Below are 55196 nucleotides of genomic sequence, written 5' to 3'. Positions count from 1 at the left end.
ACTGCCGCGCGCTGGCCGACGCCGCCGCCGGCGAGTTCGGGAAGATCGACATCCTGGTCAACAACGCCGGCCTCGGCACCGCCTACCCGGCGACCAAGGAGACCCCGGACCAGTTCCGCCAGGTCATCGACGTCAACCTCAACGGGTGCTACTGGATGGCCCAGGCCGTCGTGCCGCACATGCCCCACGGCGGCGCCATCGTCAACGTCTCGAGCATCCTCGCGCTGACCACCGCGGGGCTGCCGCAGGCCGCCTACTCGGCGTCGAAGGCGGGCCTGATCGGCCTGACGCGCGACCTCGCCCAGCAGTGGACGCCGCGCAAGGGCATCCGCGTCAACGCCCTCGCCCCGGGCTTCTTCACCTCGGAGATGACCGACAGCTACCAGGAGGGCTACCTCGAGAAGATGATGCCCCGGGTGCTCGCCGGGCGGATCGGCGATCCCGAGGAGCTGGCCGCGTCGCTGGTGTGGCTCGTCTCCGACGCCGGCTCGTACGTCACCGGGACCACCGTCACGGTCGACGGCGGGGTGACGACCACCTAGCGGTCGGGTAGCCCGGCGGTCATGGACGACACCCTCACCGAGGAGCAGAAGCTGACCGCCCGCGCCGTGCTCGAGCGCGAGGGCCGCGGGTTCGCCGAGGAGATCGGGCTCGGGCGCACCGACAACCCGGCGAGCCTGTTCGGTCTGCTCGTGGCGTCGGTCCTCGTCGCCCCCCGCGGCGAGGCGACGGGACCCGCGCGCGCCGCACACGAGGTGACCAACCGCTGGCACACCGCCTCCGACCTCGCGGCCGCCGCCGAGCAGGACGTCGCCAAGGAGCTCGGCGCCGCGGTCGAGGGATTCGACCGCGCCGACGACCGCGACGACAGCGCCTCGGCCGACGCCGGGACGCTGGTGGCGCTCGCGTCGTCGCTGTCGGCGGACTGGGGCGGCGACCTCCGGCGGCTGCGCGACGAGGCCGGCCGCGACCCGGCCCGCGAGCGCGCACTGCTCACCGCCCTGCCCGGGGTCGACGACGCCGTCGCCGACGTGTTCCTGCGCGAGGTCCAGGCGCTCTGGGAGGAGGTCTCCCCGTTCGCCGACGACCGCGCCCTGCGGGCCGCCGCGACGCTCGGGCTCGGCGAGACGGCCGCGGACCTCGCCCGCTACGGCAGCGACGCCGAGAAGACCGGCCACCTCGCCGGGGCCCTGGCCCGCATCGAGGTCGAGGGCTCCCACGACGAGGTTCGGCGCACCAGCTCCTAGGTGGCGGCCGCTTCGTCGGCGGCCTCGTCGACGGCCAGGGCCCCGGGCAGCTCGCGCGCGGCCTCGAGCAGGCTGGGCCCGTACCAGGTGAGCAGGCGCCCGCTGACCAGCACGGACGGGGCGTCGAAGGCCTCCGGGCCGTCGTCGGCGGTGAACCGGTAGGGCTCGTCGGGCAGGACCACGAGGTCGTGGGCGGGCAGGTCCGCCGGGTCGAAGCGCGGGTAGCGCTCGGGGCTGTCGCCCAGCACGTTCTCGATGCCGAGGCGGGCGAGCACCGAGCCGGTGAAGGTGTCCGAGCCGACCGCCATCCACGGCTTGCGCCAGATCGGGACGACGGCACGGCGCGGGTGGTCGGGCAGCAGCAGCGAGTCCCAGGCCGCCCGGGCCCCGTCGAGCCACGCCGGGCGGTCGAGCCCGCACGCGGCCAGGGCACGCTCCAGCGAGCGCAGGGCGCCGTCGACGGTGCGGATGTCGGTGACGTAGACCGCGAGCCCGGCCGCGCGCAGCTTCTCGAGCTCGGCGGGCTTGTTCTCCTCGGCGTTGGCGAGCACGACGTCCGGCGCCAGCGCGACGATCGTGTCGATGTCGGGGTTCTTCGTCCCGCGCACCCTCGTGACCCCGAGCTCGTCGAGGTCGTCGGGATGGGTGCACCAGTCCGTCGCACCCACCAGCAGGCCGGGCTCGGTGACCCCCACGGCCTCGGTGAGCGACGGGACGAGGCTGACCACGCGCCGGACGGTCGCGGGGAGCGGGACGCGGCGGCCCTCGTCGTCGACGACGTTCATGCCCCCAGCGTGCCACCCACTCGAAGTCCGATACCGTCGGTACCGGCATCTTCTGCATGACCGGAGGCACACCGTCGTGGACCGTTGGGCGTCGGGCATCGACACCGCCTGGCTGCAGCTCGAGCAACCGGCCAACCGCATGGTCGTGCACGGGGTGCTGTTCTGCGACGGGCCGGTGGACGTCGCGGCGGTGCGCGAGCGGGTCGCGCAGCGGTGGCTGCCCGCCTACCCGGGGCTGCGCCAGCGCCCGACGTGGTCGCCCGGCGGGCTCGGTCCGGTCCGGTGGGTCGACCACGACCCCGACCTCGCCGCGCACGTCGACACCGTCGCGCTGGAGGCGCCGGGCGACGACGCGGCGCTGGCCCGGCACGTCGGGCAGCTGATGTCCCGCCCGCTGCCCGAGGACCGCCCCTGGTGGGCGATGCACGTGCTCACGGGCTGGCAGGGCTCGGGCACCGCGGTGATCGTCAGCATCCACCACGGGCTCGCCGACGGCGTGGCGCTCAACCACCTCTTCCACGCCCTGGCCGACGACCCACCCGGCACCGACGAGGGCACCCCGGTGGCCTACGCCGCCCCGCCCCGGCGCCGGCACGGGGCGCGCGACGTCCGGCTGGTCCGCCGCGAGATCCCGCAGCGCCTGCGCCGGCTGACGCGCACGGTCGCGGAGTCGTCGCGGCCCGGCGGCGCGCAGGAGCTGGCGGCGACGGGCACGGCGATCGGACGCTCGACCGCCCTCATCGTCCGCCCGCCCGCCGACGCCGCGACGGCGCTGCAGGGCGAGCTGGGGGCGGCGAAGTCGGCGCGCTGGACCCGCGCGGTCGACCTCGCCGCGGTGAAGCAGGCGGGCAAGGAGCACGGCGCGAGCGTCAACGACGTGCTGTGCGCGGCGATCGCCGGCGCGCTGCGGACGTACCTGGGGGAGGACACGCCGCGCCTGCGGGCGGTCATGCCGACCAACCTGCGCCGCCTCGACCGTCCGGTGTCGCACTGGCTGGGCAACGAGTTCGGGCTCGTGCTCCCGACGATCCCCACCGACGAGCCGGACCCCGGCCGCCGCGTCGAGCGCGTCCACCACGTGATGTCGGAGATCAAGCGCACGAACCAGGCGCTGGCCACCTTCATCGGCATCGCCGCCGCCGGCCACGGCCGCGCCGCCTGGACCCAGGCGCTCGTCGGGCGCTACGCCGAGGCCGCGTCACTGATCATCACGAACGTGCCCGGCCCGGTGCGCGAGCTGACCCTCGCCGGCGCGCCGGTGCGCGACCTGCTGTTCTGGGTGCCGTGCTCGGGGCGCCTGGCCCTGGGCGTGAGCATCCTGAGCTACGCCGGACGCGTGCGCCTCGGCGTCGCCGCCGACACCGGCGTCCTGGGCGGCTCCGACGGCGTCGACCGCTTCCTCGCGGCTCTGGAGGAGCAGCTCGCCGAGCTCGCCTGACCGGAGCCGGTGACCACCCGGACCACGGCTACATGGAGCGCCGGTACTGCCCGCCGACCTCGAAGAAGGCGTCGGTGAGCTGCCCGAGGGTGCAGACGCGTGCCGCGGACATGAGCTCGGCGAAGACGTTGCCGCCCGAGGTGGCGACGTCCTGGAGCCGGCGCAGGGCCTCGGGCGCGGTGTCGGCGTGGCGGGCCTGGAAGTCGGCGACCCGAGCCAGCTGGCCCTGCTTCTCCTCCTCGGTCCCGCGGGAGAGGTCGAGCTCCGGCGCCTCCTGCTCGGCGTCCGCCGGCGGCAGGAAGGTGTTGACGCCGACGATCGGCAGCGTGCCGTCGTGCTTGCGCGACTCGTAGAGCAGCGACTCGTCCTGGATCTTGCCGCGCTGGTAGCCGGTCTCCATCGCGCCGAGCACGCCGCCCCGCTCGGCGAGACGGTCGAACTCGGCGAGCACGGCCTCCTCGACGAGGTCGGTCAGCTCGTCGATGACGAACGAGCCCTGCAGCGGGTTCTCGTTCATCGACAGGCCCCACTCGCGGTTGATGATCAGCTGGATGGCCAGTGCGCGGCGTACCGACTCCTGCGACGGGGTGGTGACGGCCTCGTCGTAGGCGTTGGTGTGCAGGGAGTTCGCGTTGTCGTAGAGCGCGCACAGCGCCTGGAGCGTCGTGCGGATGTCGTTGAAGTTCATCTCCTGCGCGTGCAGCGACCGCCCCGAGGTCTGCACGTGGTACTTCAGCTTCTGGCTGCGCTCGTTCGCCCCGTAGCGCTCGCGCATCGCCACCGCCCAGATGCGGCGCGCGACCCGCCCGATGACGGAGTACTCGGCGTCCATGCCGTTGGAGAAGAAGAACGACAGGTTGGGCGCGAAGTCGTCGATGTCCATGCCGCGGGCGAGGTACGACTCGACGTAGGTGAAGCCGTTCGCGAGCGTGAACGCGAGCTGCGAGATGGGGTTCGCCCCGGCCTCCGCGATGTGGTAGCCGGAGATCGACACCGAGTAGAAGTTCCGCACCCCGTGGGCGATGAACCACTCCTGGATGTCCGCCATCATGCGCAGCGAGAACTCGGTGGAGAAGATGCAGGTGTTCTGGCCCTGGTCCTCCTTGAGGATGTCGGCCTGCACCGTGCCCCGGACGTTGCGGTACGCGTGCTCGGCGAGCTCGGCCCGCTCGTCGGAGGACGGCTCGCGGCCGTGCTCGGCGCGGAACGCGTCCACCTGCTGGTCGACCGCGGTGTTGAGGAAGAACGCGAGGATCGCGGGCGCCGGGCCGTTGATCGTCATCGACACCGACGTCGTCGGCGACGTGAGGTCGAAGCCCGAGTAGAGCACCTCCATGTCGTCGAGCGAGGCGATCGAGACCCCGGACGTGCCGACCTTGCCGTAGACGTCGGGCGGGGTCGCCGGGTCGTGGCCGTAGAGGGTCACCGAGTCGAACGCGGTGGACAGGCGCTTGGCCGGCGAGTCCTGCGAGAGGTAGTGGAAGCGGCGGTTGGTGCGGAACGCGTCGCCCTCGCCGGCGAACATGCGCGCCGGGTCCTCGCCCTCGCGCTTGAACGCGAACACCCCGGCGGTGAAGGGGAAGTGCCCGGGGAGGTTCTCGCGGCGCAGGAAGCGCAGGACCTCCTCGTCGGCGGTGAACGGCGGCAGCGCGACGCGGTTGACCTTGTTGCCCGACAGCGTCTCGCGCGTGAGCTGGGTGCGCAGCTCCTTGTCGCGCACGTGGACGACCATCTCGTCGCCGGCGTACGCCTCGACCGTCTCCGGCCAGGAGTCGAGCAGGGCCGCGGCCTCGCCGGGCAGGTCGCGCTCGGCCTCGGCGAGCACCGCGGGCAGCTCGCCGGCGTCGCGGTCGCCCAGGGCCTCGACGGCGGTGCGCAGCGCCGAGCGCCGCCGGGCCGCGGTGACCATCGCGTCCGTTTGCTCGTGGTAGCCGCGCACCGTGCCCGCGACGTCGGCGAGGTAGCGGGCGCGCTCGGGCGGGATCGAGGCGGCGAACTCGGTGGAGGTCTTCGTGTCCGGGATCGTCAGCCGGCCCTCGCCGACGGTGAGGCCGTGCTCACCGAGCAGCGTGCGCAGGTGGCCGTAGAGCGCGGTCACGCCGTCGTCGTGGAACGTCGCGGCGCTCGTGCCGTAGACCGGCATGTCCTCCCACGACGACGAGAACGCGTCGCGGTTGCGGACGAGCTGGCGCGCGACGTCGCGGCGGGCGTCGTCGGCCCCGCGCCGCTCGAACTTGTTGATCGCGACAGCGTCCGCGAAGTCCAGCATGTCGATCTTCTCGAGCTGCGACGCGGCGCCGAACTCCGGCGTCATCACGTAGAGGGAGGCGTCGACGAGGTCGACGATCCCGGCGTCACCCTGCCCGATGCCCGGCGTCTCGACGATGACGAGGTCGACCCCCGAGGCGCGCAGCAGCAGGATCGCGTCGTCGAGGTGCTCGGGCAGCGTGCCCCCCGAGTTAGACCCCTTCCGGCTGCGCGAGGCCATGGAGCGGAAGTAGACCTGCGCCCCGCCCAGGGAGTTCATGCGGATGCGGTCGCCGAGCAGCGCGCCGCCGCCCTTGCGCCGCGTCGGGTCGACGGCGAGGACCGCGATGCGCAGCTTGTCCTCCTGGTCGAGGCGGAAGCGGCGCACGAGCTCGTCGGTCAGCGACGACTTGCCCGAGCCGCCGGTCCCCGTGATGCCCAGGACCGGCACCTGCCGGCCCTCGATCGTCGACGTCGCGCGCGCGCGGACGTCGTCGGGCAGGGCGCCGGCCTCGGCGACCGACAGGGCGCGGGCGAGCGTGGCCGGCTCGCCGGTGAACACCCCGTCCCAGCTAAACGGGAGCTGCGCGCCGAGGTCGACGTCGCAGGTCCTGATCATCGTGTTGATCATGCCCGGCAGGCCCATGCGCTGGCCGTCGGTGGGGGAGAAGATGTGCTCCACGCCGTGGGCGTGCAGCTGGTCGATCTCCTCCTGCACGATGACGCCGCCGCCACCGCCGTAGACCTTCACGTGCCCGGCGCCGCGCTCGCGCAGCAGGTCGACGAGGTAGGAGAAGTACTCCAGGTGCCCGCCCTGGTACGAGCTGATGGCGACGCCGTGGGCGTCCTCCTGGATCGCGGCGGTGACCACCTCGTCGACCGACCGGTTGTGGCCGAGGTGGACGACCTCCGCGCCCTGGCGCTGGAGGATCCGCCGCATGATGTTGATCGCGGCGTCGTGCCCGTCGAACAGGCTCGCCGCGGTGACGAAGCGGATCGGGTGGGTCGGGACGTACAGCTCGTCCGTCATGCTTCCCTCGCAGTCCTGTCGGGCGCCTCGCCGCAGAATAGTAGGACGTCATAGCGTTTTTCGGTGGGCGACGCGTGTCACTCACGCAACGAAGTCATGGTTGGACTGAACGGGTGACCTAGCGGTGCATCGACGCCGGCAGTGGTTACTGTGCGTCGAGGATGGCAGGAGGCTTCCTGCTGCCCGCGCCCACCGCCGCTCCTTCCCCCCGGGAGACCCGCTGTGACCACCCCGACCACCCCCTCCGGTCCGCCCGCCGGCCAGGGCGTCCCGTCCGCCCCGACCACCGTCGTCGGGCAGCCGGGCTACGCCCCGTACGGGTACGGCGGGTATCCACCGCCGGGGCAGGGCGGGTACGGGCCCCCCGCACCCGGCGGCGCGCCCGGCTACGGCATGCCCCCGACCGGCGCGATGCCCGGGTACGGCCCGCCGCCGCCCGCGCCCCGCCGGCGCGGCTGGATCGGCTGGCTGGTCGGCGGTGTCGCGCTCGTGCTCGTCGCCGGCATCGTCGGCGTGGTCCTCCTGCTCTCCGGCGGCGGCACGCTCCTCGCGGTCTCGACGACCGGCGCGGCGATCCCCGACGCCGACCCGAACGGCGTCGCCGCGCCGCTCGTGCTCGACGGCTCGGGCACGGTGCAGTCGGTGTACGTCGAGGCGTCGATCACCCACCCCTACACCTGCGACCTCACCGTCGTGCTGGTCTCGCCGCAGGGCACCCCGGTGACCCTCGCCGACCCGCCCACCTGCAGCCGCTCGGCCCCCGACCTCGACATCAACCTCGACAGCGCGACGCCGGGCAGCCCGCTCGCCCCGTTCGTCGGGCAGGAGGCCGGCGGACAGTGGCGCCTGCAGGTCGTCGACGCCGTCGGCATCGACCAGGGCTCGCTCACCGGCTGGGGCCTGACGGTCCAGACGGACTAGCTCGCGTCCCGTCCGCACGGGTGCGCTCGGACTGCAGCGCGAGCACGCCGACGAGCGAGCCGGCACCGAGCAGCTCGCCGTCCAGGGCCAGGCGCAGCGCCTCGGCGAACGGGATCCAGCGGGCGCGGCCGGGCTCGTAGGGATCGAGGGGGCGGTCGCCGGGCTCGCTGTCGGTCCACACGTGCACCGACATGGGCGAGACGACCATGCCGGGCAGCGGCTCGAAGGCCACGAGCGTGCGCCCGGGGCCGGCCGGCCGGCGGCCGGTCTCCTCGGCGGCCTCGCGGGCCGCGGCCTCCTGGGGGTCCTCCCCGGGCTCGACGACCCCACCCGGGAGCTCCCACCCCTCCCGGTCCACGACGTGGCGGTGGGTGCGCAGGACGAGCACCCGGTCGTCGGCGTCGAGGACGAGGGCGACGGCCACCTGCGGGAGCACCGCCCGTTCGTGGTCGAAGCGGTCACCGGCTGGAGCAGTGACGTCCTCCACCTCGACACGGAGTGTCCGACCGGCATACGCCGTGTGACGCGAATGGACGACCCAGGAATGGTCCGGTTGCGGTGTGTTCTCGCTCATGCGGCTGGGTATTTGGCAGTCCCGAGCAAGTGATCAATTCGTGACCGAGGAGTAGTAGCAGTGATCATCCTGGGCGTCATCCTCATCATCATCGGTGCCATCACCGGCATCTCGATCCTCTACACGATCGGCGCCATCCTCGCTGTCGTCGGCCTCGTGCTGACGATCCTGGGCGCCGTCGGCCGTGGTGTGGGTGGTCGCAAGACCTACTTCTGATCGTCGGATGACGCGAACGGCCCGTCCCCCGCGGGGGGCGGGCCGTTGCCGTCCGCGGACCGTCTCTCGCGGTCCAGGCGTGCGACGAGCTCGCCCGCCGGTTCCTCGGTGACCGCGGCGTACCCGGTGCCCGCCCAGAGGTGCAGCGCCTCCGCGTCGCCCGCGCGGGACGCCGCGGCGCGCAGCGGCCGGGTCAGGTGGTGCAGCTCGGGGTAGGCCGCCGGCGCGGCGTCCGAGTGCTCGCGGGTGAACCGGTTGACCAGCGCCCGCGCCGGCCGTCCGGTGAACGCCCGCGTCACCACCGTGTCGCGGCCGCCCGCGCGAAGCGCCGCCCGGTGGGTCGCCGACGTGCCGGCCTCCGGTGTGGCGCGGAACGCGGTGCCCAGCCCGACGGCGGTCGCCCCCAGCGCGAGCACCCGCGCGATCTCCCGCCCGTCGTGGAGCCCGCCGGCGGCGACGATCGGGAGGGCGGTCGCGGTCCGGATGGCGGGCAGCAGGCGCTCGAGCGGCTCCGCGCCGGCCTCCGGGTCGCCACCCGGGTCGACGTGGACCCCGCGGTGCCCGCCCGCCTCGTAGCCCTGCACCCAGAGCGCGTCCACGCCCCGGCTCTCCGCGGCGCGGGCCTCGGCCACCGACGTCACCGTCGCGACGAGGCAGGCCCCGGTGCCGCGGAGCGCGGCGAACCGCTCGGGCGAGGGCAGCGCGAACGTCACCGACACGACCGCCGGCCGGTGCCGCGCCAGCACGGTGATCTTGTCGTCGACGGCGTCGTCGTCGACCCGCGGTTCGCCGAGCTCGACGCCGTGGCGTGCCGCGTCCTCCTGCAGGGTCCCGGCGTAGTCCCGGACCGCGGCGGCCCGGGCCGTGGCGTGGGTGGGGTCCGCGACGGGCGGCGCGGGCAGGAAGAGGTTGGCGCCGAACGGCCGGTCGCTGCGGGACCGCAGCTGGGTGAGCTGCTCGTCGAACGCCTCGGCGGTGAGGTAGCCGCCGGCGAGGAAGCCCATCCCGCCCGCCTCGGCGACGGCGGCGACCAGCGCGGGGGTGGACGGACCGCCGGCCATGGGCGCGGCGATCAGCGGCACGTCGAGCGGGGGGAGCGTCGGCACGCCCGCATGGTGCTACGGCGCGGCATCCCGGAACAGGTACTCCCCGGCGGCGTCCCACGGCCCGCCGCAGTAGCGCCACAGCCCCAACCCGGTGATCGTCGCCGTCCACGGTCGGTGGGTGGCGGCGAGCGCGGCGAGGGTCGCGCGCGCGGTCTCCGGGTCGACCTTGTTCTGCACGGTGACGTGCGCGCGCAGGCGCTGCTGGTCCTGGCGGGTCAGGTCGCCGTCGAAGCGCCGGGCGATCGTCGCGTGCACGTCCCCGAGCCCCGGGGCGTCGACGGGGTGGGCGACGCCGCGGCCCAGCGAGATCGGCGCCTCGATCGTCGCGGCGATCGGCGCCCGCCCGGTGACCTCGTCGAGCACCGCCGCGACCTCGTCCGCCCGCGCTCCGGGCAGTGCGTGGAAGAGCGTCAGGTGCGCGCCGACGACCCGCCGGCCCGCGGGGAACCAGCGGCGGCGCCGGGCGTCGAGCTCGTCCTGGCTCGCGGGGTCGAAGAGGGCGGTGACGACGAGGGGATCGGCGTCGGTCACGGGCCCGCCCGCCAGCCGTCGGGGTCGTCCCAGGCCTGCAGGGTCCGCCGGCTGGTGAAGCGACGCTCGGCGCCCGTGCGCGGGTCGGGGAACGCGAGCTCGCGGGCGAGCAGCTGCAGCGGCGCGCGGAAGTCGTCGAGCGGCACGTCGCGCACCTCCGGGTAGAACGGGTCGCCGAGCAGCGGTACCCCGAGCGAGGCCATGTGCACCCGCAGCTGGTGGGTGCGGCCCGTGTGCGGGGTGAGCCGGTAGCGGGCGAGCCCGTCTCGGTGCTCGACCAGCTCGACGAGGGTCTCCGCGTTCGGCTCACCGGGGACCTCCCGGGCGGTGACCACCCCGCGCCCCTTGACGATGCGACTGCGCACCACGCGCGGGAGGTCCAGCGCCGGGTCGTGCGCCGCGACGGCCTCGTAGACCTTCGCGACGCGCCGGTCGCGGAACAGGTTCTGGTAGGTGCCGCGCCGCGTGGGCTCGGCGACGAAGAGCACCAGCCCCGCGGTCACGCGGTCCAACCGGTGGGCGGGGCTCAGGAAGGGCAGGTCCAGCGTGTGGCGCAGCCGGACCAGCGCGGTCTCCCGGACGTGGCGCCCCCGCGGGATCGTCGCGAGGAAGTGGGGCTTGTCGACGACGACGATCTCCTCGTCGCGGTGCACCACCTCGACGTCGAACGGCACCGGCGACTCGTCGGGCAGGTCGCGGTGGAACCACACCACCGACCGCGGGACGAACGGCGCGTCCGGGCCCAGCGGCCCCTCGTCGCCGACGATCCGGCCCTCGGCGAGCATCGCGTCCACCCGCGCGGGCGGCACCGGCAGCCGGTCGACGAGGTGGTCGCGCAGCGTCGCCCACGGCCCGTCGTCGGGCATCCGCACCCGCGCCGGGTCCAGCCCGTCCCGCGGCGGGAGCGGGGGGCTGCGGCGGGGCACCGGGCGAGACTACGGGCCGGTCGGGATCGGGATCAGATGAACAGGCCGGCGAGGAGCCGCGAGCCGGCGTCGAGCTCCGCCTCCTTGTCGTCGCGATAGTCCGGGTCGCGGTGACGGGGCCAGAGGGCGGCGGCCTCGCGCCACGCGACGTCTCGGGTGCGTCGGACGAGCATGTCGCCGCCGAGGTTGAAGGCGTTGTCCACCCACCCGCCGTCCTCGAGGATCTCCGGCCACAACGTCCAGGGCGCGTCGTTCTTCTCGCAGAGCCGGTCCATGTTGTCGCGGAAGATCGTGTTGATCGCGTCGTAGTCCGCTCGTTGCTCCCGTTCGGCGGAGAGCGGGTCGTCCGGGTGTTTCTCCCATACGTCGAGCAGCGCGAAGGCCAGGTCGAAGTTGACGTGGGCGTTGACCCCGGTCGCCGCGAAGCGCCACTCGCCGTGGCCGTGCTGGCGGCGGTCGAACAGGATCTCCCAGCATGCGGGGGTCTTCCGGCGGTGGGCCCAGGCGTCGAGGGCGTCGAGGTAGCGCTGTGCGAACGCCACGTCCAGCTCGAGGATGAACTCGTCGCAGAAGAACAGGTCGCGGTCCCGGAACCTCTTCAGCACGTCGACCGTGATCGTCCGGTAGAGGTCCGTGAAGCAGGCGATCCCGTCGCGGTCGCGCTTCCTCGGCAGGTCGTCGGCGATCTCCTGGATCTCGTGCAGGACCGCGATGACCGCCTCGATGCTCTCCGGGCGGCGGGCGGCCACCTCCCTCAGCCGCTCCCTGTTCTCGTCGGGGGTGTCAGCCACGGTGACCTCTCTCCGATCCGGTGGGGCGGGCGCGGACGCGCTGGAGCAGCGCCGCGGCCTGGGTGCGGGAGCGGGTGCCGGTCTTGGCGAGCACCCGGGAGACGTGGACGGCGACGGTGCGCTCGCTGATGTAGAGCCGGTGGGCGATCTCGCGGTTCGACAGCCCGTCGGCGAGGACGGCGAGGACCTCGTGCTCGCGGGAGGTCAGCGCGGCGAGCTCGGGGGCCACGGCGCCGTCGCCCGCGTCGCGGGCCGTCGTCACCGCCGCCTCGCCGGCGTGGGCGATGTCGAGGCGGGCCCGGCGGGCGAGCCCCGCGATCTCGTCGAGGAACGGGCCGGCGCCCATCTCGCTCGCGGTCGCCGCCGCCGCGCGCAGCGCCCGCGCCGCCTCCCCCCGCCGCTCGCCGGTCGCCAGCAGGGCCTCGGCGCGGCGCAGCAGGGCGTACGCGGCGGGGTAGCGGTTGAGCTGCGCGCTCCACATCTCCGCGACCTGCCCCCACACCGCCGGGTCGGACGCCCCGGCGGCGCGCCCGGTCTCGGCGTGGCACATCCGCACGTAGGCCAGGACGACGCGGCGCAGCGCCGGCACCGTGTGCGGGATGCGCCGCTCGAGGTGGGCGACGTGGCGGGCGAGGCGGTCGAGGGCCGCGCGGTCGGTGGGCACGCCGTGGGCGGCGGCCTCGGCCTCGGCGCGCAGCCCGTGCCAGACCAGCGGCGCGACGAGGAAGACGTCGTCGGGTGTGTGCTCGGCGACGTCGAGACCGCGGGCGACGAGGGCGCGTGCGAGGTCGGGACGCCCGCGCCACATCTCGACGCCGGCGCGCAGGGTCAGCAGCGGCACGCGGTAGCGCGAGGCCACCGTGCCCCGCCGGGGCGGGGTGGAGCGCTCCTCGGAGGCGTCGCTGCCGCCCGGACCGACCAGGTCCCCGGCCTCCTCGCCGGTGCCGTCGAGCGCGAGGAGGTCGACGGCCCGCAGGTCCTCGTCGGCCTCGACGAACTCCCCGCGCCCGACCTGCAGGCGGCAGCGCGCCAGACGCACCTCGAGCGCGTCGGCGCCGGTGGGGGAGAGCGCCCACGCCTCGTCGACGGCGTCGGAGGCCTCCGCCCAGCGCCCGAGCCGGAACAGGCCGTTGGCCGCCGTCGCGAGCAGCCGCACGCCCGCGGACCGCGTGAGCCCGAGGTCCCGCATGCGCGCCACGCCCTGCCGGGCGATCTCGACGCCCTCGTGCAGCTCGCCCAGCGGGCCCGAGAGGAGGTCCGCCCAGGACTGGTAGGCGCGCCCGACCGCGGCCGCGTCCCCCGAGCGTTCGGCGATCATCAGGCCGTCGGCGACGGCGGCGAGGCCCGCGTCGGGGTTCTCGAGATAGGCCAGCGCGAAGCCCAGCGTGGCGAGCATCGGTGCCTGCTCGGCGAGCTCCCCCTCCCGGCGCGACACCGCGAGCGCGCGCTCGGCCTCCCGCCGGGCCCCGCGCACGTCGCCGGTGATGAGGAGCGCCTCGGCGTGCGCGGCGTGCACCGCGGCGAGGGCGGGGTCGTCGCCCACGCGGCCCGCGGCCCGCCCGGCGTCGTGCAGCACGGCGACGGCGTCGCCGGTGCGCCCGGCGTCGAGCAGCGAGCGGCCCAGCCGCACCACCGCGGGCAGCTCGGCGGCCCCGGCGGCGGCGGGGTCGGGCACGACGCGTTGCAGCAGGTCGACCGCGGCGTCGTACTCGCCGGCGAGCCGGGCGGTGTCGGCGGCCCGGGTCAGCAGGTCGCCGGCGTCGGCGTCGGCGGGGGGCAGCGCCGGGGGCCGGTGCCCCGGCAGGACCCTCGCGGCGGGCGGGACGGCGCGCGCGGCGACGAGGGCCAGCGCGGCCATCCACTGCCGGTATGCGGTCCCGAACTCGTGCATCTGCTCGGCGACCGTGGCCGCGTGCACGACCGCGGGCAGCGCCCGCTCGGGGTCGTCGGCGCGGGCCCAGTGGTGGGCGCGGCGCAGCGTCACCGCCGGGCCGTGGTCCGGGTCGGGCTCGCGTCCGTCGCCGAGCACGGCCTCGTACGCGAGCGCGTAGCGGCGGTGCAGCCCGCGGCGCTCGCCGGGCATCAGCTCGCCGGCGACGACGTCGCGCATGAGCCCGTGGCGCAGCGCGTAGCCGTCGACCTCGGGGTCGACGACGACCATCGCCGCCTCCGCGGCCTCGCGCAGCGCCGCGAGCAGGTCGTCCTCGTCGTCGGTGCGGACCACCTCGGCGAGCAGCCGGTGCGGGACGGGCTCCTCGCCGAGCGCGAGGGCCGCGACGACGGTCTGGGCGAGCGGGCCCAGCGCGGACAGCCGACCCAGGACGAGCCCCCGCAGGCCGGGGGAGAGGCCGTCCGCGGCGCCGTCGGCCACCGCGGCGAGGGTCTCGGCGATGATGAAGGGGTTGCCGCGCGAGCGCCGCCAGACGAGCTCGGAGAGCGCGGTGTCGCCGCCGTCGGCCCGCACGATGTCGGTGACGGCCGCCCGCGGCAGCGGCCCGAGCTCGATCGCGCGCACGGCCCGGTCGCGCGTGAGCTCGGGGAGCATCCGGCGCAGCGGGTGGGCGACGTCGAGGGCCTCCGAGCGGGCGGTGGCGACGAGTAGCACGGGCTCGTCGGCGAGGTGCGCGACGAGCGAGACGACGAGCTCGCGGGTGGTGCGGTCCGCCCAGTGCAGGTCGTCGACGACGACGAGCACCGGCACCTCGGCGGCGACCGCCACGAGCACCCGGCGGACGAGCTCGAGCAGGTGCCCGCCCGACGGCAGCGTCGTCCCCGGCCCGGGCTCCAGGAGCGGGGCGAGCTCGTCGCGCCACGGGGTGAGGGCCGCGCGCGCGGCCAGCACGGGCGGCGGCGCGTCGTCGGGGGCGCGCAGCAGGCGGCGCAGCCCGGTGGCGACCGGCCAGAGGGGCAGCTGCTCGCCGACGTCCACCGCGGCGCCGGCGACGACCACCCCGCCGTCGGCCTCGGCGCTGTCGGCGAGCCCGCGCACCAGCCGGGTCTTGCCCGCGCCGGCGTCGCCGGTGAGCACGACGGTCAGCGCGCCCTCGGTGCGGGCCCGGTCCCAGCAGCGCGCGAGCACGGCGGCGTCGGCGGCGCGCCAGGGTGCGGCGCCGCTCCCGCCGACGTCGGAACCCCCCTGACCTGGCACGACGGAAGACGCTAGGCCGGACGAATCGACCCCGTCCAGTGGCGTACGCAGGCCCGGACGCCCCTAGTCATTTCTTCGGATGTGCCCCTCGCGCGTGATCGGCGAGGCTTCTCCCCGAGGGCGGGTCGGCGGTCGTCGGGGACCGGGAGGGGTCGCTCGGACGTCCTCGCTCGCCCGCCGGACCCCGGCCGGGCGCGCGACGGGAGGGGGAGGCGGGGCAGCGGGCGCCCGGGGGGACGCCGGCCGGGCCCCGCCTCCCCTTTCCGCGCCCTTTCCCCGCCCTTTCCGCGCGCTCGCCCGGGGGCGGGTCAGCCCCAGAGCCGCTCGGTGGCGATCGCGGCGCCCTGGCTCAGCGCGCGGAACTTCTCCCACACCACCGTCGGGTGCACCTCCGGGGAGTAGCTCGCGCGCGAGGAGAACCCGCAGTCCGCGCCGGCGATGACGTTCTCCCGGCCGACCACCGAGGCGTACCAGCCGATCATGTCGGCGATCAGCTCCGGGTGCTCCACGTAGTTCTGCGCGTGACCGAGCAGACCCGGGATCAGCACCGAGCCCTCGGGCAGCGGGAGGTCCCGCCAGATCGCCCACTCGTGCATGTGGCGCGGGTTGGCGACCTCGAAGGAGTAGCCCCCGGCGCGGATGCCGAGCATGTACGGCGCGACCTCGCCCATGCCGATGTCGTGGATCCGCGGGCCGTGGTTGAGCCCGTAGCAGGTGTGCAGGCGGATCTTCTCGGTCGGGATGTCGCGCAGGCTGTGGTTGACGATCTCGGCGTGCTCGCGGGCGGTGCGGTCGCGCTCGACCGGCTCGAGGGTCGGGTCGGAGAGGATCTCGATCAGCCACGGGTCGTCGACCTGCAGCAGGAACCCCGCGTCGACGATGCCCAGGTACTCCTCGCGCAGCGCCTCGCCGACGGCCTCGTAGTACTCCCGGTCGGTCGCGTAGTACTCGTTGCGCCCGAAGCCGCGCGGCGAGGTCGAGGGCAGGAACGCCTCCACGACCCCGGAGACCCCCGCGAGCGCCTTCTGCAGGTTGGCCAGGTCGGTCGCCAGCTCGTCGTGGCCGGTGTAGCGCACCGGACCGGTGCAGGCGATCTCGACCATCGGCGCGACCGTCTTCGCGTACTTGCCGAGGTAGCCCGCGTAGTACTCCGGGAACGCGTCGATCTCGACCTGCCAGGACGGCGGCAGGAGGCGCTCGCCGGAGTCGGGGGCGAACCCGTCGAGCCGGCGCTGGATGTAGGTCGCGAAGCTGACCTTGCCCATCTCGCCGTCGGTGACGACGTCGAGCCCGACCTCGCGCTGGCGCGCCACGACGTCCGCGACGGCCTCGGTGACCTGCCGGGCGAAGAGGTCGGCGTCGTAGGGGCGGCCGTGCTCCTTCTCCCGCATCGTGTCGAGCAGGGCCTCGGGCCGGGCGAGGCTGCCGACGTGGGTCGTCAGGACACGGTCGGTGCTGCGCTGCATGGCACCGACGCTAGGAGGGCCCCGAGGAGGCGGGCACCACCTCGTTCCGGTGGGGCGAACGCGTCAGCGCGTCAGGCGTGTCAGTAGTGGGGGTGCCCGTGGGCCGCGGGGGTGGTGTGGGGGTCGGGAGCGCTGTCGGGAGTGCTGTCGCGGGCACTGCCGGTCGCGGTGCCGGCGGCGAGGCCGGTGCCCACCGCGGCGAGGTCGGGGGCGCGCCGGCGTCCCCGGCGCCGGCGCACGACGACGTCGGTCAGCCCCAGCGCGGCCGCGGCGAGGACGCAGGCGAGCACCACGGCGAGTCCTGAGGCGAGCGCGGTGCCGTACTGGCCGGATGCGGAGAGGACCGCGAAGAACACCGTCGCCACCAGCGCGATCCCGATCGACGACCCGATGCGCTGCGCGGTCTGCTGCATCCCGCCCGCGGTGCCGCCCTGGTCGGTGGGCACCTGCAGCAGCGTCAGCGCCTGGTTCGGGGTGATCACGAGCCCGCTGCCGGCGACGAGCAGCGGCAGCGCGGTCAGCAGCCCGGTCGACGGGTCGGTCCGGAGCCGGACGATCAGCAGCGTCGCGAGGATCCCGACGGCCATGACGAGCGTGCCGGCGAGCACCAGGGGTCGCCCGACCCGCACGACCACGCGCCCGCCCCACGCCGCCGCGCCCACCGCGTACGGCATCCCCGCGAGCCCCGCGAGCAGGGCGGAGCAGCCCAGGCCCTGCTGCGGGCGTGTCGCGTCACCGAGGATGTGGTGATCCTGGCGACCAGTGCGAGCAATGCCGCATCGCTGGTATGCGCGGGTCAGCTCCGGGCGCGGTTCAGGTCGGCGGAGACGCGGGCGGCGGCGCGGCGCACGCCCTGGACGACGGCGGGCTTGCGCGGGCCGAGGATGCGCGAGGTCGGCGCGACCACCGACAGGGCGGCCACCGGGTGCGGGCGCCCGCCGCGGGTCAGCGTGATCGGTGCGGCGATCGACGACCAGCCCGGCTCGAACTCCTCCCGCGAGGTGGCGTAGCCCTGCTCGCGGGTCGAGGCGAGGATCTGGCGGTAGCGCAGCGGGTCGACCACCGTGAACGGGGTGTAGCGCTGCAGGCCCCGCTCGAGGATCGCGGTGACCAGCGCCGGGTCCGCCGCGGCCAGCACCCGGCCGGCGCTGGAGGAGTGGGCCGGGTTGCGGCGGTGCTCGCTGCGGAAGCGGACGTTCATGCTCGCGGCCTCGGCGCGCTCGACGTAGAGCACGTCGGTGCCGACGACGACGCCGAGCTGGATCGTCTCGCGCAGCAGCTCACGCAGCTCGCCCATCGCGGGCAGGGCGACGTCGCGCAGCATCAGCCGGTCCACGGCGAGCTGGCCGAACTCGAAGAGCCGCAGGCCCAGGCGGTAGCGCCCCGAGCCGGTCCGTTCCAGCAGCCCGCCGGTGGCGAGCGCGGCGAGCATCCGGCACGCGGTGCTCTTGGCGATGCCGAGCCGGGTGGCGACGCGCGTGGCACCGAGCTCGGCCTCGTCGACGAAGCAGTCGAGCACCGCGACGGCGGTGGACACCGACCGCAGCGGCGAGTCGTCGTCGCCCGCGGGACCGGTGTCGATGTCGAGCGGGGGGAGGGACAGGACGGTCATCGACTCAGGCCTCCCCGATCTCTTCCCACCGCGGGAACTCGTCCGGCGGCGGCACGTTCACCTCGGTGACCCGGTTGCGGTAGGACACGAAGGCGGCGCGGCAGCCCTCGCGCATCTTGATCCGGATCTCCTCGGTGTTCAGCGGCTCGCCCGGGTCGTAGCCGTGCGCCCAGGTGGCGAACGCGCGCATCGGCCCGGAGTGCGTCGCGGCGAGGATCCGCCGGTGGGTGACCGAACCGTCGGGCTGCGTCGACTCCGTGATCAGCCGGTGGAAGCCGCGCCAGAAGCGGCGCACGCACATCGCCGGCGGCTCGAAGTACATCATCGGGATCGTCAGCCACTCCTGGATCGGGTCCGCCCCGCCCAGCTGGGTCCGGTAGAACCGGTCGATCTCGACGAGCCAGCGCGGGCGGTCGCCGACGGCGAGACGCTCGAGGGTCTCGTTGGTGGCCTGGTACTGCCGGAACGCCGAGGTGACGTCCCGCAGCCCGTCCGGGGTCCACACGCCGAAGTTGCGCAGCTCCGGGATCGGCTCCTTCTCGGTGATCTCGGCGTCGATGCCCCACATCTGCAGCCCGTCGGTGACGCCGTTGTAGAGCTGGTCGGCGGTCTGGCGGGCGCGGTTGGTGTCGGCGCAGACGAGGCGCACGCGGTCGCCGTGGTCGAAGCGCCGGGCCAGCTCGTGGCCGCGGCGGTGCGCCTGCCAGCCGCCCATCGGCGTGAGGCCGGCGTCGGTGGAGTAGCCCTGGGTGATGCCGTGGCGGATGATCGAGATCTCGCAGACGATCTTCTCGGACGCCCGGCGCTCCACCGGTGCCGCGATCTCCTTGCCGCGGCTCGCCTCGGCCAGCGCCGGGGTGAACTCCTTGCCCCCGTACGACACCGTCTGTGTCTCGACCGGCGCCGACCCGCGCTCGCGGAACCGGCGCAGGTAGAGCGGCGTGCCGTCACCCTCCGGCGGGGCCTCGGGCGCGCTCGGCGCCGCCGCGGCGGACGCGCGGTCCGACTCGGGAGCCTTCCCGCCACCGCGGCGCGCGCGGTAGCGGGCGAGGTAGTCGGGGGCCTCGTAGCGGTGGACGGACCGGGCGTCGGGGCGCTGCTCCGTGCCGGTCACGAGTGCACCGTGAAGAAGCGCTCGTTGACCTGGCGGTGGTAGTAGAAGATGGCCCGCCCCATCTCCTCCTCGGTCCAGGTGATCGGCTCGAAGTCGGGGTCGACCCAGTAGCCGCCGGTGAAGAGCTCGTTGCGGTTGCCGGCCGGGTCGAAGAAGTAGGTCGTGTAGCCGCGGGTGACGCCGTGGCGCGTGGGGGCCACGTCGATCGTCACGCCGTGGTACGCGAGCGCGTCGGCCGCCTCCCGGATGCCGTTCCAGTCGTCCATCCAGAACGCGAAGTGGTGCAGCGCCCCGTTCGGCCCGGTGATGACGGCGATGTCGTGCGGGGTGTGGGAGTGCTCGAGGAACGTCGCGAGCTGGTGGCCGTCGTTGGCGAGGATCTGCTCGGTGAGCCGGAACTCGAGCAGCTCGACGAAGAACGCCGTGAACGCCTCGACGTCCTCGGCCATGACGAACAGGTGGTCCAGGCGCGGCGGCGCGATGCCGATGAGGTCCTGCGGGCGGGGCGGCGGGTTGGTCCGCGGCAGCATGTTGCCGATCCGCTCGGTGCCGTGCGTCAGCTCCACGAGGTGGCCCGACGGCGCCTCGAAGCGGATGGCCTCGCCCCAGCCCGGGCCGAGCTCGCGGGCGGCGAACCGCTTCACCGGCACCCCGGCCGCCTCGAGCTTGCTCGTGAAGTGGTCGAGGTCCGAGCTCTCGTTGAGCTTGAACGACATGTGGTCGAGGCCGTAGGTGGGGGCCTCGCGCAGGATCACCGAGTGGTGCTCGCGCTCGTCCCAGCACTTGAGGAAGACCCGCGGCGCCCCGTCGCGCTCGTCGCGCGCGGTCTCCACGAGACCGAGGACCTCGGTGTAGTACGCGGTCGCGAGCTCCAGGTCGGGGACCCGGACCTCGACGTGCTGCAGCCGGATGATCCGGTCGGAAGTGGTGGCCACGTGTCCTTCTCCCGCTTCGATGGTCGGACCCTGCGAGCAGGTCCTCCGTCAGGTGTGCATCCGCAGGAAGCGCTGGCTGACGACGTTCTCGTAGTAGAAGAGGCCCTTGCCGAAGTTGTCCTCGGTCCAGGTGAGGATCTCGGTGTCGGGGTCGACCCAGTAGCCGCCGGTGAAGACCTCGTTGCGGATGCCGAGCGGGTCGAAGAAGTAGATGGTGTTGCCGCGCGTGACGCCGTGGCGCGTCGGGCCCTGGTCGATCTGGACGCCGTTGTAGGCGAGCGTGTCGGCGGCCTGGCGGATGTGGTCCCAGTCGTCGAGCCAGTAGGCCCAGTGGTGCAGGGCGCCGTTCGGGCCGTTGACGATGGCGATGTCGTGCGGGGAGCGGGTGTTGCCCGCGAGCCAGACGCCGAGCTGGTGGCCGTTGCCGTCGAGCACCTGCTCGGTCATGCGCATGCCGAGCACGTCGATGAAGAACGCCGCGGACTCCGCGACCTCCTCGGCGTTGACCAGCATGTGGTCCATGCGCGGCGGGGCGATGCCGGGCAGGTCGGGCGGCGGCACGGGCGAGGGGTTGCGTTTGCCGAGCACGTTGCCGGTCTTCTCGATGTCCCAGACCAGCTCCATGATCTGGCCCGACGGCACCTCGAACCGGATCGACTCGCCCTGGCCGACGGCCTCGCCGCGGTTGACCCGCGACGTCGGGCAGCCGTACGCCTCGACCTTGCGCTCCAGGTCGTGGAGGTCGTCCTCCTCCTCGACGCGGAAGGTGAAGGAGTCCATCCCGGTGCGCGGGTTGTAGCGCATCCGCAGGGAGTGGTGGTCCTCCTCGTCCCAGCACTTGAGGTAGACGCAGTCGTCGGTCCGCGCGACCTGCTGCAGGCCCATGACCTCGGTGTAGTAGGCGGCCGAGAGGTCCAGGTCGGGCGTGCGGACGTCCACGTGGGCCAGGCGCAGGATCCCCATGCCTCGGCTCCTTTCCGGTCCTCCCGGCTTCCTTGACGAGGCGACGCTAACCGCCCTAGCGTTCCGCAAGGAAGAAGCAGCGTTCCGCAGATCGGAACGCCGGGGCTTGACTGCCGGGACGGAGGGGCGAGGCATGGCGGACCCGATGGCGATGCGCCGGGCGGTCGCCGGCTACGTCGAGGGCGTCCACCGGGCCTACCTGCAGCAGGCGACGACGTTCCCGCCGGCGGTGCAGGGCCGCCTGCCGCTGCTGTCCGCCGGGCGCCTCACGGTCGCGGCGGTCGGTGCGCGGAACCTGCACATCCTCGCCACCACGGAGGGCCTCGGGCCGCCGCGCGGGCAGGAGGTGGAGGTGCCGGGGTCGGCCGAGGGGCTCGAGTGGGTCGTGCGGTTCTACGACCCGGTCGTCGTGCCCGCGCTCGGGCTGATCGACGAGTCCGACGGCCCGGCGCCGGAGAAGGTGCGGGCCGCGCTGGGCATCTCCACGGTCGTCTACCACGTCGTCACCCAGCCCGGCTCCGGGCTGTCGCCGCACCATGCGGGCCACGTCGGCTCCGGGCTGGCCTCCGCGCACTCGGCGGCCGCGCGCGACTTCGAGCGCCTGCGCGACCGGGCCCGCGGGCGCGAGGCGCTGGTCGACGAGATGGAGGGCGCCGCGGTGGCCGGCCTGCCGCGCGCCCAGGTGCTGCTGGCCCGCGCCATCCGCCCCTACGACGCCGCGGTCGGCGAGGCCGTCGACGCCGCCCTGCGCCCGGGCGCGACGCCGGACCCGGACGCGGTGCGCAAGGTGCTGCTGGCGAGCTTCACCCAGGAGCCGGCGTGAGCCCGTCATGAGTGATGCGCCCCTGCAGACGGTCACGAACGCCGCGCGGCTGCTCAAGGCGTTCCTCACGCGCGAGGAGTCGCTCGGGGTCTCCGAGCTCGCGCGGCGCCTGGGCCTGGGCAAGAGCGCGGTGCACCGGCTGCTCGCCACGCTCGCCGCGGAGGGTCTCGTCGAGCAGGACCCGCACACCGGCGGCTACCGCCTCGGGCTCGTCGTCTTCGAGCTCGGCGAGGCGGTGCGCGTGCACATGGACCTGCACGCCGCAGCCGGCTCGGTGCTCGCCCACCTGCGCGAGGAGACCGGCGAGTCCACGCAGGTCGGCATGCTCGACGGCCACGACGTCGTCTACGTCGACCGCCTCGAGTCCAGCCACGCGCTGCGGCTGTTCACCGAGACCGGCCGGCGCGTGCCGGTGCACTGCACCAGCTCGGGCAAGGTGCTCATGGCCTTCGCGTCCGAGCCGGTCCGCGAGCGCTTCCTCGCCACGGCGACCCTGGCCCGCCACACCCCCCACACGCTCACCGACCCCGACGAGCTGCGCCGGGCGCTGGCCACCGTGCGTGCCCGGGGGTGGGCCGACGCCGTCGACGAGCGCGAGATCGGCGTGGCGTCCCTCGCCGCCCCCATCCGCGACGCGCGCGGGGTCGTGGTCGCCGCGATCGGCATCGGCGCGCCGGTCAGCCGGTTCCGCGCGATCCCGCGCAAGCGCCTGGCCCGCACGATCGTCGAGGCCGGCGAGGCCGTGTCCCGCCGCCTCGGCTGGTCGGAAGAGGCACCCCTACTCGAGAAGGAGAGCTGAGTGGCCGTCACCGACGCTGCCGCCAAGGCGCGTGCCCTCTACGAGGCGCGGCGCACGCGGGTGCCGATCCCGCCCTTCACCGACAGCGAGCCCGACCTCGGGATGGCCGACGGCTACGCGATCCAGCAGGAGCTCGTCCCTCTCCTGCTCGCCGACGGCGACCGGGTCGTCGGGCACAAGGTCGGCGTCACCTCGGCGGCGATGCAGAAGATGATCGGCATCGACACCCCGGACTACGGCCCGACCCTGGCGTCGACGGTCTACCGGGACGGCGACGCGATCCCGCTCTCGCGCTTCATCCAGCCCAAGGTCGAGGCCGAGATCGTCTTCGTGCTGGGCTCGCGCCTGCAGGGTCCCGGCATCGGGCCGACCGACGTCGCGCCCGCGATCGCCGGGGTCGCGGCGGCGATGGAGATCGTCGACTCCCGCATCGCCGACTGGCGGATCAAGCTCGCCGACACCGTCGCCGACATGGCGTCGAACGGGGCGGTCGCCGTGTCCTCGCGGCTCGTGCCGCTGGCGGGACTCGACACCCGGCTGATCGGGATGACGTTCACCCGCAACGGCGAGCTCGTCGACACCGGGGCCGGCGCCGCCGCGCTCGGGGACCCGCTGGCGGTCGTGGCGTGGCTGGCCAACGTGCTCGGTGAGGCCGGCGTGGCGCTCGAGCCCGGGCACATGATCATGACCGGCGCGCTGCACGCGGCGGTCCCGCTGGCCGCGGGCGACGTGTTCCGCGCGGAGTTCGACCGGCTGGGGTCGGTGACGATCAGGGTGGTGGAGTGACCATGGCCGATGTCCACGAGCTGGCGTCCCGGTTGACCAAGGCCGTCACCGAGCGCACCGCGATCGACCCGCTCAGCGACGACGTCGGCTCGTCCGACTCCGACCGTGGCTTCGACCTCGAGACCGGCTACGCCGTCCAGCGCGTGCTGCGCGAGCAGGCCGGGCCGCGCGTGGGCTGGAAGCTCGGGGTGACGTCGCGGGCGAAGCAGGCCCAGGTCGGGGTGTCCGACCCGGTCTACGGGTTCCTGCCGGGCGCCGCGGCGCTCGACCTCGGCGCGCCCCTGCACACCGGCGAGCTGATCCAGCCCCGCGCCGAGCCGGAGATCGTGTTCGTCCTCGGGCGCGACCTCGCCGGCGAGCACGTCACCGCGGCCGACGTCCTGGCGGCGACCTCGGGGCTCGCGGTCGGCATCGAGATCCTCGACTCCCGGTTCCGCGACTACCGCTTCACCATGGCCGACGTCGTCGCCGACAACACCTCGGCCGCCCGCTTCGTCGTGGGCACGCCGGTGCCGGCCGCGGGCCTCGACGTCCGCCTGGTCGGCGTGCTGCTGGAGAAGAACGGCCAGCTCGTCGCCACCGCCTCGGGCGCGGCCTCCCTGGGCCACCCGGCGGCGGCCGTCGCGTGGCTGGTCCGTCGTCTCGCCGCGTCGGGGGAGGGCCTCGCCGCCGGCGAGGTCGTCCTGTCCGGTGGCCTGACCGCCGCCACCCCCGTCGTCGCCGGCGACGTCGTGACCGTGACCATCGACCGCCTCGGGACGGTCGAGCTCGCCTGCTCTTCCTGACCTCCGGAGGCAACGTCGTGCCGCTCGTGCAGATCACCCTCGCCCGGGGCCGCAGCCCCGAGCAGCTCGCCGCGCTGGGGGAGGAGGTCACCGCCGCCGTGACGCGCGCGGTGGGCGCCCCGGCCGAGAACGTCCGGGTCGTCGTCACCGAGTGCGAGCCGGAGCACTGGTTCGTGGGCGGTGAGTCGCTGGCGTCGCTGCGGGCCTCGGGCCGTCGGTGACCCGATCGTGAGCCTGGTGCGCGTCGACGCCCCGGGCGTCGTCACCAGCGACGACGGCCGGCGCTTCGTCGTGGTCGCGGTCGACGACGGCTACCGCGTGGTCGACGCCGTGTGCCCGCACAACCGCGGCCCGCTCGAGCAGGGCTGGGTCCGTGACGGGCGCACGCTCGTCTGCCCGTGGCACTGGTACCGCTTCGACCTGGACACGGGCGCGTGCCCGACCTCGCCGCAGCACGTGCTCGGTGTCTACCCGCTGCGCGAGGTGGACGGCGTCCTGTTCGCCGACGTCGGGGACCCGCCCCGGGCGCTGTCGTGGTCGGAGCGCCTGCGCGCCCACGCCCGGGAGTGACCGGTCCGTCCGGTCCGTCCGGTCCTCCGTTCCGGGACCCGGCCCGGGTCGGGAAACGGCCCCCTCGTCGCCATCGGCGGCGGGTATGTTGCCGCGCGTGTCCTCCCCCTTCGGCGGCTCCGGGTCCGAGGACCCCCAGCGCTCCGAGTCGTTCGGGTCCCAGCCCACCCAGTACGGCCCGACGGCCGACCCCTCGGCGGCGCAGGGAGGTCAGGGGCAGTCCGGCCAGTCCGGCCCGCAGCCCTACTACGGCGGTTACGAGCAGCCGGGGTACGGCCAGCAGGGGTACGGCCAGCAGGGGTACGGCCAGCAGGGGTACGGCCAGCAGGGGTACGGCCAGCAGGGGTACGGCCAGCAGGGGTACGGCCAGCAGGGGTACGGCCAGCAGGGGTACGGCCAGCAGGGCTACGGACAGCCGGGGTACGGCCAGCCCTACGGCCAGCAGGGCTACGGGCAGCCGGGGTACGGCCAGCCCTACGGCCAGCAGGGCTACGGGCAGCCGGGGTACGGGGCGCCCTACGGCCAGCAGGGCTACCACCCCTACGGCCAGCAGCCGCCGAGGAAGAACAAGGCACTGCCCTGGATCCTCGGCGGCGCGGCCGTCCTGGTCGTCGCGATCGTGGCGGTGGTCATCCTGGTCGTGACGCTCGGCAGCGGGCCCGTGCAGGCGGCCTCGGCCCGGTCGGTGCCGATCCCGGACGCGAACCCCGCCGGCATCACCGACGCCCTCACCCTCGACGGGTCGGGCTCGGTCTCGGCGCTGCAGGTCAACGCGACGATCTCGCACCCCTACACCTGCGACCTCGTCGTCTCGCTGCGCTCCCCGCAGGGCGCGACGGCCGTTCTCGCCGACAGCAACGACTGCGACCGCGGCCGCCCCGGCCTCGTCGTGGCGCTCGACAGCCGCCAGCCCGGCAGCCCGCTGGCCCCGCTCGTCGGCCAGCAGGTCCAGGGTCCGTGGACGCTGGTCGTCGCCGACGGCGTCGCGATCGACCGCGGCACGCTCGACGGCTGGAACATCACCGCGGAACGCTGATCACCGCTCGGCTGCACGCCCCACGCTCGTCACCGGGACCGATCCCGCTCTTCCCGATGTCAGGTGGGGACACGGGGACGGCCGCCGGGTCGTGGTCGTCGGTCGGGGTCGATGACCCAGGGCGGGGTGAACCAGGGCCGCTCGTCGATCATCTGGATCGTCCAGTGGCCGTGGTGGATCAGTTGGTGGTGAAACGAGCACAGCAGGCACATGTTGTCCAGCGCCGTGTCCCCACCATCGAGCCAGTGATCGACGTGATGGGCCTGGCAGCGGCGGGGCCGGCGATCGCACCCGGGGAACGCGCAGCCGCCGTCGCGCAGGTCGAGCGCCCGGCGGATGGCGTCGGTGGCGGTGCGCCGGGTGCGACCGACGTCGAGGGGTTCGGACCGGGAGCCGAGGACCATGGGGATGATCTCTGCGTCGCAGGCCCAGCGACGGGCGGTGGCGGGGTGGACCCGCGCTCCGGAATCGAGCAGTCCGTAGCCGCCGCGCTCGTCGAGGGCGTGGCGAAGCCACCGGTGGTCGATGGTGATGGTCAGCAACGCTCTGCCGGGCCGCTCGACCCGCGACGCACCATCGGCGGGGTGGGCACGGCGCGGCGCGGGGATCAACGCCGACGCCCCCTCGCCGTCGCCCTCAGGTGGGCCATCGGGGTCGGAGCCGGTGGTGTCGCCGGCGATGCCGCGGGGGCTGCGAGCGTCGGCGACGAGGTCCTTGAGCCCGTCGACGCGGCGCAGCGCGAGCTCGCGTTGGTCCTCGGGCCCGCACCGGGTGGCGAGCCCGTCGATGACCTCCAAGAACGCCTCGCCGTCCACCGGGTCGCCCATCCGCCCGCGGAACAGCAGGATGCCGTTGGGGCGACGGGTGATCAGCAGCTCGTCGTCGCGGCTCCGAGCCTCCTCGGGCGGCTCGTCCCCGTCGGGATCGAGGTGCGCGAGCAAGCGGTCAGCCACGGCCTGCAACCCTCTCGGCCCCCACCGGGTGGCCGCGTCGGCCAGGGTCCGCTCCGCCTCGGCCCACTCGTGCGCCGAGAGGCCCTCGACGCGGTCGAGACGCCGCATGGTGGCGCGGATGATCGCGATGTGGGCCGGACCGATCTCGCCGGCGGCGAGCACGGTGGCGGTGCAGAACAACCGTGGCGGCAGCGGCTCGCCGAGCAGCGAGCGCCGGGGGCACAGGTCGCGGGACTCGGCGACCAGCCGGCGGGACTCCGCGGCGCTGATGCGCCAGAGCTCTTCGAGCAGGCGCTCGGTCGACCGGTCGCCGGTCGCCTCCGCCACGGCGGACCGGTCGAGCGCGGCGACCTCCTCCAGGCGCGTGTAGCCCTCGCGGCGACGGGCGACCTCGCCGGCGCGGGCGCGCTCGAGTGCGGCAAGGTCCTCCGGCCCCAGCACTCGTTCGCTCATGTGTTCGATGGTAGACCCGACCACCGACACTGCCGGGGCGCGCGCCGGGCCCCTCAGTGCTCCGGTTCGTGCCCCAGGGCCGTCTCGCCGGTGGTGGTCACTTCGCCGGTCCAGCCGCACGAGCCGCACCAGCAGTAGAAGCGGCGGGCGTCGCCCTCCCAGAACTCGGTCGCGAGCCCGAGGTCGCGGGCGCAGGCCGGGCAGAACCTGGGCGCGTCGCGGCGGTGGGCCTCGACGTCCGCGGCGAAGCGCCGGTCGATCCGGGCTCCGGGGGAGCCGTCCGGCACCCGGGGGTGGGGTGAGGTCACCGCGGGATCAGCCCCGAGTCGACCTGCGCCGAGGTGTCGGGGGCGAGCGTGGCCGTGCCGATCCCGCCCTCGGGGGTGAACGACGGACGTCCGGCCTCCTTGTCCGCCTCCACCCGCGCGGCCGCGGAGAGGTGGACCTGCGTGATCGTCTCGAGCGCGGGGGAGTAGCGCGTCGAGCCCATCCGGCAGAAGTCGAGCGCGAACCCGGCGCCCCCGGCGTGGAACTTGTCCTTCTCGCAGGGCAGGTCGATGCGCTCGTGCGGCTCGCGGACGGTGCCCAGCGGGTCCTCGCCCTTCGCGACCGCGGCCATCTGCTGGCGGAACATCTTGCGCAGCATCGCGACGCCGATGTCGGAGCGACCGAGGTGCTCGGTGGTCCGGTCGGTGATCGGGCCCTGCGTCACCCAGGCCATGATGTCCTGGCCCTCGACGTAGTTGACGACGTGGTTGCCGCGCTCGTCGAACACCGGGATCTCGTAGTCCGGCACGGTCTCCTGCACCACCGGCTCGTACCCCTCGGGGGCGTGGACGGTGTAGAGCATGAACCGGGTGGTCGTCCGGTTGATCGGCACGCGGATCTGCATCTGGTGGATGCCGCCGCCCCCGACGCGCATGTTGTACGGGAAGACCAGCGGGTGCCCGACCTTCCAGTCGTCGTTGTCCTCGCTGGCCCCGGCGAGCACACGACGCTTGATGATGCCCCACTCGAAGGCGTCGAACCCGATGCGCTGGTGGCGCTTGCCGAACGACGCCGGGGCCTCGAAGCCCTCGTGGCGCCCGATGAACTCGAAGTACCGCCCGTGCAGGTGCTCGACGTGGTGGGGGTCGACCGCGTTCTCCATGACCTGCACGTAGTTGCAGGGGATGTCGGCCCAGCCGATGTCGCGGTAGCCGTCCATGACGTAGACGTCGAAGCGCGGCAGCAGCGGCGCCGGGTCCGGCCCGACGTAGGCCCAGACGAGCCCGCCGAGCTCCTCGACCTTGCCGGCGGTCGCGCGCACCCGCTCCTGGAAGTTGGTGTTGTCCTTCTCCGCGGGCTGGTCGGTGCACGCGCCGTCGGTGTCGAACTTCCAGCCGTGGTACGGGCAGCGCAGGCCGTCGCCCTCCACGACGCCGTAGGCCATCGACGCCTTCCGGTGCGGGCAGGGCTCGGGGATGATCCCGTAGCGCCCGGACGGGGAGCGCCAGAGCGCGAAGAAGTCGCCGAGCAGCTCGACCCGCTTCACCGGGAACTCCTCGAGCTCGCGGGTGAACGCGACGGGGTACCAGTAGCGGCGCAGCACCTCGCCCATCGGCGTGCCGGCCTCGACGGCGGTGAGTTCCTCGTTCTGCTCGGCGGTCAGCACGTGAGCCCTCCCGGGGTGTGGCGGTACCCCTGACGCTAGGCAGCCGCCGCACCGGCGAGAAGGTCTCCGTCCCGCTCCGCGGGATGGTGCGCTGCGCGCAGGTGAGCAGAGAGGAGTGCTCCGGCACCTACTTCTGCTCACCTGCCGCAGGCACCCGGAAGCGCCGCCGGTAGGCCAGCGGCGAGAGGCCGACGGTCTCGGCGAGGTGGGCCCGCAGCGACGCGGCGGTGCCCAGTCCGACGGCCGCGGCGACCCGGTCGACGGGCAGGTCGGTGCCCTCGAGCAGGCGTCGCGCGTGGGCGAGGCGCTGGGCGACCAGCCAGGCGTGCGGTGAGGTCCCGGTCTCGGCGCGGAAGCGGCGGGTGAAGGTGCGGAGGCTCATCGCCGCGTGCGCCGCGAGGGCGGCGACGTCGAGGTCCTCGTCGAGGTGCTCGAGCGCCCAGGCCCGCGCTCCGCCGGTGGTGCCGGTGGTGCCGGTGGACCCTCCGCCGGCGCGGGGGAGCGGGTGGTCGATGAACTGGGCCTGCCCGCCGTCGCGCCACGGCGACACCACGAGGTGGCGGGCGACGGCGTTGGCGACCTCCGCGCCCTGGTCGCCGCGCAGCACGTGCAGGCACAGGTCGAGGCCGGCGGCCAGGCCCGCCGAGGTGGCGACGTCGCCGTCGTCGACGAACAGCACGGACTCGTCGACCTCGAGGTCGGGGTGCAGGCGGCGCAGGTCGGCGGCGCGGGCCCAGTGGGTGGCGACGCGGCGCCCGGCGAGCCGTCCGGCCGCGGCGAGCACGAACGCGCCGGTGCAGATCGACATCCAGCGGGCGTGCGCGGGCACGGTCGCGAGCGCGGCGAGGAGCTCCGCGGGCAGCACGCCGTCGCGGCGGGCCGGGACGTAGTGGGTGCCGGGGACGACCACGGTGTCGGCGGCCGCGAGCGCCTCCGGACCGTGCTCGAGCAGCAGCGAGAATCCCGCGGTGGACGCGACCCGCTCCTCGAGGCCGCAGACCCGCACGTCGTAGAGCGGGCCGTCCGGTCCCTCCGCGGTCCCGAACACCTGCGGCGGGATCTGCAGGTCGAAGCCGACCACCGGGGGCAGGGCGAGGACGGCGACGACGTGCGGTCGACCGACAGCGGGCATGGCCGGATTCTTGCACGAGTTGGCGTTCCGGCCACTGGCTCGGCGTGTGCCCGTCGCGCAGGCTGTCCCCTCGTGACCGAGACGCGGCCCGACGCCCCGACACCGGGGCCGCCCCGCCTCCGCCGTTCGGCGTGGCCCTGGGCCGTCGCCGCGACCGCGTTCGTGACCCTGCTCGGCGCGTCGGGCTTCCGCTCCGCGCCCGGGGTGTTCGTCGAGCCGCTGCACGCCGAGTTCGGCTGGTCGACGGCGACGATCTCGTCGGCGGTGTCGCTGAACCTGCTGCTCTACGGCGTCGTGTCGCCGTTCGCCGCGGCGCTGATGGAGCGCTTCGGGATGCGGCGCGTCGTCGCGATCGCGCTCGTGCTCGTGGCCGCGGGCAGCGGGCTCACGGTGTTCATGGACGCCGCGTGGCAGCTGGTCCTGCTCTGGGGCGTGCTCGTCGGCGTCGGCACCGGGTCGATGGCGCTGGCGTTCGTCGCGACCGTGACCGGGCGGTGGTTCGTCGCGCGGCGAGGGCTCGTGTCCGGGGTGCTCACGGCCGCGCAGGCCGCCGGCGGGCTGGTGTTCCTGCCGCTCATGGCCCACCTCGCGGGCACGGTCGGCTGGCGGTCCGCGTCGCTCGTGGTCGCCGCGGGCGCGCTCGCCGTCGTCCCCCTGGTCGTGTTCCTGCTGCGCGACCGCCCCGCGGACGTCGGCACCGTCGCCCACGGCGCCGATCCCGACGACGAGCAGCCCGAGGAGGCCGTGGTCGGTGGCGCTGCCCGGCGCACCGTCACCGTCCTCGCCGACGCCGCCCGCACCGGCACGTTCTGGCTGCTCGCGGGCGGCTTCGCGATCTGCGGGGCGACCACCGTCGGCCTGCTGGGCACCCACTTCGTGCCCGCCGCCCACGACCACGGCATGCCGGCGACGACGGCGGCGGGCCTGCTCGCGGTGGTCGGCGTCTTCGACGTCGTCGGCACGATCGCGTCGGGCTGGTTCACCGACCGCGTCGACCCGCGCAAGCTCCTCGCCGTCTACTACCTGCTGCGCGGCGCTTCGCTGGCGGTCCTGCCGTTCCTGCTCGCGCCGAGCGCCGCGCCGCCGCTGTGGGCGTTCATCGTCTTCTACGGGCTGGACTGGGTCGCGACGGTGCCGCCGACCGTGGCGCTGTGCCGCGAGCGCTTCGGCGCCCGCGCCCCGATCGTGTTCGGCTGGGTCTTCGCCGCGCACCAGCTCGGCTCGGCGGTCGCCGCGGTCGGGGCGGGCCTGATCCGGGACGCCACCGGGGCCTACGACGGCGCGTGGTGGGCTGCGGGCGGCCTCTGCGTCGTGGCCGCCGGGCTCTCGCTCGCGATCTCCCGGCGGGCGGGGATAGCGTCGGTGCGGTGACGATCTCCGTGCAGCCCCCGGCCGGCGACCGCGACTGGGGCGGCCGGCTCCCGCGCAACGAGACGCTCGACCTCGACGACGACCAGCTCGCCGCCCGCGAGGAGATCCTCGAGCGCTCCGCGCGCTGGGCCGAGCGCTCGGGGTTCGCGCCGACCGACGACGCGGGCGGTCTCATCGGCCCCTTCAACGCGTTCGCGCTGCGGCCCGCGCCCGGGCGGGCGTTCAACCGCTGGGTGCAGACCGACCAGCGGGGCTCGTCGCTCCCGGCGCCGATCCGCGAGGTCGTCATCCTCACCGTCGGGGTCGCCTGGCAGGCCGACTACGAGGTCTACGCCCACGTCGCGGTGGCCCGGACCGTGGGGCTCTCCGAGACCGTCATCGCGGGGCTGCGCGCCGGGGACACCGACGGCTTCGCGCCCGACGAGCTCGCCGCCCACCGCTTCGCCGACGAGCTCGTGCGCACCCACCGCGTCACCGACGCGACCTACGCCGCCGCCGTCGAGGCGTTCGGCCGCGACGGGGTGCTCGACCTGGTCCACCTCGTCGGCATGTACCTCGCGACCTCGGCGCTGCTCAACGCCTTCGAGGTCCCGGCGCCGCCGATCCCGGAGCCGGCCCCGGAGTCGATCCCGGACCCCTAGCCTCTCGGCCATGGCGGCGCGCCCGAGCTGGGAGCTGAGCTCGGTGCGCAACGCCGCGCGCCTGCTCAAGGAGTTCTCGGTGGCCGACCGGGAGCTGGGGGTCGCCGAGCTCGCCCGCCGCCTCGGCCTGGGCACGAGCACCGTGCACCGCCTGCTCGCGACCCTCGCCGACGAGCGCCTGCTCGAGCGCGGTCCGACCGGTACTTACCGGCTCGGGCTGGCGGTGCACGAGCTCGGGGCGTCGGTCGCGCCGCACGTCGGGCTGCACGAGGCGGCGATGCCGGCGATGGCGGGCCTGCGCCACGCCACCGGCGAGACCGTGCAGCTCGCGGTGCTCGACGGCCTGCACTCGGTGTACGTCGAGCGCCTCGAGAGCCCGCACACCGTGCGCATCTTCGCCCGCGTCGGGACGCGCCTGCCGGCGACGACGACGAGCACGGGGAAGGTCCTTCTCGCGGCCCTGCCGCCCGCGGACCTCGACGCCCGCCTCGCCGGCTGGGTCCCCGAGCGCCCCACCCCGCACTCGATCGCCGACGCCGCGACGCTGCGCCGGCGCCTGCGCGAGATCGCCGCGCGCGGCTGGGCGGACAACCGCGAGGAGAGCCGCCTGGGTGTCGTGTCGGTGGGCGCGGTGATCCGCGACGGCGCGGGGGCGCCGGTGGCCGCGGTCAGCGTCGCCGTGCCCGTGGACCGGGCCGCCGCCGCGACGATGCGCCGCTACACGACGCTCGTGACCGACACCGCCGACGTCATCACCCGGCGGCTCGCCGCTGGAGCAGGAGGCTCGTGAAGGCGACGAGCCCGAGCAGCGCGACGATGCCGGCGAAGACGACGCCCGCGGTCACCAGCCCGAACGCCGCGGCCGCGACGCCCTCGCCGATCACCGGCAGCGAGATGCCGACGTAGAGCACGAGGAAGAAGCTCGACGCGACCTCGCTGCGCCGCTCCGGGGGGCTGCCGGCGTTCACCGCACCCAGCCCGGCGCGGAAGCTCATGCCCTGCCCGACGCCCGCGACCGCGGCCCCGGCCACGAGCAGCGCGAGCGAGGCCAGCGCGAGCGCGGACCCGACACCGGCGACGCCGACCACGAGCGCGGCGCAGCCGACGAGCAGCGCCGGGCGCTCCGGCATCCGCGACGACGCGAGCTGCCCGACCGTCGACGCCCCGAGCAGCGTGAACACGACGAGCCCGGTGACGAGGTGGTCGCGCACGCCGAGGACCTGGCCGAGGAACGACGGCGAGACCGCGGTGAACAGGCCGAGCACCGCGAACCCGGCGAACCCGGCGATGGCCGCGCGGACGAACACCCCGCGGACCTCGGGCGGCACCGAGACCCGCTGCGGGCGCCAGCTGACCGGGCCCTCCGAGCGCTCCGTCGGCTCCACCACCGCCCACAGGAACGCCCCGACCACCAGGACCATGACGATGTGCACCGCGTACGGGAGGAACAGGGGCGCGGGCAGGTACTCGGCGAGGGCGCCGGCGACGACGGGGCCCAGGCCCAGCCCGAGCATGTTCACGCACGCGGCGAGCAGGCTGTAGCGGCTCTGCCGGCCCTCCGGCGCCAGGTCGACGAGGGCGGCCGTGGCCGTGCCGGTGAAGATGCCGGCCGAGAGCCCGGAGAGCAGGCGCCCGGCGAAGAGCGCCGGGAGGTCGTCGACGAGGAACACGGCGCTCGAGACCGCGGCCAGCGCGAGGCCCGGCAGCAGCACCGCGCGGCGTCCGAGCTGGTCGGACAGGCGCCCGAAGAACAGCAGGGCCAGCGTCACGCCCACGGCGTAGGTCGCGAAGACGAGGGTCACCATGACCCCGCCGAACCCCAGTTCCTGCTCGTAGATCGGGTAGAGCGGCGTCGGCAGCGTCGCGCCGAGCATGGTGACCAGGAACGCGAGGGCGACGACCACCGCGGCGGCGGGGCCCCGCAGTCCCCGGGTGGGGCGGGTGGTCTCGGTCGACGAGCTGATGGTGGTCCTCCGTCCGGTGGTGCGCGATCGCACGCCGGGCGGCGTTCCCCGGTCGCGCCGGCCCCATACCGGCGCGGTCGGGGGTGTGACCGACTAGCGTCCCGGGATCGGCCTGCCGGAGAACAGGTACTTCTGGGCCAGGGCCACCGGGTCGTAGGCGGCCGGTGCCGCCTCCTCGGGCGCGGCGGTCACCGTCACCGGTCGGGTCTGCACGATGCAGACCGGGTCGCCCGCCCGCCGGTGCCGGCTGATGACCCACTCGACGTCCACCGGGTGGCCGTAGTGGTCCTCGATGGCCCGGACCGCGGCGCAGATCGCGCCGACCTGCTCGTCGTCGAGCACGCGGCGGTCCGCCAGCTTGGCCGGCATGTCGATCTCGGTGACGGCGCCGACCGCGAAGTCGAACGCCGACACGACCCGCTTGTGCGCGACGTCGTACTTGAGGACCCGGCCGTCGGCCTTGCCGATCTCGACGTGGTCGGGGTCGACGAGGCCCTGCACGATCGCCTCGCCCCAGCCCCAGCTGGTCTCGACGACGATCCGGTCGGCCTTGCCGGTGACCGGGTGGACCGAGAACGCCACGCCCGAGCTGCGGGCGTGGATGAGCTCGATGACCCCGACGGCGATCGGCATCGCGTGGTGGCTGATGCCCCGGCGCAGCCGGTAGGCGAGCGCCCGGCCGGTGAACAGCGAGCCCCAGCAGTTGCGGACCGCGTCGAGCACACGCTCGATGCCCGAGACCCCGAGGTAGGTGTCGAAGATGCCGGCGAACGAGGCGTCGGCGGCGTCCTCGCCGGTGGCCGACGAGCGCACCGCGACCGGCACGTTGACGTCGACGGCGCGCAGGCACAGCTCCTCGTAGGCCTCGGTGAGCCGCGCGGTGAGGTGCTCGCCGACGGGGGTGTCGCGGAACATCGCGCGGATCTCCGCGGAGGCCTCCTCGACCTGCGCCTCGGACGGCTGCGACCCGAGGCGGTCGATCACCGCGTCGATCCGCGCGTCGAGCCCCGACTCGCGGCAGTGCCGGGCGTAGGCGTCGACGGTGACGGCGAAGCCCCGGGGGACCTCGACGCCCGAGCGCAGGAGCTCGGCGAGCCGCCCCATCTTCGAACCGCCCGCCGCGATCGCGCGCTGCGGGTCGACCTCGTCGATCCAGACGACGGCGTCGCAGCTGTGGACCGTGGGGTCCGGCGTCTCGGCGGCCATGCGTACCTCCGGGGCGGCGGTCACCCGGCGACTCCCGCGGGGGCGTCGGCGACGGTGTCCGGGGTGGTGGGGACCTTGCTCAGGATCGTGACGGTGCCGTTCGTGCCGTCGACCTCGATCTCGTCGCCGTCGGAGATCGACAGCGTCGCGACGCCGACCGCGGTCACCGTCGGGACGCCGTACTCGCGCCCGACGATCGCCGCGTGGGACAGCATGCCGCCTCCGTCGCACACAGCGCCCGCGATCTTGCCGAAGGCCGGCGTCCAGTTCGGCGAGGTCGACTCGCAGACGAGGATCGAGCCGGGCTCCAGGCGGTGCAGCTCGTCGGACGACTGGAGCACGCGGGCGATGCCCCGCGCGGTGCCCTTCGCGGCGGCGACGCCCGACATCGCCGTCTGGTGCGCGGCGTCCGGGTTCTGCACCGCCCTGATCGACGCCGGGTTCAGCCCGAAGATCTCGATGAGGACCGGGTCCTCGACCGACTCGGGGATGGTCCCGAGCACCTTCGGCATCTCACCGCGCCGGGCGTGCCAGTGGTCGAAGTACTGGCGGCGGTCGGCGACGAGGCTGCGCAGCTCGCCCGCGTACGGACGCCGCCCGCTCGCGACGTCCTGCAGCTCGGGCCAGAACAGGTAGAGCATGTCGTCCTGGTGGTCGGCGCCCTCGCGCCGCGCCAGCTCCTGGCATCCCCAGCGCAGCGGCAGCATGACCTTGAGGTCGATGTAGTAGTTGTGGTCGTCCTGCCACCACGGGAAGTTCGCGGCCTGGTTGGACGCGAGGCCGGCGTCGAAGACGGCCTGTTCCTCGCGGGTCAGCCCGGCGCGGGCGTTGTCGATGGCCTCGTCGCGCTCGGCGCGCGCGTTGCGGGCGGCCGCCTCGAAGTCGTGCTCGTCGTCCTTCTTGAGGAACGTCTTGACCAGTCCCAGCGGGATCGTGTTGTCCTCGATCCAACTCGGCACGCCGACGTCGCAGGTGGCCTCGGCGCGCCAGCCGTAGATCTGCAGGAAGTCGTCGAACTCGGTCAGCCAGACCGACGCGGCGCCGCCCCGGCGGCCCAGCGCCTCGCGCAGCTGGTGCGGCTCGTTCTCCTCGAAGACCGACGCGAGGCCGACCTGGCGGGCCTTGAGGGCGAGCTTGTAGAGCTCGCGGTCGGTCTCCATGATCTTGGTGTCCTCGCCCTGGAGGAACTTGCCGATCTCGGCCGGGTTGATCCCCATGTCGGCGCAGGCCCCGTAGAAGCCGAGGAAGTTGGCGAGCATGGGGTACATGACGCCGAAGTGGATCTCCATCGCGCGCTTGTGGTAGCGCCGGGCCTGGGTGAGCAGGTCGGTGAGGTCCGGCGTGCCCGCGAGGTCGACGCCGCGGAAGTACTGCCAGGTGGCCTCGAGCTCGTCGCGGCCGGCCTCCCAGATCGGGCGGTAGTTCGCCAGGAAGTGGGGGAGGTTGGTCGCGACGCGGTTGGCGCGGGCCCCGATCTCGCGGGGGTCGGTCTCGGGCAGCGCGCATCCGTAGAGGTGCGTGCCGGCGAAGCGGGCGGTGATCCCGCGGCCCGGCGGGAGGGGCAGCGCCTCGGCGGCGTGCTGGGTGCCCCAGCAGTAGCCGTCCGCGCTCCACAGCGTCGCCGCGAGCGGGGTGAGGCCGCGCGACCAGTGGAAGTCGAGGAACCAGAAGCCCTGCTCGTCCTCGGGCTTGAAGGGGCTGGCCGCGTCCACGATGTACGGGGCGGCGAAGTGCTCGGGCCGGTAGCCCGGGTACCACTCGCCCGTGGCGAACTCGTCCACCGGCACCACGTTGGCCATCTGATCCTCCTCGACGATGAGCGCCCGATCACCGTTCATCGCCGCGGCGCTGTGAGGCAAGCAACACGTTCCGCCACCGCGAACGTTGCCCGCCGCCGAACGGTCCCCTGGTGTGCCACTCGTGGACCCCTAGGGTCACGCGGCGTGGGAGACCGTGCGGGCGAGCCCCTCGCCGTCGTCGTCGGGGCCACCGGCGCGCTGGGCGGGGCGATCGTGCGCCGCCTGCGGGACCGCGGCCTGCCGGTGCTCGCCGTCGCCCGCTCCGCGGGGGCGGTCGCGGCGCTGGGCGTCGACGACGAGGGCGTGGTCCCGTGCGCGGCGGACATCGGCGACGACGCCGCGGGCCCGGTGCTCGCCGACGCCGTGGCGGCGCGCGGGCTGCCGGTGCGGATGGTCGTGCAGGCCGCCGGACTGCCGGCGCTGGGCGGCCTCGACACCGTGGCGCCGGCGGCGATGGGCGCGGCGGTCGCGCTCAAGGTCGGCGGCCTGCTGCGCCTGGTCCGGGCCGCCGAGCCGTGGCTGGGGGAGGGCTCGCGGATCGTCGCCCTCGGCGGGCACTACGGCGCCGAGCCCTCGCCGCACGTGCCGGGGGCGGGCGTCACCAACGCGGCGCTCGCGAACCTGGTCCGCCAGCTCGCCGACGCGTACGGCCCCCGGGGGATCACCGCGCACCTCGTCGCCCCCGGGCCCGCCGACACCGAGCGCCTGCGCCGGCTCTCGACCGCGCAGGCCGAGGTCCGGGGCGTCGACGTCGAGGCGGTCCTCGCCGAGCGGCGCGCCGAGTCCCCGCTGGGCGCGCTCGTCACCCCCGAGCAGGTCGCGTGGGCCGTCGCGACCCTCCTCGACCCCGAGGCCGCGGCCCTCACCGGCTCCACCCTCGCCCTCGACATGGGGGCGCGCCGGGGCCTGTGAGCCCCGTGTCACCCCGGCGCGACCGCCGCCACCGCCTCGACGACGGCGGGTCCGTGGCCCAGCACGGCGTCGTTGTGGTCGGCGCCCGGCACGGCGACGACCCGCCCACCGGCCGCCGCGGCCACCGCCCGGCTCTGGGCCGGCGGGATGGTGCGGTCGGCCTCGCCGAGGACCACCACGGTCGCCACGCGGGTGTCCGCCACGGTCTCGACGACGGGGAAGCGGTCGGTCAGCAGGGCGCGGACCGGCAGGAACGGGTAGGCGAGCTCGCCGACGGCGGCGAGGTCGACGAACGGCGAGCGCAGCACCATCCCGGCGGGTGGCGCCTCCGTCGCGAGCCGGGCGGCCACCGCCGACCCGAGGCTCTCGCCGAGGTAGACCAGCCGGTCCGGGGCGACGCCGCGCCCGCCGACGAGGTGCTCGCGGGCCGCGCGGGCGTCGGCGAGCAGCCCGGCCTCGCTCGGGTGCCCCGGGTTGCCGCCGAAGCCCCGGTAGTCGAACAGGAGGACGTCGAACCCGCGCGCGGTGAGGGCGGCGGCGAGGGGCGCGCGCAGCGACCGGTCGCCGGCGTTGCCGTTCGCCACCAGCACCGTGACGTCCCGGCGCTCCCCGCGCGCCGGGGCGAACCACGCACCGAGGCGCAGCCCGTCGGCGGTGGTGAGCACGACGTCCTCGCCCTGCGAGAGCGCCGTCCCCGCCGGGGGCACCGGCCCCGACGACGGGAGGTAGACCAGCTCGCGCTGGAACCACCACAGCCCGCCGACCAGCACGAGCGCCGCGACGAGCAGCACCGCGACGACCGTCAGCAACCCGCGCACCCCCACCCCACCTCCCGGTGTCCGGACCTGTCTGCCCGATTCGTACCGTCTCCGGCACCGGGCAGGACGAGAGGTCGGAGGTGCTCGTGGACGTCGCGATCGTCGCCGAGGAGGCCGCGGGGACGCGCGCGCTGCAGCGCGTCGCGCGCAGCGACCACCGTCCCGTCGTCGTGCTCACCGCGAGCAGCCCCGACGACGCCGGCTCGGTGGCCGCGGCGGCCGCCGGGCTCGGCGTGCCGACCCTGCCCGCCGACCGCGTCCGCGATCCCGCCCTGGCCGACGACCTGCGCGCCCGCGGCGTCGACGTGCTGCTCAACGTCCACTCGCTGCACCTCGTCCGCCCGGAGGTCCTCGACGCGCCGCGGGTCGGCGCGTTCAACCTCCACCCCGGACCCCTGCCCGAGTGCGCGGGCCTCAACGCCCCGAGCTGGGCGATCGCACGGGGTCACGCGGAGCACGGGGTGACGCTGCACTGGATGGAGGCCGGGATCGACACCGGCGACGTCGTCGACCAGGTCCGCTTCCCGATCACCCCCGACGACACGGGGCTCACGGTGTCGGTGCGCTGCATCAGCCACGGGCAGGAGCTCGTCGACCGGCTGCTCGCCCACCTCGACGCGGGCGCCGTGCCCCGCCATCCCCAGGACCGCGGCGCCCGGCGGTACTTCGGCCGCGGGGTCCCGCACGAGGGCCGGGTCCCCTGGTCGGGGCCGGCCCACGAGGTCCTCGCTTTCCTGCGGGCCTGCGACTACGGGCCCTACCCCTCGCCCTGGGGCGTGCCGCGGACCTCGCGGAACGGTGCCGGGGAGATCGGGCTCGTGCGCGCCGCGGCCACCGGGCGGTCCTCCGCGGACCGCACGCCCGGCGAGGTCGACCGCGACGACGAGGGCCCGGTCGTCGCCACCGCCGACACCTGGATCCGCCCGCGCCGGGTCGTCGTCGACGGCCGGGGCGCCGAGCCGGCCGAGGTGCTGGCCGCGGGGGACCGGCTCACCTAGATCACCTGCAGGCCGAGCGCGCGGCAGACGTCGGCGGCCTGCTCGGTCGAGACGATCGCGCCGCGCAGTAGCGCCGGCGTGTCCGGGGTGATCTCGCCGAGGTCGGCCCCGCGCAGGTCGGCACCGGCCAGCCGGGCGTGGGTGAGGTCGGTGCCGCGCAGCGCGCAGTCGGTGAGCACGGCGTCGCGCAGGTCGGCGCCGGACAGGTCGGCGTCGGAGAGGTCGACGCGCTCGAGGCGCCAGCCCCGCAGCGCGGCGTCGGCGAGGCGGGCCAGGGCGAGCGAGCAGCCGTCGACGGTGAAGGTGACCGCGAGGCTGCGCATCCCGGTGAGGTCGGCGCCGATCATGCGGCAGTCGCGGAACGCGGTGTCGGTGAGGCGGGCGCCGACGAGGCGCGCGCGGGAGAGGTCGACGCCGGTGAGCACGGCGTCGGTGAGGTCGGCGTCGGTGAGGTCCGCGCCGGCCAGCGAGCCGCCCTCGACCGCGAGGCCGTCGAGCACGGCACCGCGCAGCCTCGTGGCGGCCAGGTCGCACCGGTCGAGCACCGCGCCCGTGAGGTCGACGCCGGAGAGGTCCAGCTCGGCGAGCCGGCAGCGTCGCAGCACCCACGGCCCGCCGCGACCCAGGACGTCGCGGACCTCCTCGGCGTCGGCGTCGGTGAGGTCGGCGTCGCGGACCTCGGAGCCGTGCTGCAGGGCGTCGGTCACGCCCGGCAGTGTCCTCGGCGGCGTCCTCAGCCCGGGATGGGCGCGCCCGAGGGCATCCCGGCGGCGACGAACTCCTGGTAGATCGCCTCCCACGCCGGCGTCCGCCCGCCGGACGGGGCCACCGGGCTACCGGCGACCGCCGCGTCGAGGGCGTCGAGGCAGAGCTCCCAGCCGGCCGCGTTGCGGGCCGCGGCGGGCTTGTCGTCGATGAGGTGGGTGAACGCCAGGCGGCTGCGCCCGCCGGCGAGCGCGTCGACCTCGAACCACAGCTCGTCGCCGCCCCAGGAGAACGCGACGAGCCGCGGGGGCTCGTGGGCCAGGACGGTGCCGGTGCCGCCGTCGCCGGGGCTCTCGAAGGTGTAGGTGACGGTGGCGCCGGGCGTCCAGGACTCCGCGGCGACGCCCGCGGGGAACCAGTGGGCGAGCTCGGCGGGGTCGGTGAGCAGCGCGAACACGCGCTCCGGGGCGTGGTCGTACTCGCGGACGAAGCGCAGCGCGGGGCGTCCGTCGATCTCGAGGTAGGTGCCGGTCCTGGTCACGGTGGGTCCTTCCGGGGGTGGTCGGCTGTCTCGTCGAGGCGCCGCTCGAGGGCGTCGAGGCTCGCGGACCACAGCCGCCGGTACGGGGCGAGCCAGGCGTCGAGGGCGGCGAGCGGGGCCGGGTCGATCTCGTAGACCCGCCGCTGGGCCTCGGGCCGCGCGCGCACCAGCCCCGCCTCGCGGAGCACCCGCAGGTGCTTGGACGTGCTGGGCTGGCTCAGCGCGAGGGCGTCGACGAGCTCGCCGACCGCGCGGGGACGCTCGCGCAGCAGCCCGAGCATCGCCCGCCGGTGCGGGTCGGCGAGCGCCGTCCACGTCCCGGTGTCCGGTGCGGTGGTCACGTCGTCAAGCATGCCTTACGAGACATATTCTGCGCAAGGCATACAGGGCTGAGGTAGGCGTCGACGAATGGCGAACGGGGAGTTCGCGCGCATAGAAGCAGCGAACAGCGCGTTCGCTGCTACCCCGGGGCCCGCGCCGCGATCTCGTCCCGTCGCGCGCCGGACGCCGGGAGGCCGCCGATCGCCCAGTCGTCCGGCGGCACCTGGATGACCCGCCCGCGCACCCGCGACCGCTCGACGCCGAGGATCTCGACGAGCAGGTCGGTGAGCTCGGCGAGCAGGCGGTGCCGCTGCTCGGTCGGGCGGCCCTCGAGCACGACCGCGGTGAAGTACGGCGCGGGCGCGGTGCCGGTCTCCCCGCCGACCACCACCTGCCCGCGGGCGTGCGGCGTCGCGAACGCCCGGATGCGCTCCGGCGGCGACCCGAGCACCTCGGCGTAGCGGCGGCTCGCCTCGCGCAGCAGGCGCGTCACGTCCCCGGGGTCGTGGTCGCCGTCGACGAGGTGGACCTCGAGGACGGGCACGTCAGCCCTGCTCCCGCTCGCGGGCGAGGTCGAGGGCGACGTCGATGATCATGTCCTCCTGGCCGCCGACGAGGCCGAGCTCGCCGCACCGTCGCAGGATGTCGGGCACCGGGACCTTGTAGCGCTCGCCGGCGTGCTCGGCGTGGAGCAGGAAGCTCGAGTAGACACCGGCCCAGCCCTGGGTGATGGCGTTGCGGTCCATCTTCGGCCAGCGGTGCAGGTAGGGGCGCACGACGTCCTCGGCGGCGTCGAGCAGGGCGGTGACGTCGAGCCCGGTGTCGATGCCCATGCGGTCGAAGACGGCGGCGAGCACCTCGGTGGGGGAGTTGCCCGACCCGGCGCCCAGCGCGCAGAGCGAGCCGTCGATCTGCTTGACCCCGACCTCCGCGGCGATCACCGAGTTGGCGACGCCGAGCGAGAGGTTCTGGTGGCCGTGGTAGCCGACCCACGCCTCGGCCGTGTCCCCCGAGCCGACCTCGGCGAGCAGGGCCTCGAACCGGGCGCGGGCGTCGTGCATGAGCAGCGCGCCCGCCGAGTCGGTGACGTACGGGCACTGGCAGCCGGCGTCGACCATGATCCGCGCCTGCTTGGCCAGGTCCTCGGGCGAGGTGCGGTGGGCCATCATGAGGAACCCGACGGTCTCCATGCCCAGGTCGCGGGCCACTCCGAAGTGCTGCGGGGAGACATCGGCCTCGGTGCAGTGGGTGGCGACCCGCACGACGTCGGCGCCGGCGTCGCGGGCGCGGCGCAGGTCGTCGACGGTCCCGATCCCGGGCACGAGCAGCACCGCGATGCGGGCCTGCTTCGCCTCCTCGCGGGCGGCGGCGATGAGCTCGAGCTCGTTCGTGTGCGAGAAGCCGTAGTTGAAGCTGGAGCCGCCCAGCCCGTCGCCGTGGGTCACCTCGATGACCTCGACGCCGGCGCGGTCGAGCGCGCGCACGGTGTCGCGCACCTGCTCGGCGGTGAACTGGTGGGCCTGCGCGTGGCTGCCGTCGCGCAGCGTCGTGTCCGTGATGCGGACGTCGTGGCGAATCTCCGGCAGGCTCATGCCGCCACCTCCGTCATGTCCGTGGCGACCAGCTCGCCGACCCGCGCGGCGGCGGCGGTCATGATGTCGAGGTTGCCGGCGTACTCGGGCAGGTAGTCGCCGTTGCCCTTGACCTCGAGGAACACCGCGACCCGGCCGCGGCCTCCCCACTTCTCCGAGGGCGGGTCGAACTGCGGCTCGGCGCGCAGCGTGTAGCCGGGCACGTACTGCGCGACGCGGGCGACCATGTCGTGCACCGACGCGGCGACGGCGTCGTTGTCGGCGTCGGGCGGCAGCGAGCAGAACACCGTGTCCCGCATGATCATCGGCGGCTCGACGGGGTTGAGGATGATGATCGCCTTGCCCCGCTGCGCGCCCCCGACCTCCTCGACGGCGCGGGCCGTGGTCTGGGTGAACTCGTCGATGTTGGCCCGCGTCCCGGGACCCGCCGAGCGCGACGCGGTCGACGCGACGATCTCCGCGTAGGCCACCGGCGCGACCCGCGAGACCGCGGCGACGATCGGGATGGTCGCCTGGCCGCCGCAGGTGATCATGTTGACGTTCGGGGCGTCGAGGTGCTCGGGCATGTTGACCGGCGGGCAGACCATCGGCCCGAGGTGTGCCGGCGTCAGGTCGATCGCGCGGATGCCCGCCTGCTCGTAGCGCGGCGCGTTGGCCGCGTGCGCCTTCGCCGACGTGGCCTCGAAGACGATCCGGGGCAGCGGGTCCTGGCGCAGCAGCCAGTCGACGCCCTCGGCCGACGCGGGGACCCCCATGGCCCGCGCCCGGTCCAGCCCCTCGGACTCGACCACCCCGACCATCGCGGTGACCTCGATCCGCGCGCTGCGCGCGAGCTTGGCCAGCAGGTCGGTGCCGATGTTGCCCGGCCCGACGATCGCGGCCGGGACCTTCGCAGGCGCAGTCATGACCGCAGCGTGCACCGGTCACGCCCGGCGGGGAACCGCGACGTTCCGCCGACCGGCACGGGTCAGCGCAGTTGTCGGGCGGCCCGGCCGGCGGCCTCGACGACCTCCTCGGCGCAGCGCGCCAGCACCGCCCGGGTGAACAGCGACGAGGGCCCGGCGACCGACAGCCCGCCGACGGGGCGACCGTCGGCGTCGACCACCGCCGCCGCGACCGAGGTCCGCCCGGCCTGGAAGGTCGAGGACACGACGTAGCCCGCCCGCCGCGCGGCGTCCAGCTCGTCGTGCAGCGCCGCGCGGTCGGGCGGGGCGACCTGCTCGTCGCGGCACAGGCGCCCGATGCGCTCGTCGACCTCCGCGGCCGTCAGCCGGGACAGCGCCGCCTTGCCGCACCCGCCACGCCAGGCGGGCGCCCGCAGGCCGACCCGGTTGTCCATCGGCGCGCGCACCGGGCCGGCCTCGCGGTGCAGGTAGACGGTCCAGCCCCCGACGAGCTGCGCGACGTGGACCTCCTGCCCGGCCGCCCGGCACAGGCCACCGAGCCCGCCCTCGACGGCCGCGACGAGCCCGGTGCGCTCGATGATCTGGCCGGCGAGGCCCACGAGCAGCGGACCCAGCCGCCAGCCGCGCCGGGGCACGGTCTCGAGCAGGCCCTCGGCGGCCAGCGTGCCGGCCAGGACGTGGACGGTGCTGCGCGGGATGCCGGTCCGCTCGGCGAGGGCGCGGGTGGACAGGACGTCGGTGGTCGGGCCGAAGGCGCGCAGCAGCACCGCGGACTTGCTCACCGCGGCCACCGTCACCCGATCGAGTCTGGGGCGGCCCGGATGGCGGTGTCCAGCACCGCGCTGTCCAGTCCAGCGGGACAGCGGCCTGGGAGGCCGGTCGCGGTCTGCCTAGCGTTCCGGTCATGGCCCGTGTGTTCCACGTCACCGCCGGGAGTGGCCGGTCGGCCGCGCGGCGGGCGCCGCGCCACGAGCCCGCACCCGCGCCCGCGGGCCCCTCGGGCCGCGGGGGGATCGTCGCCGGCTACCTCGCGCCGCACCCGCCGCACCTCGTGTACGCCGAGAACCCGCCGCAGAACGAGCCGCGCTCGACCGGCGGGTGGGAGGTGCTGCGCTGGGGATACGAGGAGCTGCGCCGCCGCCTGCGCGCCCACGCGCCGGACGTGCTCGTGGTGCACGCGCCGCACTGGATCACGATGGTCGGCCACCACGTCAACTGCGTGCCGAACCCCCGCGGCGTCTCCGTCGAGCCGATCTTCCCGCACCTGTTCCGCTACCACTACGACTTCCGCACCGACGTCGACCTCGCCGAGGCGATCGTCGACGAGGGTGCGCGCGCCGGGCTGGTCACCAGCGCCCTGCGCGAGGAGGGCGTCCGCGTCGACTACGCGACGATCGGGGCGCTGCACCTGGCCAACCCCGACTGGGACCTGCCGGTCGTGTCGCTCTCGGCCAACAACAACCCGTACTACTACTCCGACGCCTCGCTGGCCGAGATGGAGACGCTCGGCGCCGCGACCCGCCGGGCGATCGAGCGCACGGGCCGGCGGGCGGTGCTGCTCGCGTCGAACTCGCTGTCCCACCTGCACTGGGACACCGAGCCCGAGCTCCCCGAGGACATGGGCGTCGAGCGCCCCTTCAGCCACGCCCAGTACGCGGGCGACATGGCGCTGCTGCAGACGATCCGCGAGGGCCCGACCTCACGGCTCGAGGAAGCGGTGCCCGCGCACATCGAGGCCACGTCGTCCGAGACGAAGGCGGGCAGCCTGACCTGGCTGCTCGCCGCGATGGGCTGGCCCGCGATCGCCGGCGACGTGCTCGCCTACGGCACGGTCATCGCGACGGGCAACGCGGTCGTGGAGTGGGTCCCGTGAGCCCGGCACCCCCGGCGGCGCTCGTCCCGACCATGCCCCACCTGCTCGCCGGCGACCCCGCCCCGAGTTGGGCCGAGCTCGCCGCCGCGACCCGGACCGTCGGCGACCGCCTGCGCGCCGCCCGGGTCGACACGGTGCTGCTGCTCTCGACCCAGTGGTTCACCGTGCTCGGGCACCAGGTGCAGTGCGACGAGCGGCTGCGCGGGCGGCGCACCGACGAGAACTGGTACGCCTACGACTACGGCCACCTCGACCACGACCTGGCCGTCGACGTCGAGCTCGCCCACGCCTGGGCCGACGCGATCGACGGCGCCGGGCTGCAGGCCCGGCGCACGCGCTACGACGGCTTCCCGGTCGACACCGGCAGCGTCGTCGCCTCCCGGCTGCTGGACCCCGACGGGCGGGGCCGGTGGGCGCAGGTGTCGTGCAACCTCTACGCCGACCCCGGGGTGATGGCCGAGGTCGCCGCGGCCGGGGTGCGCGCGGCGGCGGGCCTGGGGCGCCGGCCCGGCGTGGTCGCGGTGAGCGGGTTGTCGTCGGGGCTCACGCCCCGCTGGATCCGGCCGGCGGAGGACCGGGTGGAGCCCGAGCACGACCGGTGGAACCGGAAGGTCCTCGACGCGATCGCCGCGGGCGACCGGGACGCGGTGCTCGGGGTGCGCGAGGAGTTCGCCGCCGTGGCGCAGGCGGACAGCCAGTTCCGGGCCGTCGCGTTCCTCGCCGGCGGCGGCGCGGTGGACCGGCCCGGCGAGGTCCTCGCCTACGGGCCGGTGTGGGGCACGGGTGCGGCGGTCGTCTGGTGGGACGGACAGGAGACGTGATGGCACGGGCAGTGGGGTTCATCGAGGCCGAGGGGTTCGTGCCGGTCTTCGACGCGGTCGACGCGATGGTCAAGGCGACCGAGGTGGAGGTCCGTGGCGCGGTCCGCCTCGGCGGCGGGCTCGTCGCCGTCGCCGTCACGGGCGACCTCGCGACGGTCGAGGAGGCCGTGGAGGTCGGCGAGGAGGTGGCGCGGGCCGTGTCCGGCCGCGCCGTGAAGTCGATCGTGTTCGCGAGCCCGTGCGTCCCGGTCCAGGCGCTGGCTGGCGACCTGTCGATGGTGGGGAGCTGACCGACGTGGCCGAACGGGGTGCAGGTGCCATCGGGATCCTCGAGACGCGCGGCGTGGTCGCGCTGTCGGCGGGGATCGAGGCGATGATGAAGACCGCCGACGTCGAGACCATCACCGTCGAGCGGGTCAGCAGCGGCTACCTCGCCGCCGCCGTGCGCGGCTCGCTGGCCGCGGTCCGGCAGGCCGTCAACGCCGGGTCGGCGGCGGTCGAGCAGTACGGCGAGCTGCGGGCGGCGCAGGTCTACCCGAAGCCGCACGGCGTCTCGGTGGGGCTGCTGGAGAACGGCAGCTCCGAGCGGCTCGCGCGGGCGATCGCGTCCGGGGCGGAGCGGTGATCCTCGGCGAGGTCGTCGGGCGCGTCTGGTCCGAGCGCGAGGTCGACGGGCTCGGCGGGGCGCGGATGGTGGTGGTGCGCGAGCCCGGCTCCGGGGCGCAGCGGGTGGCGGTCGACCTGCTCGACGCGGGCACGGGCACGACCGTGCTCGTCGCGACCGACGAGGCCGCGGCGGCGGTGACCGGCCGCAGCTGCGTCGACGCGGCGGTGGTCGCGCTGGTCGCCGGGTGGGAGGCCCCGTGAGCGCCTGGATCGTCGGGCTGGCCGACCCGGCGGCCGCGGACGTCGCCACCGTCGGGGGAAAGGGCGCCGGGCTGCACCGGCTCGTGGCCCTGGGCGCGCGGGTCCCGGCCGGGTTCGTCGTCACGACCGACGCCTTCCGGGCGGCCCTCGACACGGCCGCCGCCGCCCAGGTGGAGGCCCCGCTGCGGGCCCTGGGCCCCGACGCCCCGATCGACGCCGTGGAGCGGGCGGCGGCGCAGGCCCGGGCGCGCCTGCTGCGCACGGCCGCGGCCGGGCCCGTGCTCGCGGCGGTGCGCGCGGCCTACGACGGGCTCGCGGGCGGCATCGCGCGCGTCGCGGTGCGCTCGTCCGCGGTCGGCGAGGACGCCGCGGGCGCCTCGTTCGCCGGCGAGCACGACACGTTCCTCGAGATCCGGGGCCGGGACGCGGTCGCCGACGCCGTCTGCCGGTGCTGGGCGAGCCTCTACACCGCGCGGGCGGTGTCGTACCGCGAGCACGCGGGGGCCGGTCCGGCCGGGGCGATGGCGGTCGTGGTGCAGGAGATGGTCCCGGCGCGCGCGGCCGGGGTGTTCATGACCCTCAACCCCGCGAACGGCGACCGCTCGACCGTGGTCTGCGAGGCGGTGTGGGGCCTGGGCGAGCCGCTGGTCTCCGGCGCCGTCACCCCCGACCGGTTCGTCGTCGACAAGGTCAGCGGCGAGGTCGTGCGCCGCGAGATCGCCGACAAGCCGCGCCGGCTGGTGCGCGGCGAGGTCCCCGGGACGGCCGAGGTCGACGTCCCCGCCGAGCACCGCGGGCAGCCGTGCCTCGACGACGCCGAGCTCGCCGAGCTGCTCGACCTCGCCCGCCGCGTCGAGCGCGACGCGGGCGTGCCGCAGGACGGCGAGTTCGCGGTGGCCGAGCCCGGTGGTCCGGCCCGCGTCCACCTGCTCCAGACCCGCCCGGAGACGGTCTGGAGCACCCGTGCCCCCCGCGCTGCCACCGATGGCGGGAGCGGGCGCACCGCGCTCTCGGCGGTGCTGGCCACGCTCACCCGCGGCGCCGCGTCACCTCCGACGGCGACCGCACGCTCCACGCCCGAAGGGACGCCCGACCATGGCGGCTGACCGTTTTCCGAGCCCGTTCGACATCGAGACCCCGCCCGGCGCGGAGGGCTGGGAGTCGATGTACGACTGGTACCACCTGTTCGGCCCGGAGCGCCGTGAGCTGGACGAGGGCCGGTTCTGGTTCGCCGACCGCCTGCACCACCCCGACGTGCTCCACCCCTACGACGAGATCCAGTGCGAGTGCTGGTGGCAGGCCCTCGGCGCCTTCAACACCCGGATCTTCGCGATGCCGCCGGCGTTCGGCGTCGACCAGCGGATCGTCAACGGCCGGCTCTACGTGACGCCGGTGGCCGCGCCGCCCGAGGACGTCGCGGCCCGCGCCGAGGAGTTCGGGCGCCGCGCCGGGCACTACTACGAGCGCTGGGACGCGATCTACGCGGAGTGGAAGGAGAAGGTCACCGCGAAGCTCGCCGAGATCCGGGCGCTGCGGTTCGAGCCGCTGCCCGACCTGGAGCCCGCGAGCACCGTGTTCGACCACGTCGGCCACTCGGCGGGGTTCCGGATGATCCGGGACTTCGACCGCCTCGTGCTGACGATGTACGAGACCTACCAGTACCACTTCGAGCTGCTCAACATCGGCTACGCGGCCTACCTGACGTTCTTCGCGATGTGCCGCCAGGCGTTCCCGGACATCTCCGACCAGTCGATCTCGCGGATGGTCGGCGGCCTGCGGGTCGAGCTCTACCGGCCCGACGACGAGCTCAAGCGCCTGGCCAAGGAGGCCCAGCGCCTGGGCCTGGCCGAGCGCCTGGCCGGCGCCGAGGACGCCGCGACGCTCTTCGCCTCGCTGCGGACCGAGGCCGCGGGCGCCGAGTGGGTCGCCGACTGGGAGCGCACCGCCGACCCGTGGTTCCTCATCAACACCGACCCGGGCCACCCCGGCGGCTACCACACCTACCCGACCTGGGCCGACCAGCCGGACATCCCGCTGGCCTCGGTGCGCGAGTACCTGCGCCGGCTCGAGGCCGGGGAGGCGATCGACCGGCCGACCGACGAGGTGCTCGCCGAGCGCGACCGGATCACCGCCGGCTACCGCGAGCTGCTCGCCGACGACGACCGCGCCACCTTCGACGAGACGGTCGGGCTCGCCCGCCAGGTGTTCGCGTTCATCGAGGAGCACGTGCTCTACATCGAGCACTGGATGTGGGCGACGTTCTGGGCCAAGTCGCACGAGCTCTCGCGGGCGCTGGCGGCGATGGGCGAGGTCGACGAGCCCGAGGACATGTTCTTCCTGCGCCGCTACGAGGTCGCCGAGGCGATCTACGACTGCGTCGCGGCCTGGTCGGTCGGGTCCCGCCCGCGCGGCGCGGACCACCTGCGCCCGCTGATCGCCCGCCGCCGCGAGATCTACACCGCGCTGCGCGCGTGGGAGCCGCCGCCGGCGCTCGGCCCGCCGCCGACCCAGATCGACGAGCCGTTCACGGTGATGCTCTGGGGGATCACCACGGCGTCGGTGTCCGAGTGGCTGCGCGCCGACGGCGACGACGGCACCCTGCGCGGCACGGCCGGCTCGCCCGGCGTCGTCGAGGGGCCGGTGCGGGTGGTCACGCACCCCTCCGAGCTCCCGGACGTGCAGCCCGGCGACGTCCTGGTCTGCCCGGCCACGTCGCCCGCGTGGGCGCCGGTGTTCGCGCGGATCGCGGCCACCGTCTCCGACGTCGGCGGGATCATGAGCCACACCGCGATCGTGTGCCGGGAGTACGGCATGCCGGCGGTGGTCGGCACCGGCAACGCCGTCGCCACCCTGCGCACCGGGCAGCGGGTCCGGGTGGACGGGGACACCGGTGTGGTGACCGTCCTGTGACGGTGGGGCCGTCCTGCGCTCCCCGCCCGGCCGGGCGGGGAGCGGAACCGGCGCCGCTCGACGCGGTGCGGGCCGGACGACGCCGGGCCCTGCGCCGGACCCGCACGACCGGGGGCACGCTGCTGCTCGACATGGGCGGGGTGGTGATCCCGACGCTGTTCGAGTCGACGGCCGTGCCGGGGTTCCCCCCCGGGCCGACGGGCACCGACGAGGACTACCGGTCGGTCGAGCGGGGCGAGTCCCAGGAGCGCGACTACTGGGCCCGCCTGGTGGCGCGCCGGCCCGACATCGACATCGGCGCGCTGTGGCGTGAGTGCTCCTACGTGCGCGGCGAGGTGCTCGGGCTGGTCGAGCGGCTCGCCGGGCGGGTGCGGGTGGTCGCGTTCACCAACGACATGGCGCACTGGTTCGGCGACGACTGGCCGGCGCGGTTCCCCGCGGTGGCCCGGTTCGACGGGGTGCTCGAGGCCGCGAAGCTGGGCGTGCTCAAGCCCGACCCCGCCGCCTTCCGGGCCGCCGCCGACGCGCTGGCCGAGGACCCCGGGCGCTGCCTGTTCGTCGACGACCTCGCCGCGAACCTCGACGGGGCCCGGGCCGCCGGGATGGCCGCCGAGCTCTTCGAGGTCACCGACCCGGCCGGCTCGGTCGCCCGGGTCGCGCGCGCCCTGGGGCTCCCGCCCGACGAGCCCCGCCGGCGGCGGGTGTGGTCGCCGTGACCACTCCCGAGGAGCGGCTGTCCGCGCTCGGCCTGGCGCTGCCCGCGCTCCGCCGCCCGGCCGGGCACTACCGCGGCTGGACGACGGCCGGCGACGTCCTGTACCTGTCCGGGCAGGGCGCCGACGGGCACACGGGACGCGTGGGGGCGGACCTCACCGTCGCCGCGGGCTACGCCGCGGCCCGCGCCTGCACGCTCAACCTGCTGGCCCAGGCGCGTGACGCCGTCGGCTCGCTCGACCGGGTCGCGCAGGTCCTCGTGCTGCGCGGCTACGTCGCCTGCACCGACGAGTTCACCGACCAGCCCGGGGTGATCGACGGGGCGTCGGACCTCCTCGTCGAGGTCTTCGGCGAGCGCGGCGAGCACGCCCGCACCGCGATCGGGGTCCGGGCGCTGCCGCGGGGGTTCGCCGTCGAGCTGGACGCGGTGCTGCGTGTGCGCTGAGCGCGAGGCCTACGGGGACGACCCGTCGCAGTTCATCGACCGGTACCCGGGCAGCGGGGCCGGCACGGTGGTGCTGCTCCACGGCGGGTTCTGGCGCGCCCGGGTCGGGCTCGACCACATCGCCCCGGTGGCCGCGGACCTGCACGCCCGCGGGCACGCGATCGTCAACGTCGAGTACCGGCGGGTGGGGCAGGCACCCTGGCCCGCCACCCTGGAGGACGTCGAGGCCGCGCTGCGCCTGGTCGGGGAGCCGGCCGTGCTCGTCGGCCACTCGGCGGGCGGGCACCTCGCGGCCTGGGCGGCGTCCCGGGTCCCGGCCCTCGGCGTGGTGTCCTTGGCCGGGGTGCTGACCCTCGCCGACGGCGCGCGCGAGGGGATCGGGAACGGCGCGGTCCGCGACGTCGTCGGCGGGCTTCCCGGCGAGGTGCCCGAGCGCTACGCCGCCGCCGACCCCGTGGCCCTGCTGCCCCTGGGCGTGCCGCTGCGGGCGGTGCACGCGCCCGACGACGACCGCGTGCCGTTCGCGGTCAGCGAGCGCTACGTCGACGCCGGCCGGGCCGCCGGCGACGACGCGGTGCTCGTGAAGGTCCCGGGCGACCACTTCACGCTCGTCGACCCCGCCCACCCGACCTGGCCGACCGTCCACGCGCAGATCACCGACCTCCTGGGCCCGGGGTGAACCAGCGATGCGGCATCGCTCGCGTCTAATGCCAGGATCGCCACATCCTCGCCGCGCGACACGCCGGTCAGGCGTGCGGGTAGCCCCGGCCCGCATAGTCGAAGCCGCCGAGCTCCAGGCGCTCGTAGCCCGCGGCCTGGGGCGAGGCGTAGTAGGCGCGGATCTCGGTGATGCGGCCCGCGTCGTCGAACTCGTACCACTCCGCGCCGCGCAGGATCACCCCGAGCGAGCCCTTGTGGTGGGTCCACTCGCACACGGCCTGGCGGCGCGCCTCGTCGACCACGATCGCGTCCACGGTCCACGACGACCCCCGCTCGCGGACCGCGGTCGCCCAGCGCCGCCCGATCGCCTGCGCGCCGACCCACGGCCCGTCGTACATGTCGGGCGGGAAGAAGTGCCGCGCGTCGTCGGCGAGGTGGGCGGCGACGGCGTCGGCGTCCCCGGCGGTGCAGGCGTCCATGTAGCCCCGCACCGTCGCCTCGAGCGCCGCGGAGGTGGTGCCCGCTGCTGTGCTCACCGCGCGAGCATGGGGAGCGTCCGACGCGCCTGGCAAGCGCGGGTGCGCAGGACGGAACGCGACCGACGGGCCAGGATGGCCCCGTGACACCGAGCGGACGCGTGCGGCAGGACGAGGTCTACCGGGGCGGGATCACGGGGCGGCGGCCGGTCGTGCCGACCGCGTTCCCGGCGCTCGAGCGCCGGGCGCGCCGGGTGATGTCGCGGCGGGCCCACGCCTACGTCGCCGGCGGGGCGGGGAGCGAGGAGACCGTGCGCGCCAACCGCGCCGCCTTCGCGCGCCACCGCATCGTGCCGCGGATGCTGCGCGGGGTGGGGGAGCGCGACACCTCGGTGGAGATCTTCGGCCGGCGCCACGAGCACCCCCTGCTGCTCGCCCCGATCGGCGCCTGCGACCTCGTGCACCGGCGCGCCGACCTCGCCGTCGCCGAGGGCGCGGCACACGCCGGCGTGACGATGATCGTGTCCAACCAGGCCGGCTTCCCGTCCGAGGAGATCGCGCCGCGGGCCGCGGCCGGCTGGTGGTCGCAGCTCTACTGGTCCACCTCCGACGACCTCGTCGACAGCTTCCTGGCCCGCGCCGAGGCGGCCGGCGCCGGCGCGGTCGTCGTCACCCTCGACACGACCACGCTCGGGTGGCGCCCGCGCGACCTCGACCTCGGGCACCTGCCGTTCGCCCGGGGGCTGGGCATCGCGCAGTACACGTCCGACCCGGTCTTCGCCCGGCTCACGCAGGAGACCGCCGACGGTCCGCGGCGCCCGTCCCCGACGCCCACGCCGGCGGCCGTCCGCACGCTGCTCGAGATCAGCCGCCACCACCCCGGCGCGTTCCTGGACAACCTGCGCTCGCCGCTGCCCCGCGCCGCGGTCGAGACGTTCCTGCGCGTCTACTCCCGGCCCACGCTCTCCTGGGACGACATCGCCACCCTGCGCTCGCGCACCCGACTGCCCGTCGTGCTCAAGGGCGTCCTGCACCCCGACGACGCGCGCCGCGCCCTCGACCACGGCGTCGACGGCGTGCTCGTGAGCAACCACGGCGGGCGCCAGGTCGACGGCGGCGTGGCGGCGCTCGACGCCCTGCCCGGCGTGGTCGCGGCCGTCGACGGGCGGGCCCCGGTACTGCTGGACTCCGGCGTCCGCGGCGGGTCCGACGCCGCCCGCGCACTGGCCCTCGGCGCGACCGCGGTGTGCCTGGGCCGCCCCTGGGTCTACGGCCTCGCGCTGGCCGGGGCGGCGGGCGTGTCCCAGGTGGTCCGCGACGTGCTCGCCGAGCTGGACCTCACCCTCGCCCTCGCCGGGGCCCGCACCACCGCCGACGTCGAGCTCGCCCCGTTCGCGACGGCGGAACCCGCCGTGCCGGCGCGGACCTGATCACGCCAGGGTGTGGGGCATGTCCCGGGTGCTGCTGATCCGCCACGGCGAGACCCACGGCTACTTCGACGACGTCGGGCTCACCGAGCACGGCGAGGAGCAGTGCCGGGCGAAGGCCGCCGAGCTCGCCGCCGACCTGCCCGACGGCGCCGCGATCGCCCTGGTCCACGCGCCCACGAGCCGGGCCACCGCGACCGCGCGGACGCTCCGGGCGGTGCTCGCCGCCCGCCGCCCGGACCTCGACCTCGGCGACCTGCGCCCCGACGCGCGGTTCGACAGCGTCCAGTTCCTCCACGACGGCGCGGCCCGGGAGTCGTCCGGGGTGGCCGCGCACCGTCTCCGGTTCGAGGAGAACGGGGCGGGCGTCCCGGACTGGGTCCGTGCCTACGACCGCTTCGACACCGACTACGGCGCCGGCTCGCGCCTCGGCGGCCCGATCGACCGCTGGATGGACCTCGTCAGCCTCCACTTCGAGCCGCCCCAGGTGATCGCCTACCGGGCGTGGGCCGGGATCCGCGCCCTCGGGGAGGGGACCACCCTGGTGTCGTCGCACTCCGCGCTGCTGCGCGGGTTCGCGGCCGCCGCGCTCGGGCACGACCCCGGCGAGCCACGCAACCTCGAGCACGTCGAGGTGGTCCACGACGGCCGGCACGCGGTGGTGTCGTTCCGCGGCGAGACCGCCGAGGTCGACGTGCCCGCCGAGCTGCCGCCGTGGCTCGACGCGTCGTACCTGGAGGCGGGGGAGCGCACCGCCCACCGGTGGTGACACGGAACCGTCGCCGGGACGTGACGTTTCGGGCCCCCCGGACCCGGACGATTCCTGTGGGTCAGTGCTGTCCAGCACGGGGAGCCCCCACCATGTCCGTCGTCGAGACCCTCGCCCGCGTCCGGGCGCGCCTGACCGGGGAGAGCGGTCCCGTCGGCCCCTCCCGCTCCTCCGACGGCGACGAGTCGGACGCGGGCCACGACCCGCGCACGGCGGCCTCGCGCGTCACCGGCGGTGCCCACGCCGAGCACCGCGGCGACCGGGGCTCGGTCACCGGCACCGGCGACACCGACACGTTCGTCGGCCGGGCCGCCGGCCACGACCTCGGCTACGCCGGCGAGACCGGCGCCGAGGCCCGCCGCGACGGCGAGCGGGGCGCGCGATGAGCGGCGACGGGGGCGGGTCGGGCCCGCTGCGGGC

At 75.1% G+C, this 55196-nt stretch carries 61 protein-coding genes (2 of these 61 only partly in view); 31 read left to right on the top strand and 30 right to left on the bottom strand.

Annotated elements, in window-relative coordinates; genetic code table 11:
* Window positions 1-542, top strand: the 3' portion of a protein-coding gene (locus ACYX4T_RS07450; RefSeq protein WP_476013915.1) for an SDR family NAD(P)-dependent oxidoreductase. It extends 220 nt beyond the left edge of the window; 542 of the gene's 762 nt are visible here — the last part of the coding sequence; the start codon falls outside the window, past its left edge; the stop codon is at window positions 540-542.
* Window positions 543-563: 21 nt separating this feature from the next.
* The gene (locus ACYX4T_RS07445) at window positions 564-1247 is read left to right on the top strand and encodes a hypothetical protein (RefSeq protein WP_476013914.1); all 684 of its coding nucleotides are present in this window, start codon (window positions 564-566) and stop codon (window positions 1245-1247) included.
* Here the strand turns inward: ACYX4T_RS07445 and ACYX4T_RS07440 are convergent.
* On the bottom strand, window positions 1244-2032 hold the full coding sequence (locus ACYX4T_RS07440) for a helical backbone metal receptor (protein WP_476013913.1): 789 nt from the start codon (window positions 2030-2032) through the stop codon (window positions 1244-1246). The genes ACYX4T_RS07445 and ACYX4T_RS07440 overlap by 4 nt on opposite strands.
* Before the next feature lie 76 nt (window positions 2033-2108).
* On the opposite strand from ACYX4T_RS07440, the gene ACYX4T_RS07435 reads away from it, so the two are divergent.
* Complete coding sequence (locus ACYX4T_RS07435) at window positions 2109-3470, top strand: wax ester/triacylglycerol synthase family O-acyltransferase (RefSeq protein WP_476013912.1); 1362 nt, start codon at window positions 2109-2111, stop codon at window positions 3468-3470.
* A gap of 28 nt (window positions 3471-3498) precedes the next feature.
* On the opposite strand, the gene icmF is transcribed toward ACYX4T_RS07435, so the two are convergent.
* On the bottom strand, window positions 3499-6747 hold the full coding sequence (gene icmF / locus ACYX4T_RS07430) for a fused isobutyryl-CoA mutase/GTPase IcmF (protein WP_476013911.1): 3249 nt from the start codon (window positions 6745-6747) through the stop codon (window positions 3499-3501).
* 222 nt (window positions 6748-6969) lie between these two features.
* On the opposite strand from icmF, the gene ACYX4T_RS07425 reads away from it, so the two are divergent.
* A complete protein-coding gene (locus ACYX4T_RS07425) occupies window positions 6970-7668 on the top strand; it encodes a proprotein convertase P-domain-containing protein (protein WP_476013910.1) in 699 nt (232 codons plus the stop codon).
* Here the strand turns inward: ACYX4T_RS07425 and ACYX4T_RS07420 are convergent.
* Window positions 7634-8104 carry an NUDIX hydrolase gene (locus tag ACYX4T_RS07420; protein WP_476013909.1) on the bottom strand — a complete coding sequence of 157 codons (471 nt, stop codon included), beginning with the start codon at window positions 8102-8104 and terminating at the stop codon, window positions 7634-7636. The two genes, ACYX4T_RS07425 and ACYX4T_RS07420, sit on opposite strands and share 35 nt — an antisense overlap.
* Before the next feature lie 198 nt (window positions 8105-8302).
* On the opposite strand from ACYX4T_RS07420, the gene ACYX4T_RS07415 reads away from it, so the two are divergent.
* Window positions 8303-8458 carry a hypothetical protein gene (locus ACYX4T_RS07415; RefSeq protein WP_274199477.1) on the top strand — a complete coding sequence of 52 codons (156 nt, stop codon included), beginning with the start codon at window positions 8303-8305 and terminating at the stop codon, window positions 8456-8458.
* Here ACYX4T_RS07415 and ACYX4T_RS07410 read toward each other — a convergent pair.
* From ACYX4T_RS07410 to ACYX4T_RS07360, 11 genes are all read right to left on the bottom strand, one after another.
* On the bottom strand, window positions 8449-9564 hold the full coding sequence (locus ACYX4T_RS07410; RefSeq protein WP_476013908.1) for a nitronate monooxygenase: 1116 nt from the start codon (window positions 9562-9564) through the stop codon (window positions 8449-8451). The genes ACYX4T_RS07415 and ACYX4T_RS07410 overlap by 10 nt on opposite strands.
* Before the next feature lie 12 nt (window positions 9565-9576).
* A complete protein-coding gene (locus tag ACYX4T_RS07405; RefSeq protein ID WP_476013907.1) occupies window positions 9577-10095 on the bottom strand; it encodes a 2'-5' RNA ligase family protein in 519 nt (172 codons plus the stop codon).
* The gene (locus ACYX4T_RS07400) at window positions 10092-10961 is read right to left on the bottom strand and encodes an RluA family pseudouridine synthase (RefSeq protein WP_476015209.1); all 870 of its coding nucleotides are present in this window, start codon (window positions 10959-10961) and stop codon (window positions 10092-10094) included. Before ACYX4T_RS07400 ends, ACYX4T_RS07405 begins: the two co-directional genes overlap by 4 nt.
* A 92-nt stretch (window positions 10962-11053) precedes the next feature.
* The gene (locus tag ACYX4T_RS07395) at window positions 11054-11812 is read right to left on the bottom strand and encodes a DUF5995 family protein (protein ID WP_476013906.1); all 759 of its coding nucleotides are present in this window, start codon (window positions 11810-11812) and stop codon (window positions 11054-11056) included.
* Window positions 11805-14960, bottom strand: a complete 3156-nt coding sequence (locus tag ACYX4T_RS07390) for a helix-turn-helix transcriptional regulator (RefSeq protein ID WP_476013905.1) — start codon at window positions 14958-14960, stop codon at window positions 11805-11807. The genes ACYX4T_RS07395 and ACYX4T_RS07390 overlap by 8 nt, the downstream gene beginning before the upstream one ends.
* A gap of 308 nt (window positions 14961-15268) precedes the next feature.
* Entirely contained in the window at window positions 15269-16426 is a 1158-nt protein-coding gene (locus ACYX4T_RS07385) for a cobalamin-independent methionine synthase II family protein (protein WP_476013904.1), read from the bottom strand.
* Between the two features lie 80 nt (window positions 16427-16506).
* Window positions 16507-17100 (bottom strand): hypothetical protein, encoded by a 594-nt coding sequence (locus ACYX4T_RS07380; protein WP_476013903.1) that lies wholly within the window; start codon window positions 17098-17100, stop codon window positions 16507-16509.
* A gap of 122 nt (window positions 17101-17222) precedes the next feature.
* Entirely contained in the window at window positions 17223-18038 is an 816-nt protein-coding gene (locus ACYX4T_RS07375; RefSeq protein WP_476013902.1) for an IclR family transcriptional regulator, read from the bottom strand.
* A gap of 4 nt (window positions 18039-18042) precedes the next feature.
* On the bottom strand, window positions 18043-19152 hold the full coding sequence (locus ACYX4T_RS07370) for a histidine phosphatase family protein (RefSeq protein ID WP_476013901.1): 1110 nt from the start codon (window positions 19150-19152) through the stop codon (window positions 18043-18045).
* Window positions 19149-20087 carry a catechol 2,3-dioxygenase gene (locus ACYX4T_RS07365; RefSeq protein ID WP_476013900.1) on the bottom strand — a complete coding sequence of 313 codons (939 nt, stop codon included), beginning with the start codon at window positions 20085-20087 and terminating at the stop codon, window positions 19149-19151. The genes ACYX4T_RS07370 and ACYX4T_RS07365 overlap by 4 nt, the downstream gene beginning before the upstream one ends.
* Before the next feature lie 48 nt (window positions 20088-20135).
* On the bottom strand, window positions 20136-21050 hold the full coding sequence (locus tag ACYX4T_RS07360; RefSeq protein ID WP_476013899.1) for a catechol 2,3-dioxygenase: 915 nt from the start codon (window positions 21048-21050) through the stop codon (window positions 20136-20138).
* Window positions 21051-21183: 133 nt separating this feature from the next.
* Between ACYX4T_RS07360 and ACYX4T_RS07355 the strand changes: the two genes are divergently transcribed.
* The 7 genes from ACYX4T_RS07355 to ACYX4T_RS07325 all read left to right on the top strand — a co-directional run bounded on the left by ACYX4T_RS07355 (window position 21184) and on the right by ACYX4T_RS07325 (window position 25849).
* Entirely contained in the window at window positions 21184-21873 is a 690-nt protein-coding gene (locus tag ACYX4T_RS07355) for a hypothetical protein (RefSeq protein WP_476013898.1), read from the top strand.
* Between the two features lie 7 nt (window positions 21874-21880).
* Window positions 21881-22672 carry an IclR family transcriptional regulator gene (locus ACYX4T_RS07350; RefSeq protein WP_476013897.1) on the top strand — a complete coding sequence of 264 codons (792 nt, stop codon included), beginning with the start codon at window positions 21881-21883 and terminating at the stop codon, window positions 22670-22672.
* A complete protein-coding gene (locus tag ACYX4T_RS07345) occupies window positions 22673-23458 on the top strand; it encodes a 2-keto-4-pentenoate hydratase (RefSeq protein WP_476013896.1) in 786 nt (261 codons plus the stop codon).
* 2 nt (window positions 23459-23460) lie between these two features.
* Window positions 23461-24243, top strand: coding sequence for a 2-keto-4-pentenoate hydratase (locus tag ACYX4T_RS07340; RefSeq protein ID WP_476013895.1), 783 nt, complete (start codon window positions 23461-23463; stop codon window positions 24241-24243).
* Window positions 24244-24260: 17 nt separating this feature from the next.
* A complete protein-coding gene (locus ACYX4T_RS07335; protein WP_274199461.1) occupies window positions 24261-24464 on the top strand; it encodes a 2-hydroxymuconate tautomerase in 204 nt (67 codons plus the stop codon).
* A gap of 7 nt (window positions 24465-24471) precedes the next feature.
* Window positions 24472-24813, top strand: coding sequence for a Rieske (2Fe-2S) protein (locus ACYX4T_RS07330; RefSeq protein ID WP_476013894.1), 342 nt, complete (start codon window positions 24472-24474; stop codon window positions 24811-24813).
* 97 nt (window positions 24814-24910) lie between these two features.
* Window positions 24911-25849, top strand: coding sequence for a proprotein convertase P-domain-containing protein (locus tag ACYX4T_RS07325; protein ID WP_476013893.1), 939 nt, complete (start codon window positions 24911-24913; stop codon window positions 25847-25849).
* Between the two features lie 59 nt (window positions 25850-25908).
* Here ACYX4T_RS07325 and ACYX4T_RS07320 read toward each other — a convergent pair whose 3' ends face one another.
* From ACYX4T_RS07320 to ACYX4T_RS07305, 4 genes are all read right to left on the bottom strand, one after another.
* Window positions 25909-27255, bottom strand: a complete 1347-nt coding sequence (locus ACYX4T_RS07320; RefSeq protein ID WP_476013892.1) for an HNH endonuclease signature motif containing protein — start codon at window positions 27253-27255, stop codon at window positions 25909-25911.
* A 53-nt stretch (window positions 27256-27308) separates the two neighbouring features.
* Entirely contained in the window at window positions 27309-27563 is a 255-nt protein-coding gene (locus tag ACYX4T_RS07315; protein WP_476013891.1) for a hypothetical protein, read from the bottom strand.
* Window positions 27560-28909 (bottom strand): Rieske 2Fe-2S domain-containing protein, encoded by a 1350-nt coding sequence (locus ACYX4T_RS07310; RefSeq protein WP_476013890.1) that lies wholly within the window; start codon window positions 28907-28909, stop codon window positions 27560-27562. The genes ACYX4T_RS07315 and ACYX4T_RS07310 overlap by 4 nt, the downstream gene beginning before the upstream one ends.
* A 127-nt stretch (window positions 28910-29036) precedes the next feature.
* Entirely contained in the window at window positions 29037-30041 is a 1005-nt protein-coding gene (locus ACYX4T_RS07305; protein ID WP_476013889.1) for a GlxA family transcriptional regulator, read from the bottom strand.
* Between the two features lie 72 nt (window positions 30042-30113).
* On the opposite strand from ACYX4T_RS07305, the gene ACYX4T_RS07300 reads away from it, so the two are divergent.
* The 3 genes from ACYX4T_RS07300 to ACYX4T_RS07290 are packed head-to-tail and all read left to right on the top strand — an operon-like array spanning window position 30114 to window position 32843.
* Window positions 30114-31412, top strand: coding sequence for an MFS transporter (locus ACYX4T_RS07300; protein WP_476013888.1), 1299 nt, complete (start codon window positions 30114-30116; stop codon window positions 31410-31412).
* The gene (locus tag ACYX4T_RS07295) at window positions 31409-32053 is read left to right on the top strand and encodes a carboxymuconolactone decarboxylase family protein (protein ID WP_476013887.1); all 645 of its coding nucleotides are present in this window, start codon (window positions 31409-31411) and stop codon (window positions 32051-32053) included. The genes ACYX4T_RS07300 and ACYX4T_RS07295 overlap by 4 nt, the downstream gene beginning before the upstream one ends.
* Window positions 32054-32063: 10 nt before the next feature.
* Window positions 32064-32843, top strand: coding sequence for an IclR family transcriptional regulator (locus ACYX4T_RS07290; protein WP_476013886.1), 780 nt, complete (start codon window positions 32064-32066; stop codon window positions 32841-32843).
* Here ACYX4T_RS07290 and ACYX4T_RS07285 read toward each other — a convergent pair.
* The 3 genes from ACYX4T_RS07285 to ACYX4T_RS07275 are packed head-to-tail and all read right to left on the bottom strand — an operon-like array spanning window position 32806 to window position 37022.
* The gene (locus ACYX4T_RS07285; protein ID WP_476013885.1) at window positions 32806-34050 is read right to left on the bottom strand and encodes an MFS transporter; all 1245 of its coding nucleotides are present in this window, start codon (window positions 34048-34050) and stop codon (window positions 32806-32808) included. The genes ACYX4T_RS07290 and ACYX4T_RS07285 overlap by 38 nt on opposite strands.
* Window positions 34051-34110: 60 nt before the next feature.
* Window positions 34111-35247 carry a PEP/pyruvate-binding domain-containing protein gene (locus ACYX4T_RS07280; protein WP_476013884.1) on the bottom strand — a complete coding sequence of 379 codons (1137 nt, stop codon included), beginning with the start codon at window positions 35245-35247 and terminating at the stop codon, window positions 34111-34113.
* A complete protein-coding gene (locus ACYX4T_RS07275) occupies window positions 35244-37022 on the bottom strand; it encodes a PEP-utilizing enzyme (protein WP_476013883.1) in 1779 nt (592 codons plus the stop codon). Before ACYX4T_RS07275 ends, ACYX4T_RS07280 begins: the two co-directional genes overlap by 4 nt.
* A gap of 144 nt (window positions 37023-37166) precedes the next feature.
* Between ACYX4T_RS07275 and ACYX4T_RS07270 the strand changes: the two genes are divergently transcribed.
* Entirely contained in the window at window positions 37167-37934 is a 768-nt protein-coding gene (locus tag ACYX4T_RS07270; protein WP_476013882.1) for an SDR family oxidoreductase, read from the top strand.
* An 8-nt stretch (window positions 37935-37942) separates the two neighbouring features.
* Here the strand turns inward: ACYX4T_RS07270 and ACYX4T_RS07265 are convergent, their stop codons facing one another.
* Window positions 37943-38752: an alpha/beta hydrolase gene (locus ACYX4T_RS07265; protein ID WP_476013881.1), complete on the bottom strand. Its 810-nt coding sequence runs from the start codon at window positions 38750-38752 to the stop codon at window positions 37943-37945.
* Between the two features lie 86 nt (window positions 38753-38838).
* On the opposite strand from ACYX4T_RS07265, the gene ACYX4T_RS07260 reads away from it, so the two are divergent.
* The gene (locus tag ACYX4T_RS07260; protein ID WP_476013880.1) at window positions 38839-39750 is read left to right on the top strand and encodes a methionyl-tRNA formyltransferase; all 912 of its coding nucleotides are present in this window, start codon (window positions 38839-38841) and stop codon (window positions 39748-39750) included.
* On the opposite strand, the gene ACYX4T_RS07255 is transcribed toward ACYX4T_RS07260, so the two are convergent.
* The 7 genes from ACYX4T_RS07255 to ACYX4T_RS07225 all read right to left on the bottom strand — a co-directional run bounded on the left by ACYX4T_RS07255 (window position 39747) and on the right by ACYX4T_RS07225 (window position 44596).
* A complete protein-coding gene (locus ACYX4T_RS07255) occupies window positions 39747-40457 on the bottom strand; it encodes a pentapeptide repeat-containing protein (protein WP_476013879.1) in 711 nt (236 codons plus the stop codon). The genes ACYX4T_RS07260 and ACYX4T_RS07255 overlap by 4 nt on opposite strands.
* A gap of 26 nt (window positions 40458-40483) precedes the next feature.
* Window positions 40484-40996 carry an SRPBCC family protein gene (locus tag ACYX4T_RS07250; RefSeq protein WP_476013878.1) on the bottom strand — a complete coding sequence of 171 codons (513 nt, stop codon included), beginning with the start codon at window positions 40994-40996 and terminating at the stop codon, window positions 40484-40486.
* Window positions 40993-41337: an ArsR/SmtB family transcription factor gene (locus ACYX4T_RS07245; RefSeq protein ID WP_476013877.1), complete on the bottom strand. Its 345-nt coding sequence runs from the start codon at window positions 41335-41337 to the stop codon at window positions 40993-40995. Before ACYX4T_RS07245 ends, ACYX4T_RS07250 begins: the two co-directional genes overlap by 4 nt.
* A gap of 119 nt (window positions 41338-41456) precedes the next feature.
* Entirely contained in the window at window positions 41457-41861 is a 405-nt protein-coding gene (locus ACYX4T_RS07240) for a tautomerase family protein (RefSeq protein ID WP_476013876.1), read from the bottom strand.
* Between the two features lies 1 nt (window position 41862).
* Entirely contained in the window at window positions 41863-42909 is a 1047-nt protein-coding gene (dmpG, locus tag ACYX4T_RS07235) for a 4-hydroxy-2-oxovalerate aldolase (RefSeq protein WP_476013875.1), read from the bottom strand.
* Window positions 42906-43814, bottom strand: coding sequence for an acetaldehyde dehydrogenase (acetylating) (locus ACYX4T_RS07230; protein WP_476013874.1), 909 nt, complete (start codon window positions 43812-43814; stop codon window positions 42906-42908). Before ACYX4T_RS07230 ends, dmpG begins: the two co-directional genes overlap by 4 nt.
* 62 nt (window positions 43815-43876) lie before the next feature.
* Complete coding sequence (locus tag ACYX4T_RS07225) at window positions 43877-44596, bottom strand: IclR family transcriptional regulator (RefSeq protein WP_476013873.1); 720 nt, start codon at window positions 44594-44596, stop codon at window positions 43877-43879.
* A 122-nt stretch (window positions 44597-44718) separates the two neighbouring features.
* Between ACYX4T_RS07225 and ACYX4T_RS07220 the strand changes: the two genes are divergently transcribed.
* The 10 genes from ACYX4T_RS07220 to ACYX4T_RS07175 all read left to right on the top strand — a co-directional run bounded on the left by ACYX4T_RS07220 (window position 44719) and on the right by ACYX4T_RS07175 (window position 52123).
* Window positions 44719-45687: a DODA-type extradiol aromatic ring-opening family dioxygenase gene (locus tag ACYX4T_RS07220; RefSeq protein ID WP_476013872.1), complete on the top strand. Its 969-nt coding sequence runs from the start codon at window positions 44719-44721 to the stop codon at window positions 45685-45687.
* The gene (locus ACYX4T_RS07215; protein WP_476013871.1) at window positions 45684-46508 is read left to right on the top strand and encodes a class III extradiol ring-cleavage dioxygenase family protein; all 825 of its coding nucleotides are present in this window, start codon (window positions 45684-45686) and stop codon (window positions 46506-46508) included. The genes ACYX4T_RS07220 and ACYX4T_RS07215 overlap by 4 nt, the downstream gene beginning before the upstream one ends.
* Complete coding sequence (locus ACYX4T_RS07210) at window positions 46508-46798, top strand: BMC domain-containing protein (RefSeq protein ID WP_274230963.1); 291 nt, start codon at window positions 46508-46510, stop codon at window positions 46796-46798. The genes ACYX4T_RS07215 and ACYX4T_RS07210 overlap by 1 nt, the downstream gene beginning before the upstream one ends.
* A 5-nt stretch (window positions 46799-46803) precedes the next feature.
* Entirely contained in the window at window positions 46804-47133 is a 330-nt protein-coding gene (locus tag ACYX4T_RS07205; protein WP_476013870.1) for a BMC domain-containing protein, read from the top strand.
* Window positions 47130-47375, top strand: a complete 246-nt coding sequence (locus tag ACYX4T_RS07200) for a EutN/CcmL family microcompartment protein (protein WP_476013869.1) — start codon at window positions 47130-47132, stop codon at window positions 47373-47375. The genes ACYX4T_RS07205 and ACYX4T_RS07200 overlap by 4 nt, the downstream gene beginning before the upstream one ends.
* Window positions 47372-48481 (top strand): PEP/pyruvate-binding domain-containing protein, encoded by a 1110-nt coding sequence (locus ACYX4T_RS07195; protein WP_476013868.1) that lies wholly within the window; start codon window positions 47372-47374, stop codon window positions 48479-48481. The genes ACYX4T_RS07200 and ACYX4T_RS07195 overlap by 4 nt, the downstream gene beginning before the upstream one ends.
* Window positions 48471-50285 (top strand): PEP-utilizing enzyme, encoded by a 1815-nt coding sequence (locus tag ACYX4T_RS07190; RefSeq protein WP_476013867.1) that lies wholly within the window; start codon window positions 48471-48473, stop codon window positions 50283-50285. The genes ACYX4T_RS07195 and ACYX4T_RS07190 overlap by 11 nt, the downstream gene beginning before the upstream one ends.
* Window positions 50286-50350: 65 nt before the next feature.
* The gene (locus ACYX4T_RS07185; protein ID WP_476013866.1) at window positions 50351-51001 is read left to right on the top strand and encodes an HAD-IA family hydrolase; all 651 of its coding nucleotides are present in this window, start codon (window positions 50351-50353) and stop codon (window positions 50999-51001) included.
* The gene (locus tag ACYX4T_RS07180; protein ID WP_476013865.1) at window positions 50998-51444 is read left to right on the top strand and encodes a RidA family protein; all 447 of its coding nucleotides are present in this window, start codon (window positions 50998-51000) and stop codon (window positions 51442-51444) included. The genes ACYX4T_RS07185 and ACYX4T_RS07180 overlap by 4 nt, the downstream gene beginning before the upstream one ends.
* Window positions 51434-52123, top strand: coding sequence for an alpha/beta hydrolase family protein (locus ACYX4T_RS07175; RefSeq protein ID WP_476013864.1), 690 nt, complete (start codon window positions 51434-51436; stop codon window positions 52121-52123). The genes ACYX4T_RS07180 and ACYX4T_RS07175 overlap by 11 nt, the downstream gene beginning before the upstream one ends.
* Window positions 52124-52190: 67 nt before the next feature.
* Here ACYX4T_RS07175 and ACYX4T_RS07170 read toward each other — a convergent pair whose 3' ends face one another.
* Window positions 52191-52640, bottom strand: coding sequence for a nuclear transport factor 2 family protein (locus tag ACYX4T_RS07170; RefSeq protein ID WP_476013863.1), 450 nt, complete (start codon window positions 52638-52640; stop codon window positions 52191-52193).
* An 83-nt stretch (window positions 52641-52723) separates the two neighbouring features.
* On the opposite strand from ACYX4T_RS07170, the gene ACYX4T_RS07165 reads away from it, so the two are divergent.
* The 4 genes from ACYX4T_RS07165 to ACYX4T_RS07150 all read left to right on the top strand — a co-directional run.
* Entirely contained in the window at window positions 52724-54010 is a 1287-nt protein-coding gene (locus ACYX4T_RS07165; RefSeq protein ID WP_476013862.1) for an alpha-hydroxy-acid oxidizing protein, read from the top strand.
* A gap of 19 nt (window positions 54011-54029) precedes the next feature.
* Window positions 54030-54776, top strand: coding sequence for a histidine phosphatase family protein (locus ACYX4T_RS07160; protein ID WP_476013861.1), 747 nt, complete (start codon window positions 54030-54032; stop codon window positions 54774-54776).
* A gap of 92 nt (window positions 54777-54868) precedes the next feature.
* Window positions 54869-55162 carry a hypothetical protein gene (locus ACYX4T_RS07155; protein WP_476013860.1) on the top strand — a complete coding sequence of 98 codons (294 nt, stop codon included), beginning with the start codon at window positions 54869-54871 and terminating at the stop codon, window positions 55160-55162.
* A protein-coding gene (locus ACYX4T_RS07150) for a DUF4383 domain-containing protein (RefSeq protein ID WP_476013859.1) crosses the window boundary here: on the top strand, window positions 55159-55196 show its beginning. 709 nt of this gene lie beyond the right edge of the window; 38 of the gene's 747 nt are visible here — the first part of the coding sequence; its start codon is at window positions 55159-55161; its stop codon lies off the right edge, out of view. The genes ACYX4T_RS07155 and ACYX4T_RS07150 overlap by 4 nt, the downstream gene beginning before the upstream one ends.

It is taken from the genome of Actinomycetospora sp. ABD4_176 (assembly GCF_056311855.1).
The sequence above is the reverse complement of the archived record's forward strand: the minus strand, read 5'-3'. Positions and strand labels throughout refer to the sequence as shown.

Excerpts from the sequence above, each read along its gene's own strand:
- ACYX4T_RS07445 (WP_476013914.1), top strand. The coding sequence starts at position 564 with ATGGACGACACCCTCACCGAGGAGCAGAAGCTGACCGCCCGCGCCGTG.
- ACYX4T_RS07440 (WP_476013913.1), bottom strand. The coding sequence starts at position 2,032 with ATGAACGTCGTCGACGACGAGGGCCGCCGCGTCCCGCTCCCCGCGACC.
- icmF (WP_476013911.1), bottom strand. The coding sequence starts at position 6,747 with ATGACGGACGAGCTGTACGTCCCGACCCACCCGATCCGCTTCGTCACC.
- ACYX4T_RS07400 (WP_476015209.1), bottom strand. The coding sequence starts at position 10,961 with ATGCCCGACGACGGGCCGTGGGCGACGCTGCGCGACCACCTCGTCGAC.
- ACYX4T_RS07385 (WP_476013904.1), bottom strand. The coding sequence starts at position 16,426 with ATGCAGCGCAGCACCGACCGTGTCCTGACGACCCACGTCGGCAGCCTC.
- ACYX4T_RS07380 (WP_476013903.1), bottom strand. The coding sequence starts at position 17,100 with ATGCCGTACGCGGTGGGCGCGGCGGCGTGGGGCGGGCGCGTGGTCGTG.
- ACYX4T_RS07375 (WP_476013902.1), bottom strand. The coding sequence starts at position 18,038 with ATGACCGTCCTGTCCCTCCCCCCGCTCGACATCGACACCGGTCCCGCG.
- ACYX4T_RS07360 (WP_476013899.1), bottom strand. The coding sequence starts at position 21,050 with ATGGGGATCCTGCGCCTGGCCCACGTGGACGTCCGCACGCCCGACCTG.
- ACYX4T_RS07355 (WP_476013898.1), top strand. The coding sequence starts at position 21,184 with ATGGCGGACCCGATGGCGATGCGCCGGGCGGTCGCCGGCTACGTCGAG.
- ACYX4T_RS07350 (WP_476013897.1), top strand. The coding sequence starts at position 21,881 with ATGAGTGATGCGCCCCTGCAGACGGTCACGAACGCCGCGCGGCTGCTC.
- ACYX4T_RS07340 (WP_476013895.1), top strand. The coding sequence starts at position 23,461 with ATGGCCGATGTCCACGAGCTGGCGTCCCGGTTGACCAAGGCCGTCACC.
- ACYX4T_RS07320 (WP_476013892.1), bottom strand. The coding sequence starts at position 27,255 with ATGAGCGAACGAGTGCTGGGGCCGGAGGACCTTGCCGCACTCGAGCGC.
- ACYX4T_RS07305 (WP_476013889.1), bottom strand. The coding sequence starts at position 30,041 with ATGCCCGCTGTCGGTCGACCGCACGTCGTCGCCGTCCTCGCCCTGCCC.
- ACYX4T_RS07290 (WP_476013886.1), top strand. The coding sequence starts at position 32,064 with ATGGCGGCGCGCCCGAGCTGGGAGCTGAGCTCGGTGCGCAACGCCGCG.
- ACYX4T_RS07275 (WP_476013883.1), bottom strand. The coding sequence starts at position 37,022 with ATGGCCAACGTGGTGCCGGTGGACGAGTTCGCCACGGGCGAGTGGTAC.
- dmpG (WP_476013875.1), bottom strand. The coding sequence starts at position 42,909 with ATGAGCCTGCCGGAGATTCGCCACGACGTCCGCATCACGGACACGACG.
- ACYX4T_RS07230 (WP_476013874.1), bottom strand. The coding sequence starts at position 43,814 with ATGACTGCGCCTGCGAAGGTCCCGGCCGCGATCGTCGGGCCGGGCAAC.
- ACYX4T_RS07220 (WP_476013872.1), top strand. The coding sequence starts at position 44,719 with ATGGCCCGTGTGTTCCACGTCACCGCCGGGAGTGGCCGGTCGGCCGCG.
- ACYX4T_RS07210 (WP_274230963.1), top strand. The coding sequence starts at position 46,508 with ATGGCACGGGCAGTGGGGTTCATCGAGGCCGAGGGGTTCGTGCCGGTC.
- ACYX4T_RS07190 (WP_476013867.1), top strand. The coding sequence starts at position 48,471 with ATGGCGGCTGACCGTTTTCCGAGCCCGTTCGACATCGAGACCCCGCCC.
- ACYX4T_RS07160 (WP_476013861.1), top strand. The coding sequence starts at position 54,030 with ATGTCCCGGGTGCTGCTGATCCGCCACGGCGAGACCCACGGCTACTTC.
- ACYX4T_RS07155 (WP_476013860.1), top strand. The coding sequence starts at position 54,869 with ATGTCCGTCGTCGAGACCCTCGCCCGCGTCCGGGCGCGCCTGACCGGG.